At 73.6% G+C, this 55,412-nt stretch carries 52 protein-coding genes and 1 riboswitch (2 of these 53 only partly in view); of the genes, 28 read left to right on the top strand and 24 right to left on the bottom strand.

Annotation, left to right across the window (positions count from 1 at the left end):
- The 3 genes from ACGFX4_RS07560 to ACGFX4_RS07550 all read right to left on the bottom strand — a co-directional run.
- Window positions 1-62 carry the 5' portion of a response regulator gene (locus ACGFX4_RS07560; protein ID WP_393071043.1) on the bottom strand. The gene continues 637 nt to the left of window position 1, outside the view, so only the first 62 of its 699 coding nucleotides appear in the window; the start codon lies at window positions 60-62; its stop codon lies beyond the left edge, outside the window.
- A gap of 109 nt (window positions 63-171) precedes the next feature.
- A complete protein-coding gene (locus tag ACGFX4_RS07555) occupies window positions 172-765 on the bottom strand; it encodes a DUF4240 domain-containing protein (protein WP_393071042.1) in 594 nt (197 codons plus the stop codon).
- Between the two features lie 48 nt (window positions 766-813).
- The gene (locus ACGFX4_RS07550; RefSeq protein WP_393071041.1) at window positions 814-1,455 is read right to left on the bottom strand and encodes a restriction endonuclease; all 642 of its coding nucleotides are present in this window, start codon (window positions 1,453-1,455) and stop codon (window positions 814-816) included.
- A gap of 235 nt (window positions 1,456-1,690) precedes the next feature.
- On the opposite strand from ACGFX4_RS07550, the gene ACGFX4_RS07545 reads away from it, so the two are divergent.
- On the top strand, window positions 1,691-3,235 hold the full coding sequence (locus tag ACGFX4_RS07545) for a TerD family protein (protein ID WP_393071040.1): 1,545 nt from the start codon (window positions 1,691-1,693) through the stop codon (window positions 3,233-3,235).
- 100 nt (window positions 3,236-3,335) lie between these two features.
- Window positions 3,336-6,503: an NACHT domain-containing protein gene (locus tag ACGFX4_RS07540; RefSeq protein ID WP_393071039.1), complete on the top strand. Its 3,168-nt coding sequence runs from the start codon at window positions 3,336-3,338 to the stop codon at window positions 6,501-6,503.
- Between the two features lie 41 nt (window positions 6,504-6,544).
- Here the strand turns inward: ACGFX4_RS07540 and ACGFX4_RS07535 are convergent, their stop codons facing one another.
- Both ACGFX4_RS07535 and ACGFX4_RS07530 read right to left on the bottom strand, forming a co-directional pair.
- Window positions 6,545-7,195: a glyoxalase gene (locus ACGFX4_RS07535; protein WP_393071038.1), complete on the bottom strand. Its 651-nt coding sequence runs from the start codon at window positions 7,193-7,195 to the stop codon at window positions 6,545-6,547.
- 96 nt (window positions 7,196-7,291) lie between these two features.
- The gene (locus tag ACGFX4_RS07530; RefSeq protein ID WP_393071037.1) at window positions 7,292-8,056 is read right to left on the bottom strand and encodes a hypothetical protein; all 765 of its coding nucleotides are present in this window, start codon (window positions 8,054-8,056) and stop codon (window positions 7,292-7,294) included.
- Window positions 8,057-8,363: 307 nt separating this feature from the next.
- Here ACGFX4_RS07530 and ACGFX4_RS07525 point away from each other — a divergent pair, with 307 nt between their 5' ends.
- Window positions 8,364-8,795, top strand: coding sequence for a hypothetical protein (locus ACGFX4_RS07525; protein ID WP_393071036.1), 432 nt, complete (start codon window positions 8,364-8,366; stop codon window positions 8,793-8,795).
- A gap of 48 nt (window positions 8,796-8,843) precedes the next feature.
- On the opposite strand, the gene ACGFX4_RS07520 is transcribed toward ACGFX4_RS07525, so the two are convergent.
- Entirely contained in the window at window positions 8,844-9,047 is a 204-nt protein-coding gene (locus ACGFX4_RS07520) for a cold-shock protein (RefSeq protein WP_393071035.1), read from the bottom strand.
- Between the two features lie 332 nt (window positions 9,048-9,379).
- On the opposite strand from ACGFX4_RS07520, the gene ACGFX4_RS07515 reads away from it, so the two are divergent.
- Window positions 9,380-9,622 carry a hypothetical protein gene (locus ACGFX4_RS07515; protein WP_393071034.1) on the top strand — a complete coding sequence of 81 codons (243 nt, stop codon included), beginning with the start codon at window positions 9,380-9,382 and terminating at the stop codon, window positions 9,620-9,622.
- Between the two features lie 191 nt (window positions 9,623-9,813).
- On the opposite strand, the gene ACGFX4_RS07510 is transcribed toward ACGFX4_RS07515, so the two are convergent.
- Window positions 9,814-10,245: a hypothetical protein gene (locus ACGFX4_RS07510; RefSeq protein ID WP_393071033.1), complete on the bottom strand. Its 432-nt coding sequence runs from the start codon at window positions 10,243-10,245 to the stop codon at window positions 9,814-9,816.
- A gap of 174 nt (window positions 10,246-10,419) precedes the next feature.
- On the opposite strand from ACGFX4_RS07510, the gene ACGFX4_RS07505 reads away from it, so the two are divergent.
- Window positions 10,420-11,205 carry a YqjF family protein gene (locus ACGFX4_RS07505; protein ID WP_393071032.1) on the top strand — a complete coding sequence of 262 codons (786 nt, stop codon included), beginning with the start codon at window positions 10,420-10,422 and terminating at the stop codon, window positions 11,203-11,205.
- Between the two features lie 53 nt (window positions 11,206-11,258).
- On the opposite strand, the gene ACGFX4_RS07500 is transcribed toward ACGFX4_RS07505, so the two are convergent.
- The 5 genes from ACGFX4_RS07500 to ACGFX4_RS07480 form a co-directional block, all read right to left on the bottom strand.
- Entirely contained in the window at window positions 11,259-12,083 is an 825-nt protein-coding gene (locus ACGFX4_RS07500) for a DUF1684 domain-containing protein (protein ID WP_393071031.1), read from the bottom strand.
- Between the two features lie 65 nt (window positions 12,084-12,148).
- Window positions 12,149-13,291: an LLM class flavin-dependent oxidoreductase gene (locus ACGFX4_RS07495; protein WP_393071030.1), complete on the bottom strand. Its 1,143-nt coding sequence runs from the start codon at window positions 13,289-13,291 to the stop codon at window positions 12,149-12,151.
- A 31-nt stretch (window positions 13,292-13,322) separates the two neighbouring features.
- Window positions 13,323-14,681 (bottom strand): NtaA/DmoA family FMN-dependent monooxygenase, encoded by a 1,359-nt coding sequence (locus ACGFX4_RS07490; RefSeq protein WP_393071029.1) that lies wholly within the window; start codon window positions 14,679-14,681, stop codon window positions 13,323-13,325.
- 21 nt (window positions 14,682-14,702) lie between these two features.
- Window positions 14,703-15,944 (bottom strand): LLM class flavin-dependent oxidoreductase, encoded by a 1,242-nt coding sequence (locus ACGFX4_RS07485; protein WP_393071028.1) that lies wholly within the window; start codon window positions 15,942-15,944, stop codon window positions 14,703-14,705.
- A 169-nt stretch (window positions 15,945-16,113) separates the two neighbouring features.
- Entirely contained in the window at window positions 16,114-16,269 is a 156-nt protein-coding gene (locus ACGFX4_RS07480; protein WP_393071027.1) for a hypothetical protein, read from the bottom strand.
- 38 nt (window positions 16,270-16,307) lie between these two features.
- Window positions 16,308-16,422: riboswitch (SAM riboswitch) on the bottom strand.
- Window positions 16,423-16,912: 490 nt separating this feature from the next.
- On the opposite strand from ACGFX4_RS07480, the gene ACGFX4_RS07475 reads away from it, so the two are divergent.
- The 14 genes from ACGFX4_RS07475 to ACGFX4_RS07410 all read left to right on the top strand — a co-directional run bounded on the left by ACGFX4_RS07475 (window position 16,913) and on the right by ACGFX4_RS07410 (window position 30,775).
- Window positions 16,913-17,908, top strand: coding sequence for an amino acid ABC transporter permease (locus tag ACGFX4_RS07475; RefSeq protein ID WP_393071026.1), 996 nt, complete (start codon window positions 16,913-16,915; stop codon window positions 17,906-17,908).
- A complete protein-coding gene (locus ACGFX4_RS07470; RefSeq protein ID WP_393071025.1) occupies window positions 17,905-18,711 on the top strand; it encodes an amino acid ABC transporter ATP-binding protein in 807 nt (268 codons plus the stop codon). Before ACGFX4_RS07475 ends, ACGFX4_RS07470 begins: the two co-directional genes overlap by 4 nt.
- Window positions 18,712-18,782: 71 nt before the next feature.
- Window positions 18,783-19,805, top strand: coding sequence for a transporter substrate-binding domain-containing protein (locus ACGFX4_RS07465; RefSeq protein ID WP_393071024.1), 1,023 nt, complete (start codon window positions 18,783-18,785; stop codon window positions 19,803-19,805).
- Window positions 19,806-19,883: 78 nt separating this feature from the next.
- The gene (locus ACGFX4_RS07460) at window positions 19,884-20,597 is read left to right on the top strand and encodes a GNAT family N-acetyltransferase (protein ID WP_393071077.1); all 714 of its coding nucleotides are present in this window, start codon (window positions 19,884-19,886) and stop codon (window positions 20,595-20,597) included.
- Between the two features lie 180 nt (window positions 20,598-20,777).
- Window positions 20,778-21,962: an ROK family protein gene (locus tag ACGFX4_RS07455; RefSeq protein ID WP_393071023.1), complete on the top strand. Its 1,185-nt coding sequence runs from the start codon at window positions 20,778-20,780 to the stop codon at window positions 21,960-21,962.
- A gap of 436 nt (window positions 21,963-22,398) precedes the next feature.
- Window positions 22,399-23,349 carry a TauD/TfdA dioxygenase family protein gene (locus tag ACGFX4_RS07450; protein ID WP_393071022.1) on the top strand — a complete coding sequence of 317 codons (951 nt, stop codon included), beginning with the start codon at window positions 22,399-22,401 and terminating at the stop codon, window positions 23,347-23,349.
- 116 nt (window positions 23,350-23,465) lie between these two features.
- Window positions 23,466-24,494 carry an ABC transporter substrate-binding protein gene (locus ACGFX4_RS07445; RefSeq protein ID WP_393071076.1) on the top strand — a complete coding sequence of 343 codons (1,029 nt, stop codon included), beginning with the start codon at window positions 23,466-23,468 and terminating at the stop codon, window positions 24,492-24,494.
- Window positions 24,495-24,496: 2 nt separating this feature from the next.
- Complete coding sequence (locus ACGFX4_RS07440; protein WP_393071021.1) at window positions 24,497-25,459, top strand: ABC transporter permease; 963 nt, start codon at window positions 24,497-24,499, stop codon at window positions 25,457-25,459.
- Window positions 25,435-26,232, top strand: a complete 798-nt coding sequence (locus ACGFX4_RS07435) for an ABC transporter ATP-binding protein (protein WP_393071020.1) — start codon at window positions 25,435-25,437, stop codon at window positions 26,230-26,232. Before ACGFX4_RS07440 ends, ACGFX4_RS07435 begins: the two co-directional genes overlap by 25 nt.
- Window positions 26,232-27,305: an LLM class flavin-dependent oxidoreductase gene (locus ACGFX4_RS07430; protein WP_393071019.1), complete on the top strand. Its 1,074-nt coding sequence runs from the start codon at window positions 26,232-26,234 to the stop codon at window positions 27,303-27,305. The genes ACGFX4_RS07435 and ACGFX4_RS07430 overlap by 1 nt, the downstream gene beginning before the upstream one ends.
- Window positions 27,302-27,808 (top strand): flavin reductase family protein, encoded by a 507-nt coding sequence (locus ACGFX4_RS07425; protein ID WP_393071018.1) that lies wholly within the window; start codon window positions 27,302-27,304, stop codon window positions 27,806-27,808. Before ACGFX4_RS07430 ends, ACGFX4_RS07425 begins: the two co-directional genes overlap by 4 nt.
- A gap of 18 nt (window positions 27,809-27,826) precedes the next feature.
- Window positions 27,827-29,161: an LLM class flavin-dependent oxidoreductase gene (locus ACGFX4_RS07420; protein ID WP_393071017.1), complete on the top strand. Its 1,335-nt coding sequence runs from the start codon at window positions 27,827-27,829 to the stop codon at window positions 29,159-29,161.
- 58 nt (window positions 29,162-29,219) lie between these two features.
- Window positions 29,220-30,257 carry an aldo/keto reductase gene (locus tag ACGFX4_RS07415; RefSeq protein WP_393071016.1) on the top strand — a complete coding sequence of 346 codons (1,038 nt, stop codon included), beginning with the start codon at window positions 29,220-29,222 and terminating at the stop codon, window positions 30,255-30,257.
- 44 nt (window positions 30,258-30,301) lie between these two features.
- Window positions 30,302-30,775 carry a hypothetical protein gene (locus ACGFX4_RS07410; RefSeq protein ID WP_393071015.1) on the top strand — a complete coding sequence of 158 codons (474 nt, stop codon included), beginning with the start codon at window positions 30,302-30,304 and terminating at the stop codon, window positions 30,773-30,775.
- Window positions 30,776-30,887: 112 nt separating this feature from the next.
- On the opposite strand, the gene ACGFX4_RS07405 is transcribed toward ACGFX4_RS07410, so the two are convergent.
- The 3 genes from ACGFX4_RS07405 to ACGFX4_RS07395 all read right to left on the bottom strand — a co-directional run bounded on the left by ACGFX4_RS07405 (window position 30,888) and on the right by ACGFX4_RS07395 (window position 34,975).
- On the bottom strand, window positions 30,888-33,728 hold the full coding sequence (locus ACGFX4_RS07405; RefSeq protein WP_393071014.1) for a BTAD domain-containing putative transcriptional regulator: 2,841 nt from the start codon (window positions 33,726-33,728) through the stop codon (window positions 30,888-30,890).
- A gap of 507 nt (window positions 33,729-34,235) precedes the next feature.
- Window positions 34,236-34,442 (bottom strand): hypothetical protein, encoded by a 207-nt coding sequence (locus ACGFX4_RS07400; protein ID WP_393071013.1) that lies wholly within the window; start codon window positions 34,440-34,442, stop codon window positions 34,236-34,238.
- Entirely contained in the window at window positions 34,439-34,975 is a 537-nt protein-coding gene (locus ACGFX4_RS07395) for a hypothetical protein (RefSeq protein ID WP_393071012.1), read from the bottom strand. The genes ACGFX4_RS07400 and ACGFX4_RS07395 overlap by 4 nt, the downstream gene beginning before the upstream one ends.
- Window positions 34,976-35,245: 270 nt before the next feature.
- Between ACGFX4_RS07395 and ACGFX4_RS07390 the strand changes: the two genes are divergently transcribed.
- A complete protein-coding gene (locus tag ACGFX4_RS07390; protein WP_393071011.1) occupies window positions 35,246-36,847 on the top strand; it encodes an FUSC family protein in 1,602 nt (533 codons plus the stop codon).
- A gap of 64 nt (window positions 36,848-36,911) precedes the next feature.
- Here ACGFX4_RS07390 and ACGFX4_RS07385 read toward each other — a convergent pair whose 3' ends face one another.
- Window positions 36,912-37,259 (bottom strand): hypothetical protein, encoded by a 348-nt coding sequence (locus ACGFX4_RS07385; protein WP_393071010.1) that lies wholly within the window; start codon window positions 37,257-37,259, stop codon window positions 36,912-36,914.
- 288 nt (window positions 37,260-37,547) lie between these two features.
- Between ACGFX4_RS07385 and ACGFX4_RS07380 the strand changes: the two genes are divergently transcribed.
- A complete protein-coding gene (locus ACGFX4_RS07380) occupies window positions 37,548-38,288 on the top strand; it encodes an HU family DNA-binding protein (protein ID WP_393071009.1) in 741 nt (246 codons plus the stop codon).
- 54 nt (window positions 38,289-38,342) lie between these two features.
- Here the strand turns inward: ACGFX4_RS07380 and ACGFX4_RS07375 are convergent, their stop codons facing one another.
- Window positions 38,343-38,639, bottom strand: coding sequence for a hypothetical protein (locus ACGFX4_RS07375; protein WP_393071008.1), 297 nt, complete (start codon window positions 38,637-38,639; stop codon window positions 38,343-38,345).
- A gap of 110 nt (window positions 38,640-38,749) precedes the next feature.
- Window positions 38,750-39,430, bottom strand: coding sequence for an NUDIX domain-containing protein (locus ACGFX4_RS07370; protein WP_393071007.1), 681 nt, complete (start codon window positions 39,428-39,430; stop codon window positions 38,750-38,752).
- Between the two features lie 65 nt (window positions 39,431-39,495).
- Here ACGFX4_RS07370 and ACGFX4_RS07365 point away from each other — a divergent pair, with 65 nt between their 5' ends.
- Window positions 39,496-39,990, top strand: coding sequence for a hypothetical protein (locus ACGFX4_RS07365; RefSeq protein WP_393071006.1), 495 nt, complete (start codon window positions 39,496-39,498; stop codon window positions 39,988-39,990).
- A gap of 18 nt (window positions 39,991-40,008) precedes the next feature.
- On the opposite strand, the gene ACGFX4_RS07360 is transcribed toward ACGFX4_RS07365, so the two are convergent.
- Window positions 40,009-40,737 carry an SDR family oxidoreductase gene (locus ACGFX4_RS07360; protein ID WP_393071005.1) on the bottom strand — a complete coding sequence of 243 codons (729 nt, stop codon included), beginning with the start codon at window positions 40,735-40,737 and terminating at the stop codon, window positions 40,009-40,011.
- 67 nt (window positions 40,738-40,804) lie between these two features.
- Between ACGFX4_RS07360 and ACGFX4_RS07355 the strand changes: the two genes are divergently transcribed.
- A complete protein-coding gene (locus ACGFX4_RS07355) occupies window positions 40,805-41,293 on the top strand; it encodes a YfbM family protein (protein WP_393071004.1) in 489 nt (162 codons plus the stop codon).
- Between the two features lie 4 nt (window positions 41,294-41,297).
- On the opposite strand, the gene ACGFX4_RS07350 is transcribed toward ACGFX4_RS07355, so the two are convergent.
- Window positions 41,298-41,588, bottom strand: a complete 291-nt coding sequence (locus ACGFX4_RS07350; RefSeq protein WP_393071003.1) for a hypothetical protein — start codon at window positions 41,586-41,588, stop codon at window positions 41,298-41,300.
- A 463-nt stretch (window positions 41,589-42,051) separates the two neighbouring features.
- On the opposite strand from ACGFX4_RS07350, the gene ACGFX4_RS07345 reads away from it, so the two are divergent.
- Window positions 42,052-42,642 carry a TetR/AcrR family transcriptional regulator gene (locus ACGFX4_RS07345; RefSeq protein ID WP_393071002.1) on the top strand — a complete coding sequence of 197 codons (591 nt, stop codon included), beginning with the start codon at window positions 42,052-42,054 and terminating at the stop codon, window positions 42,640-42,642.
- 64 nt (window positions 42,643-42,706) lie between these two features.
- Here the strand turns inward: ACGFX4_RS07345 and ACGFX4_RS07340 are convergent, their stop codons facing one another.
- Window positions 42,707-45,940, bottom strand: coding sequence for a discoidin domain-containing protein (locus ACGFX4_RS07340; RefSeq protein WP_393071001.1), 3,234 nt, complete (start codon window positions 45,938-45,940; stop codon window positions 42,707-42,709).
- Between the two features lie 97 nt (window positions 45,941-46,037).
- The gene (locus ACGFX4_RS07335; protein WP_393071000.1) at window positions 46,038-48,104 is read right to left on the bottom strand and encodes a discoidin domain-containing protein; all 2,067 of its coding nucleotides are present in this window, start codon (window positions 48,102-48,104) and stop codon (window positions 46,038-46,040) included.
- A gap of 345 nt (window positions 48,105-48,449) precedes the next feature.
- Between ACGFX4_RS07335 and ACGFX4_RS07330 the strand changes: the two genes are divergently transcribed.
- The 4 genes from ACGFX4_RS07330 to ACGFX4_RS07315 all read left to right on the top strand — a co-directional run bounded on the left by ACGFX4_RS07330 (window position 48,450) and on the right by ACGFX4_RS07315 (window position 54,588).
- Window positions 48,450-50,246, top strand: a complete 1,797-nt coding sequence (locus tag ACGFX4_RS07330) for a discoidin domain-containing protein (protein WP_393070999.1) — start codon at window positions 48,450-48,452, stop codon at window positions 50,244-50,246.
- A 167-nt stretch (window positions 50,247-50,413) separates the two neighbouring features.
- Window positions 50,414-51,340, top strand: a complete 927-nt coding sequence (locus tag ACGFX4_RS07325; RefSeq protein WP_393070998.1) for an Lrp/AsnC family transcriptional regulator — start codon at window positions 50,414-50,416, stop codon at window positions 51,338-51,340.
- Between the two features lie 156 nt (window positions 51,341-51,496).
- Window positions 51,497-52,945 carry an APC family permease gene (locus tag ACGFX4_RS07320; RefSeq protein WP_393070997.1) on the top strand — a complete coding sequence of 483 codons (1,449 nt, stop codon included), beginning with the start codon at window positions 51,497-51,499 and terminating at the stop codon, window positions 52,943-52,945.
- Window positions 52,942-54,588 (top strand): amidohydrolase, encoded by a 1,647-nt coding sequence (locus ACGFX4_RS07315; protein WP_393070996.1) that lies wholly within the window; start codon window positions 52,942-52,944, stop codon window positions 54,586-54,588. The genes ACGFX4_RS07320 and ACGFX4_RS07315 overlap by 4 nt, the downstream gene beginning before the upstream one ends.
- Before the next feature lie 58 nt (window positions 54,589-54,646).
- Here ACGFX4_RS07315 and ACGFX4_RS07310 read toward each other — a convergent pair whose 3' ends face one another.
- Complete coding sequence (locus ACGFX4_RS07310) at window positions 54,647-55,318, bottom strand: response regulator (RefSeq protein WP_393070995.1); 672 nt, start codon at window positions 55,316-55,318, stop codon at window positions 54,647-54,649.
- Window positions 55,315-55,412, bottom strand: partial view of a sensor histidine kinase gene (locus ACGFX4_RS07305; protein ID WP_393071075.1) — the 3' end only. The gene runs 1,027 nt beyond the window's last position; 98 of the gene's 1,125 nt are visible here — the last part of the coding sequence; its start codon lies beyond the right edge, outside the window — the gene reads right to left on this strand; its stop codon occupies window positions 55,315-55,317. The genes ACGFX4_RS07310 and ACGFX4_RS07305 overlap by 4 nt, the downstream gene beginning before the upstream one ends.

Here is a 55,412-nt window from a genome sequence, read left to right as displayed (position 1 = left end):
AGCGCCAACCGCAGTGCCTCCCGCAGCCCGTGGTCGTCCTCGACGACCAGCACGCGTGCCATGTCCGCCCCCTCTCCTCGTTCGATCAGCATGCCTGCAGCGTTCCGCCGTTGTGTGTGCGCCCCATGTGGAGCGCGTCTCCGCCGTGCCACAGCGGTGTGTGCGCGGGCGTCAGCCGTGGGTGTGGTCGATCGGGAACAGCGCGCTCAGCTTCGGGAGGCGGCGGGCGGCGGCGGCTTCGTCGCGGACGTCCCACCGGGTGCCGGCGGGGTCCGCGCCCGGGTGGGCGCTGGGGCGTTCCTCCTCCTGGACGAGGGTGTAGAAGGTGGCTGCCTCGTCGTGTGTCCCGGTCAGTGCCTCGTGGACCTCGGCCGCGACGTAGTCGAGCGGTTCCCACTCGGGCCAGTCGTCGTCCCAGGCGCGCCGGGGGCGGCCGGCCAGTCGGCGCACTTCCGGGGCTTCGGCCAGGGTGTCGGGCTCGGCGAGGGCCCGTTCGAAGGCGGCCCGGCCGAGGCCGACCAGCCAGAGCCGGAAGTAGAAGAACCCGTCGTCCGAGCACCAGCCGCCGAAGATCCTCTCCGCGGCGGCCCACAGTTCCCAGCTGTAGGCGTCGTCGGTCGCCTCTTCGAGACGCGCCTGGAAGCCCACGGCGTCGGTCTCCGGGCGCCGCGACAGCTCGGCGTGCAGGTGGGCGAGCCGTTCGCCCGGCCCGTTGGCCTGCTGTCGGCAGTTCTCGATGACGTTCCAGAAGGCATCCGTGTCCATGCGCATGATCCTGCCGGTGACCTCCGACAACGCACTGCCGGTCTACCGTCAGTTCCAGGGCGGTGCGCCGGTGCCCTCCGCCCAGAGGGCGAGGGCCTTCCGGTCGACGGTGCGGATGCCGACCTGGGCGCAGAACGCGGAGGCGGCCTTGGTGAACGTGTTGGTGGTCACGACTGCGGCCAGGTCGCAGCCGTGGACGTCGCGGTAGGTCCCGTTGACCTGCTGCACGTCCTGGGAGCCGACGAAGGTGCGGGGTCCGTAGCGCTTGGCCTGGATGAGGATCCGCTGCCCGGCCGGGGTGGTGGCGAGGACGTCGGCCGCGAGGTCGCCGGCGCCGCCGACGACGGTGACGTTCGTGCAGCCGTCGCGTCGGCAGAGCACCGCCAGGGCGTGTTCGAAGTCTTTCGGCGACATCGACAGGAACGGCCCGATGTGCCGCAGTTGTGCGACCCGGGACTCGTACGCGCGGCGGCCGGCCAGCACCCGGCGGCGGACCATGGCGGCGGTGACGGCCAGGGCGACGGTCAGCAGCGCCAGCAGGACGAGCAGGTGGTGGACGAGCCAGACCAGGGCGGACGCCACCAGGACGATCAGCCCGAGCGCGAGGCCGAGGGCCAGGACGGAGTTGTCGCGGGCCTGCCTGGCGCGGCGTGCGGAACTCCGGCGTCGTCGTGCGGGTCTGCGCGCCACGGTGCCCCCTCGAACCACGGTCGTTCCCCGGTGTTCGCCGATCGTAGGAGCGCCCACCGGGCGGCTGCCGGTGATCCCGGTCAACTCGCCCGCGGGCGTCCCCGAGTTGACCGGATCCTGATGGTCGGCGGCCGAACCACCGACCGTCAGCAGGTCGAACTCCTCCCTTTCCGCCGGGCTGTCGACCGCGCGGATTTCGATGTCCTCGGATCACGGACAGTGCCAGGATGACGGTATGACGATCATCCTCAAGGGGGCCAACACCCTGCTGCCCGCAGGCCCGTTCCGTGTCACCGTGGCCCGCGAGGCCCGGCCGGGGACCGCCGCGGTAGCCGCCGCGGTGGCCGCCGTGGCAGTGCTGGTGGACGCGGCGGGCCGGGTGCGGGGCGAGGCCGACGTGGTCCACGGCGGGCGGCGGGCGCATCCGTCGGGCGCGGTCCGGCACCTGGGTGGAGGGGTGGAGGGCGAGCTCCTCGTCGAGTGGGTGGAGGTGGACGAGGAGGCGGTGGAGGCCGACGTCCAGCGGGTGCTGATCGCCGTGGTGGCCGCCGGCGGGACGTCCGCTGCGGTCGCCGGGCTGTCGGTGGAGGTGGCCGGTGGCGAGGGCGCGGCCGTGGCGCGGTACGAGGTCGTGGACGGCGGCGGGGAGGGCGCGCTGGTGCTCGGGGAGTGCTACCGGCGCAACGGGGCGTGGCGTTTCCGGGCCGTGGGCCAGGGCTACGCCGCCGGACCGGCCGCGCTCGCCGCGGACTTCGGCTTCCCCGTCGAGGCACTTCCGGTGCCCGGTCCCGCGGTCGGGGCCGACCCGGCGGAACCGCTTCCCGGGCCGGCGTCCGACGCGACCGCCGACCGGGTGTCGTCCCTGGTGAAGGTGCCGGGCCCCGCGGTCGGGGCGGAGCCTGCGACGGCTCCCCCACGCGCGGACGAGCTGTTCCGGAAGACCTCCGGCGAGGCAGGCCCGGTCCACGCCGCCACCGTCCAGGAGGGGAGGGGCAAGCAGGAGCTGACCGTCGTGAACCCCGCACCGGGTCGGCCGGCCATCGTGGAGTACGAGCGGCTCGACGGGCCGAGCCGGCACAGCTGGTTCTACGTCTGGCGGCTGGACGAGCAGGGCGGCGTGACCGAGCTGACCGCCTTCGCCACCACCAGGGACGCGCGGGGGCAGCTGCTGGCGTTCGCCAAGGGCGAGCCGGAGGTCCGGCTGCGGGTGGAGGGCTCCGGCGACTGGCGGCTGCGGGTCCGTCCGATCGACACGGCGGAGGTCCTGGACGGGTACGCCGAGGGGAAGGGCCAGGCCGTGCTGCGCTACGCGGGCCCGCCCGCCCTGCTCCGGGCCACCTGTGACGGGCCGGAGGGCACCACGGGCTACGTCCACACCGTCCAGTCCGACGGCACCGGCCAGCGCGTCGGGCGGTTCGGCACCGGGATGCCGACGACCGGCCCGCTCGCCGTGGGCCCGGAGGGCTGGTGCCACGTGGTGGTCAAGCTGGACCCCGTGGCCTCGTGGCGCCTGGAGGTCCTCCCCCTGGACCGGGTCCGCGAGCTGCGGGAGGAGCTGTCCGGTCACGGCTGGGAGCTGCTGGAGATGACCGGCACCGGCACGAAGGTGCGCGTCCGGCTCGACCGCAGGGCCGAATCGGACTCCGTCGTGCTGGCGACGCTGGACGCGTACCTGCGCCCCGAGCGGCAGCTCTGCGCGAAGCCCGGGGTCTACCCGGTGCCGCCGGGGCTCGTCGCGGTCCGCACCGCCGAGAAGTGGACCCTGAAGGTCCGCCGCTGAAACGCGGCCACCTCCCCGGCCCCGGACGCGCCGGGGAACAGGTCGGGACATTGCGCAGGTCTGTTGTCGGCGCGGCGATGCGGCGGGCATTCTGTGCGGCATGGGACGTCGGGGGTGGACGGTTTCGGCGGCGCTGGCCGCCGTGGCGCTCGGGCTGGTAGGCAGCCTTGCGACCAACACCGTTCAGGTGGAGGCGAGTTGGTGGCCACCGCTGGTGTGGACGGTGACCGGGCTCGCTGCGCTCGGGGCGCTCTGGTTCCCGCTCCGGGCGGAGCGCCTCCCGGCGCCGCCCGGGACGCTGGACGAGGCGGTCGAGGCACTGCGCGCCACGGTGCACGTCCAGTGGCAGCAGGAGGCGGTGGTCCTCGCCCTGGACGCTCCCATGCCGGTGCGGTGGGACCTGGTCACCGACGTCTCCGTGGCTGCGGGGACGGGCGGGGACGGCGCGTCCGGCGATGCCCGTGGGGCCGTGTCGTTCGGGCCGGTGGTGTGGTCCGGAAGCGGCGACCGGCCGGCCGAACTGACCGACCGTTTCCTGCGCCTGCCGCGGCAGCGGCTGGTGGTCACGGGCGGGCCGGGCGCAGGCAAGAGCACCCTCGCCATCCAGGTGGTGCGCCGACTGTCGGCAGCCGGGCAGAGCGGTCCGGTACCCGTACTGCTTCCCCTTTCCGACTGGGACGTCGACCAGTTCCCGACCCTGGAGGAGTGGCTGGTCGTCCGCCTGGGTGAGACGTACGAAGCCCTGCGGGAGACCTCGCCCTTCCCGGCCCGCACGCTCTTCCGTGCGGGCCGCCTGCTGCCGGTCCTGGACGGGCTCGACGAGGCGCCCGCGACCGCCCGCCCGTTGTTGCTCAACCGGATCAACGAGGCGTTGACCGAGGACAGTTGGCTGATCGTGACCACCCGGCCGGACGAGTACGCGGACGCCGTCCGCGCGGCCCGGTCGATCCGCGGCGCGGGCATGCTGGTGCCGCGGCCGTTCACCCCGCAGCAGGCCGCCGACCACCTGTCCGAGAGCGTCGACGGCCGCGCCGTCCATCCCGGCCGGGAGCGCTTCCTCGAGGAGCTGCGGCGGGGTTCGACGCCGTCGGCGGAGGTCGCCGCCACCCCGCTCGGCCTGTGGCTGCTGCGCACCGTCTGCGCCGAGTCCGCCGACCCGTCCGAGCTGCTGGACCGCGAGCGCTTCCCCACGGCACGGGAGTTGAGGGCGCACCTGTTCGACCGGCTGATCCCCGCGCTCCTCGACGCCCGTCCGCCGGCCGCGAAGGGCGAGGCCGACCTGTTCCGGCCCCGCCGGGCCCACGACGCCGCCGACGTCGAGCGGTGGCTGGGCAACCTGGCCGCCCTGCTCGACGGCAGCCCGGTCCTGGAGCGGCGGGTCGGCGCGAGGAGCTACGGGGTGCGGGAGTTCGCCTGGTGGGCACTGGCGCGGACCGCCCGCCCCGACGGCCGCCTGCCCGGCGTCGCCGTCAAACTCGCAGTCGCCCTGGTGGGCCTGGCCTGGACCCTGCTGACCTGCCGGGTGCTCCTCGGCCCGAGCACCGTGTTCGCGATGATCCTCTGGTTCCTCGGGTGCTCGTACGTCTACGAGACCGCGGACGACCTCTCCTGGGGCGGCCAGCTTCCAGGCCGCGCGGACCTGCGGCTGACCGGCCGGCTCGGGAGACTGATCGGCCGGCTGGCCGCGGCGTGCGGTGGTGCGCTGCTCTTGGCGCTCGTCTGCGGCCTGATCTACGGACTGCTCGGGCAGGTTTTCGAGGGCGACGGCATCGCGGCCGGCCTCCGCTACGGCCTCGGGCTCGGAACACTCGCCCTGCTGATCCGCCTGCACGCCGCGGTCACCACGTGGGCCGAGCCGGTCGGCGGCGCCTGGGACGCGATCACGCCGCTCACCGACTGGCGCGCCGACCGCCGGCTCAACCTCTTCCGCATCCTGACCGCCGCCGCCCTGGCCGGCGGCACCGGCGCGCTCCTCACCGCCCTCACCGGCCACCCGTTGCGCGAGACGCTTCCGGTCGCCGCCCTCGGGGCGGTCGCCGGCGCGGCGTACGGAGCGCTCGTCGGACGTCAGCACGCCTGGCTCGCCTACCTGACCGCCGTCTTCCGGCTCTCCTTCGACGGCGTGCTGCCGCGGCGGCTGATGGTGTTCCTCGACGATGCGCACCGGCTCGGGCTGCTGCGCAGCGTCGGACCGTGGTACCAGTTCCGGCACGCCGAGTTCCACGACCACCTCGGCGTGCGGCACTCCCCCGGAGCGCCGACGCCCCCGCTCCCCCTCGCCGCCCCGGCCGTCGCCACCGCACCGCCGCCGCCACGCCGCGACCCGGCGCGGCTCCGACCGGTCCGGCTGGCCACCCTCGCGACACCGAAGCTCGTGGCGCAGGTCGCGTTCACACCGGACGGCCGGGGCGTGGCGCTGTTCCGGCCCGGCCGGACCCTGCTGGTGGACCTGTCCGGTCGGCCGGTGCGCAGCTTCCGGCACGGCTGGCCGCTGTGGGCCCAGGCCTACTCCAACGGCGGCATCGCCTTCAGCCCCGACGGCGGGCGGTTCGCCGCCACCGGCGCGATCCCGCGGCTCACGTCTGCCGACCGCCTCGCGGGCCGCTGGCAGATCCTCCCCGCGGCCGGCGGCACCGCGCTGCTCAGCGGGTTCCACGAGAGCGAGGTCCGGGCGGTCGCGTTCAGTCCCGACGGTGCGCTGCTCGCGACCGGCGGCACCCGTACCGTCCGCCTGTGGCGGGCGGCCGACGGCGCCGAGCTGCTGACCATCGGCGTCGCCTGGGTCAACGGCCTGTCGTTCAGCCCCGACGGCACCCGGCTGGCGGTCGTCAGCAACGGTGTCTGGCCGCCGGACGACACCTGCCACGCCGAGGTCTGGGACCTGGCCGGCGGCCAGGCCGTCCTCGAACTCCAGGCCGTGCCCACCGGCTCCACCTTGGGGGTGGAGGGGGTGGCGTTCAGCCCGGACGGCACGCTCCTCGCCACCGCCTGCCGGCAGGCCACCCAACTCTGGGACGCGGGCACCGGCGACGAGGTGCTGCAGATCCCCGACCCGTCGACCAGGGTGGTGTTCAGCCCCGACGGCTCCCTGCTGGCCACCGTCAGCGGCAAGCATGCGCGGCTGTGGGACGCGCGCACCGGTGCCCGGCTCCTGGAGATCCCGCACGGCAACTGGGTCCAGGCAGTCGCCTTCAGCCCGGACGGGGCCCTCCTCGCCACCGCCTCCGACGACCGCACCGCCCAGATCTGGCGCCTGTGGCCCGAGTAGGACGGGAGTAGGACGGGATCCGGCCCCGGACGGGCGGGGACTCAGGCCTGTGCCGCGGCGGTCTCCCAGGCGAATCCGTCGGGGTCGGTGAAGGCGTCGGCGGTGCCGCCGAGCGTGATCCGGTGCGAGCCGGTGCCGTCGGCGGGGACGCCGAGGTCCTTGGCGAGGGCGCGGCGCTTGTAGAGGGCGAGCTTGACCGGGCCGGCGTCGCCGGTGGCGAACTCGGTGTACTTGCCGCCGAAGCTCTTGGCCACGGCGAGGCCGCGCCCGACGTAGAACTGCCGGGTGGCCTTGACGTCCTCGACGCCGAGCAGCAGGACCACCTCGTCGATCTCGCGGGTGGCGGGGCCGGTGTCCTTCTTCGCCGAGGTCGCGATCTTCCAGATCGTCCCGTCCGGGGCCTGGACGACGCCGCCGTAGCCCCAGAGCGACTTCGCGGCGGGCTTCAGGACGGTGGCGCCGCCGGCGACCGCGGCGGCGACGAAGCCGTCGACCGTGGCCGGCCCGGACACCGTGAGGGCCAGGGTGAAGCCGCGGAATCCGGTGGAGGGCGCCTCGGACGCCCGCAGGCGGACGTACGCGTCCACGCCGAACTCGCGGTAGAAGCGGCGGGCGGCCTCCAGGTCGGCCACGTCGAGGGTGACGGAGGCGAGGGACGCGTCGGATGCGGTGGGAGCAGCAGTGGTAGCCATGACCACCACGCTAGGAGCCGGACCGCCGGCGGGGCTTCTCCGAACCTGATCGGTTCCGACCCGACCTCGGACGGACGGCGCCGGCCCGCGGCGGCGTCAGGCGGTCACCGTGATCGCGTACGCCGTGACCGCGATCAGCCCGGCCAGGATCACCCCGGCCAGTACCCGGCCGAGCAGCGTCCGCCCCGGCTGCCGGTCGATCCAGAAGGTGCGCGCCACGGGCGGTCGCCGGGGCCGGGCCGGCGGCTCCGCGGAGGCCGGTCCGTCGGCGAGGCGGCGCAGCCGGGCGGCGTAGGCCGCGGTCAGCTGCGGGTCGTGCTGGGCCGGCGCGCTGCGCAGCTCCGCGATCAGCGTGCCGAGCTCCCCCGGCGGGCCGGGTGGCGCCGGGCGGCGGAGCAGCTCGTCCAGTGTGGCGCCGAGGGCGGCGAGGTCGAGGCTGTGCGGCGGGGGGACGGTGCCGAGGCCGAGGATCTTCAGGGCGCCGGCCCGGGTGAGCTGCAGCTGGGCGGGTTCGATCCGGCCGTGGGTAGTTCCGGCCCGGTGGGCGACGGCGAGGGCGTCCGCGACCTGGGCGCCGTAGTCGGCGACCTGGGCGGTGTCGTACCCGCCGTCGAGCAGGTGGTCGTCCAGGGTGTACCCGTCGAGCAGTTCCATGGCGAGGAACGGCGTTCCGTCGTGCTCACCCACGGCGAGGACGGTGGTGATGCCGGGGTGCCGCAGCCGGACGGCCGGGGCGGGCGGCCCGGAGAGCGTCTTCACCGCCACCCGCGTGCCCGACCGGGTGTCCTCGGCGGCCCACACCTCCCCCGCGAGGTGTGCCTGGATCCGGTACCGGCCGCCGATCGTGCTGCCAATCTCCATGCCGCCCCCAGTCCCCGTGACCGCCGCCGCCCCGGGCGTTCGCGCCGGGCCGTGGTGATCAGTGTGCCGCAGACGGACGGCACCCGGGCTCGTGCGGCTCGTACGGACGGGGCGGTCACGCAGAGCTCGACCTTCGCCACGTCCGGACCCTCCAGGACCGGCGACGACACCGCCGACCGCTACTTTCCGTCACCGCAGAGGACAGATATCGGTCTGGACGTTCGACATTGGTCCAGTCCATCATGGATGGCGTGTCGATGGACGACGCTCGAAGAAGTGGCATCGTCCGGCTCGACGAGGAGCGACGATGACCACCACCCCGGACGGCGGCGAAGCCTCCACAGGGACAGCTCTCTACCTGCGCTGTTATCCCTACGACAGCTGGCAGATGGATGCCCACCGCAGGGCGCTGGAGGACCACGCCCAGCTGCTCGGTGCCGGCCCCACGCAGACCTACCTCGACAACGGCGCCCCGTCCGCCGGCCTGCGGCCGCAACTGCGGCTCCTGCTGGCCCGCGCGTCGATGGGACAGATCTCCACCGTGCTCATCCCCGGGCGCTGGGTGTTCTCCCTCGACTCCCGCACGGCCGACGCGGTCGCCGATTTCCTGGAATCCACCGGGGCGCGCGTCGTCGAGCTGCCCCACCAGGGCGGCCGCGCCGGTGACCACGGGCGGGTACGCCCGCAGCGTCGCACCGGCCACGGCGGCCACTTCCCGCTCGCCGAGATCACCGGCTGACGGGCTCCTGCGGGCGGTCGGGTGGCGGGCCGGCGGCTGCCGGGGCGGCTACAGCGGCCTGACCTCGACCGCCTGCGGCCCGCGCTGGCCCTGCTGGATCTCGAACTCGACCCGCTGGTTCTCCTCCAGGTTCCGGTACCCGGAGCCGACGACCGCGGAGAAGTGGACGAACACGTCGGCGCCGCCCTCGTCCGGCGCGATGAAGCCGAAGCCCTTCTCGCCGTTGAACCACTTCACTGTTCCTTGCGCCATCAGGGTCGGTCCTCGATCCCGTGTCGCGGCACGCGATGCGTGCCGGCCGCAGGCCACCGGCCCCGGCTGCTGATCTCTTCCCCGCGATCCTGCCCGAACCCCGCGGCCGCCCGAAACCGCCGCGCCACGGCTTCACCCCTTCGGGGCGACACGCTCACCCGTACGAAATCGCATCGACGCCGAGGGCAGTGCCGCCCGTGCGCCACGGGTCGCGGGATGATGAACTGCTCTCATGATCGTCGACCGGACCCAGCCCGTGGAACCGCCGCTGCCCGGGGTATGAGGCGTGCGCGGCGCGGATGGGAGCGCGGAGCCGCGGGTACGCTGGTGGCATGACCCTCCGTCAAATCGAACCCGTGCTGCTGGACGGCGACCTGGCCGACTGGGTGGAGACGACCGCGGCCAAGGCCGGGCTGACGGTCCCCGAGTACCTGGCTGGCCTCGTCGAGGCCGACCGCGACAGCGAAGCCGTCGACCGTGCGAGCAGGCTCGCCGCCCCGGTCTACCAGCGGTGGGTGGACGCCGGACGGCCCGTCGACGACGGCCTCGGCCTCGGCGAGGTCTTCGGCGCCTGACCAGCCCTTGGCGGCGCGCGGGCGGGTTCGGACCCGCCAGAGGTGGCGGACGGGCATCAGCAGGGCCACCACCGCCGGCACCGCGAGTTCGGTCCGCAGCAGCCGCCGGTCGGCGCGGTCGCCCTCCCGGGTGAGCCGGGCGGCTCGCCGCGCCGCCCGCTGAGCCGTTCGGGTGGGGCCGGCCCGACCCGTCAGCCCGGGTTGGTGCAGGTGGTGACCTTCTCCGCCGGGGCGAACACCGGGGACGTGGTGACGCAGACGATGCCCAGGTCGCCGGTCGCCACCTTCGGCGTGGCGAGGACGGCCGCGCCCCCGCCCGTCCGGATCGACGTCACCGAGGCCACCGTCAGCCACGGGCTGCCCCACGCCCGCTGGGTGCGCAGCTCGACCTTCGCGAGGACCGGCCGCGCGTCGGTCGGGGTCAGCCGGGCGAGACCGGTGATGCCGTCGTCGTCCCGCTCGTGCCAGACGCACGGGCGTCCGACCGCCGATCCGGTGGAACAGACGGCCGTACTCGTGCTCGTGGCCGCCCCCGCCTCGGCGCCGGTGGCGGCGAACGAGGGGGCGGGTACGGCGAGAGTCGCGGTGACGGCGAGGGCAGCAGCTGCGATACGGGCGCTCATGGCGGTTTTCTCCCTGGAAGTCGAAGGCTTGTGGCCTGACGGGAGTGAGTATTGCACGGCGTGCACATGTCATAACTGTGTGCATCGTCACACCATGAGTGACCGTCCGGGCACTATGAGCGATCAGGGCGCACGTGTAGGTTCGCGCCCGTGAAGGTGTGCGACGCTGCCGTCATGCCGCCCGTACCCGCACCCGTCGAGCCGATCACGCCCGACCCGGTGCGCGCCGTCAGCCGTACGCTGCTCACCCAGTCGTGGCTCGACCTGTCGTTCCTCCACTGGGCCTTCGACCCCGCCGTCGTCGCACCGCTGCTGCCCGCCGGGACCGTGCCGGACACCCACGACGGCCTCGCCTACGTCGGCCTGGTGCCCTTCCGGATGCACCGGATCGGCTGGTTCGGTGCGCCCGGCCTGCCCTACCTGGGCACCTTCCCGGAGACCAACGTGCGCCTCTACTCGGTGGACGGGCACGGCCGCCGCGGAGTGGTCTTCCGATCCCTGGAAGCGTCCCGTCTGCTGCCCGTGCTCGTCGCCCGCAGCGCCTTCCGACTGCCCTACACCTGGGCCGGGATGACGATCCGGCGTGAGGGCGACACCATCACGTACACCTCGCGCCGCCGCTGGCCCGCCCCACGCGGCGCCCGATCGGCCGTCACCGTGCGCATCGGCGAGCGCATCGAGCGGCCCAGCGACCTCGAGAACTTCCTCACCGCGCGCTGGGGCCTGCACAACACCTGGCTCGGCCGCCCCGTCCACCTGCCGAACAGCCACCCCCGCTGGCCCTTGCACCGGGCCGAACTCCTCCACTGCGAGGAGGACCTCCTGGCTGCCGCGGGCCTGCCGCGGCCGACCGGCGTCCCGGTCAGCGTCCTGTACTCGCCCGGGGTGGCGGTCCGGTTCGGACCTCCCTCCCCGCCCGGGGTGCCGGCGGCGGGCCGCGACGGGGCCGAGCACCCCTGAGGCGCGGCCGAGAAGCGGGATGCCCCGGTGGGGTGGTCACCGGGGCGGGTGGGTCAGGGGTTCGTGGTGCGCTCGTGGGGGGTCTTCTCGCCGGCCTCGATGGGGATCGGGAGGCGGTTCTCGGCGGGTGGGAGGGGGCAGGTGGCGAGGTCGGTGTAGGCGCAGGGGAGGTTGGTGGCGCGGTTGAAGTCGACCAGGACCCGGCCTTCGGAGTCGGGGGCGGGGATGGAGAGGGCGCGGTTGGCGGCGTAGGTGGTGACGCCCGAGGTGGCGTCCGTGAAGAGGGCCTGGAGGGTGCCGGGGCCGCTGCCGTTGAAGACGGTGAGCCGGTGGGTGCGGCCGTCCAGGTCGAACTCGACCTCGCCCGGGGCGTCGTAGACGTGCTGCAGTCCTTCGACCGCCGCGCCGACGGTGGTGGCGCGCGGCGCGTCGAAGGGCAGGTAGCGGCCGGTCAGCGACCAGCGCGGGTCGGGCGGGTACGCCGGGGTGTGGGTGAAGCGGACGCGGAGTTCGTTGTCGGGGTGGCGCGGGCGCAGGATGTCGTGGCCGCCGCGCTTGGCGATCTCGACGAGGGAGCCGTCGCCGACCGCGGCGTAGAGGCTGGCCCGTTCGTCGAGGATGCCGAACCGGTGGTGCCCGTGCACCGCGGTGCCGTCCACGACCAGTTCCTCGCCCTCGTCGAGGTGGACGGCGATGCCCTGCTCGGTGCTGGACCAGGCGCCGGGCGCGTCGGGGTAGCGGGTGGGCTCGCCCGTCAGCCAGTGCAGGCCGGTGACGGCGAGGAAGCCGTGCGGGTCGGCGAGGGCCCGCTCGTGGGCGGCGTGCCACTGCTCCCACTGCCGGGTGAACTCGTCGCGGGCGGTGTCCTGGACGGTCACGAGTACTCCTCGGGGGTCGGTACGGGTCGGCCGGGCGGCGGGTCGGGCGGGCGGGTCGGGCGGGGTCATCGGCAGTGCCATTCCTCGGCGAGCAGCTCGTAGGAGCGGACCCGGTCGCGGTGCCGGTGGGTGATGGTGGTGATGATCAGTTCGTCCGCGCCGGTGGCATCGCGGAGGGTCTCCAGCTGGTCGGCGACCTGCTGGGGCGTGCCGACGAACTGGGTCTCGGTGCGGTCCGCCACCAGCGCCCGGTCGGCCTCGGTCCAGGGGTGGGCGCGGGCTTCGTCGGGGGTGGGGAACGGGATCGCGCCGTCGCCGCTGCGGATGCTGCGCACCCACAGCCCGTAGCCGGTGGCGAGTTCGCGGGCGGTGGCCTCGTCCTCGGCGACCACGACGTCGGCGGAGACGCTGACGTGGGGGCGTTCCAGTTCGGCGGAGGGTTTGAAGGCCGCCCGGTAGGCCTCGGCGGCTTCCAGCACGGTGGCGGGGCTGACGTGGTAGTTCGCGGCGAAGCGCAGGCCGTGGGCGCCGGCGACCTCGGCGCTGATGCCGGCGCTGCTGCCGAGGATCCAGACCTGGAGGTCGGCGCCTTCGCCGGGGACGACGTGCGCCTGCACGCCGTCCGCGGTGGTGTAGGTGCCGGCCAGCAGGTGGAGGATGTCGGCGATCTGCTCGTCGTACGGCTGCGACTTCGCCTCCGGCAGCAGCAGCAGTTGCTGGTGCAGGGCGAAGCGCGGGTGCCGCAGCAGGTGTTCGTAGCTGAACCGGGCCGGTATGTGCAGACCGCCCGGGGCGGGGTCGGTCGTGCTCGGCTCCTCGGTGGCCGGCGGCTCCTCGGTGGCCGGCGGGGCGTCGGCCCGGGTGGAGCGGCCGCCGGAGCGGCCGAGGCCCAGGTCGAAGCGGCCGGGGTGGAGCGCGTCGAGCAGGCCGAACTCCTCGACGGTGGCGAGGGCGGTGCGGTGGCCGAGCTGGACGGCGCCGGCGCCGAGCCGGATGGTCGAGGTGGCGGCCGCGGTCAGGGCGAGGACGACGGCGGGCGAGGTGCCGGCGACGCCGGGGTTGAGGTGGTGCTCGGCGAACCAGTAGCGCGCGTAGCCGAGTTCCTCGGCGCGCCGGGCGAGGTCGATGCTGTTGCGCAGGGCCTCGGCGGCGGTCGATCCGGAGGAGACGGGTACCAGGTCGAGGACGGTCAGCGGGGTGTTGCTCATGTCGAGTCCTTCATCGGTGCGTCCGGGTGACCTAGCGGGGAGTCGGGCGGGGCGTGGCGAGGCCGAGGTGGTCGCGCAGGGTGGTGCCCTCGTACTCGGTGCGGAAGACGCCGCGTTCCTGGAGCAGCGGGACGACGGTGTCGGCGAACTCGTCCAGTCCGCCCGGGGTCAGGTGCGGGACGAGGATGAAGCCGTCGGCGGCGTCGGTCTGGACGGACTCGTTGAGCTGTTCGGCGACCTGGGCCGGGGTGCCGATGAAGGACTGGCGTCCGGTCACCTCGATGATCAGTTCGCGGATCGAGAGCTTCTTGGCCTCGGCGAGGGCGCGCCATTCGGCGGCGACGGCGAGCGGGTCCTGGTGGTGGCGGACGGAGGCGCGGCCGCGGGCGACGGTGTGTTCGCCGAGGAGGGGGTCCACCTCGGGCAGCGGGCCGTCGGGGTCGTACGCGCTGAGGTCGCGGTTCCACAGCTGTTCGAGGAGCCGGATCGCGGTCTGCCCGCTGACCTGCTGGCGGCGGATCAGGTGGGCCTTCTCGTGTGCGTCGGCCTCGGTGTCGCCGAGGACGAAGGTGACGCCGGGCAGGATCTTCAGCTCGTCGCGGGTGCGGCCGTGGCGGGCCAGGCGGTCCTTGACGTCGGTGTAGAAGGCCCGGCCGGCCTCCGGGGTGCCGTGCCGGCTGAAGATGGCGTCGGCGGCGGAGGCGGCGAACTCGCGTCCCGCGTCGGAGTCGCCGGCCTGGAAGATCACCGGGCGGCCCTGCGGGCTGCGCGGGACGTTGAAGTGCCCGGAGATGGCGAACTGGCCGTCGTGGTGGTCGAACCGGCCGGGGCCGGGCTCGCGCAGGAAGGCCCCTGACTGCCGGTCGGCGAGGATCTCGTCGCCGCGCCAGGAGTCGAAGAGCCCCCGCGCGGCGGTGAGGAACTGCCGGGCGCGCTCGTAGCGGTCCTCCTGCGCGAGGAAGCCGCCGCGGCGGAAGTTCTCGCCGGTGAACTCGTCCCAGGAGGTGACCACGTTCCAGGCCGCGCGGCCGTCGGAGAGGTGGTCGAGCGAGGCGAACTGCCGGGCCACCTCGTAGGGCTCGTTGAAGGTGGAGTTGACGGTCCCGGCGAGTCCTAGCCGGTCGGTGACGGCGGCGAGCGCGGCGAGGACGGTGAAGGTGTCGGGTCGCCCGACCACGTCCAGGTCGTAGATCTCGCCGTTCTGCTCGCGCAGCCGCAGGCCCTCGGCGAGGAAGAGGAAGTCGAACTTGGCGCGCTCGGCGGTCCGGGCGAGGTGGACGAAGGAGTTGAAGTCGATCTGGCTGCCGGCCTGCGGGTCGCTCCAGACCGTGGTGTTGTTCACGCCGGGGAAGTGGGCGGCGAGGTGGATCTGCTTGACGGGCTTGCTCATCGCTCGGGCGGTCCTTCCGGCTCAGGCGCTGACAGTGCGGGTGACGTGGCCGGCGTAGCGGTTGGCGGGGCGTGGCAGGCCGAGGTGTCCGCGCAGGGTGGTCGTCTCGTAGGCGGTGCGGAAGGCGCCGCGGCGCTGGAGTTCGGGCACCAGCCGGCGGGTGATCTGCTCCAGGTCGTGGGGCAGGGCGGCGGGGCGCAGCCGGAAGCCGGTGAGTCCGGCGTGCTGCCACTCCTGGAGCAGGTCGGCGAGTTCGGCGGCCGTGCCGGTGAAGATGCGGGCGTCGCTGGTGAGGGCGGCGCCGGCCTGCCGGTCGAGGCGGTCGCGGCGCTCGGCGGCGGCGTCGGGGGTCTCGTCGAGGAAGACCACCAGGTCGCCGAAGACGTGGACGGTCTCGTCCGCGCGGCCGGCGTCGGCCTGGGCCCGGCGGATCTCGGCGACGACGGTGCGGGCGTCGGCGGCGTCGTACGGGGTGACGAAGCCGAGGTCGGCCGAGCGGCCGACCAGGCGGTAGGGCTCGCCGCGGTGCGCGAGGGCGGTGACGAGGGGTTGGCCCTGCGGCGGGCGCGGGGTGATGGACGGTCCGCGCACGCTGAAATGGCGGCCCTCGAAGTCGATGTAGTGGAGCTTCTCGCGGTCGACGAACCGGCCGGTGGCGGTGTCGCGGATCTCCGCGTCGTCCTCCCAGCTGTCCCACAGCCGGCGGACGACCTCGACGTAGTCCTCCGCCTCGCCGAAGAGGTCCCGGAGGATCTCCAGTCCGGCGGGTGTGTCGAGGTCCTCGAAGCTCAGCTCGGGCGCCGACCGGCGGCCGATGTGCGCGGCCTCGTCGACCCGGCCCGACACCTTCACCCGCAGACCGGCCCGGCCGGAGCTGACGAAGTCGAGGGTGGCGACGGCCTTGGAGAGGTGGAACGGCTCGGTGTGGGTGACGATCGCCGTCGGGACCAGCCCGATGCGCCGGGTCAGCGGCGCGATCCGGGCGGCGACGAGGACGGCGTCGAGGCGGCCGCGCACCTGGTCGGTCCGCTCGTCCGGGGCGAAGGGGTGGGTGGACTGGAGGCTGAGCGAGTCCTCCAGGGTGACCAGGTCCAGCAGGCCGCGCTCGGCCTCGGCGACGAGATCGGCCCAGTAGCGGGCGGTGAACAGCTCGCGTGGTCGGGCGTCGGGCTCGCGCCAGGCGGCGGGATGCCAGCTGGCGCCGTCCAGGGCGACGGCGAGGTGCAGCGGGGCGAGGTGCAGCGGGACGGGGTTTTCGGGCATGGGAGACCGCTTCCTGGTGGGAGGAGGTGTGGTCGCTGACGGTGCGGACGCGTGGGCGTGCAGCGCGCGGAGTCCGACGCGGGGTGCGCGGCGGCATGCCGCGCGGCGCGGAGGTGACGGTGTGACGGAGGTGACGGTGTGACGGGAGCGCGGGCTGCGGCGGCGCGGGTCAGGCGCCGGCGCGCGCCTCGGCGGCGTGCGGGGACGCCGGACACAGCGCGGTGGTCACCCGCTGCAGGTCGATGTGGAGCCGGGCGCACGTCGTGGTGACGCGGCAGCTGGCCTTCACGGTGGCGGCCGCAGGACGCCGCTGGATCCGCCGCACTGCCCCCACCTCCGTTCCGCCCGGTACCCACCGGATCGAGCTCGCGCTTGCGGGGTGCCGTCGTCGGGCCCGCCGGGTCATCACCTGGAGCACCCCGCCGCGGAGGAGGGTTGCCGTGCAGCGAGCCAGGGCTTGACGCTGCAACTCGTGACCTTGCTGCACCGTAACCCGGCGGCGCCGTCCCGCACAATCCCGTTCAAGGGCCAACGACCACGCGCGACTTGGGGCGAAACACGGCCGTCACGTTCGCCGTCCCACGCTGTGGCGGGTCGTTGACATCCGACAGGAAACCCTTCTAGTTTTGCCGACCATCGGCAGGCGCGACGCCCTTCGGGGCGCGACTGAGCAGAGGTGACGGCGATGCACGCAGCTCCCGGGACGGCCATCGGCCGCCACCGCGGTCGGGCTGCGGCGTTCCTGGACCGCGCCGTCGACCTGCTGCGCGTCAGCAGCGCCCTCTGTCGGGGCTGACCTCCTCCTCGGCCCGCGGCCGACAGGTGTGCGGCGCGTCCTGCGACGACGTGCACCCCCGACTCCCGCCCGTGGCGCGGCGTGCTCCGGCATGCCCCCGGGCGACTTCCTCCCGCCGGTGCGGCGGCCCGTCGGCACGGGCCCCGCCGCCGGCCTTCGCTGGAGCTCAGCCATGACCGACTCTCTTGCCCCTGCCGTGCCCTCGGACACGGCCGTCCCTCCCCCGAAGCCGGCCACATCGTCCGTCGCCGTCCCGGACCACGCGGAGCGGGTGGTCCCGCTACGCCGTCCGGGCCGCTGGATCACCAGCGCGGTGGCGCTGGTGATCGTCGCCCAGATCGTCCACGGGCTGGCGACCAACCCCTTCTACCAGTGGGACCGTTTCCAGTACTGGTTCGCCCGGCCGGTCATCGCCAACGGGCTCGCCATCACCCTGGAGGTCACTGCGTACAGTGCCGTCCTCGGTCTCGTCGGTGGCGTTCTGCTCGCGCTGGCCAGGCTGTCGCGCAACCCCGTGCTGCGGGCCGTCAGCTGGGTCTACGTCTGGTTGTTCCGCTCGGTGCCGCTGATCGTCGTGCTGCTGTTCCTCTACAACTTCAGTGCGCTGTACCGCACGCTCAGCCTCGGTGTGCCGTTCGGGCCGGCGTTCTTCCACTTCGACGAGTCGAAGCTGGCCACCGACATGGTGATCGCCGTCGTGGGGCTGAGCCTCAACGAGGCCGCCTACGCCGCCGAGGTGGTGCGGGCCGGTGTCCTGTCCGTCGACCAGGGCCAGCACGAGGCCGCCGCCGCGCTCGGCCTGCCCCGGCGGTACCAGTTCGCGCGGATCGTCTTCCCGCAGGCGCTGCGCGCCATCGTCCCCTCGTACGTCAATCAGCTGATCGGCCTGGTCAAGGGCACCTCGCTGGTCTTCTACGTCTCGCTGCTGGACCTGTTCGGCTCGGTGCAGAGCATGGGTGCCACCTACCCGGGCGACATCGTGCCGCTGCTGCTGGTCGCCACCGCCTGGTACGTGATCCTCACCAGCGTCGTCTCGGTGGTCCAGTTCTACGTCGAGCGCCACTACTCGCGCGGCGCGCTGCGCACGCTGCCGCCGACTCCCTTGCAGCGGCTGCGTGCCGGCCTGCCCGCCCTGATCGCCCGCGTCCGCAGGGAGACCGCGTCATGACCGTCCTGAACACCGAGCTGCCACCCGCCGCGGAGAGGACGGCGCCCGTCGGGGTCGAGGTCCACGGGGTCCACAAGTGGTACGGCACGCACCACGTCCTCGACGGCATCGACCTGACGGTGGCTCCGGGCGAGGTGACGGTCGTCCTCGGCCCGTCCGGCTCGGGCAAGTCGACCCTGCTGCGCGTCATCAACCACCTGGAGCAGCCGCAGCGCGGCCACGTCAGTCTGGGCGGCGAGCCGATCGGCATCCGCCGGTACCGGGGGCGGCTGAAGGAGCTGAGTGAGCGTCAGATCCTGGCGCAGCGCAGCCGGATCGGCTTCGTCTTCCAGAACTTCAACCTCTTCCCGCACCTGACCGTCCTGGACAACGTGGCCGCCGCCCCCGTCGCGACCGGCCTGCTGCGCAAGCCGGAGGCGCAGCGGCTGGCGCTGGACCTGCTGGAGCGGGTGGGTCTGGCCGAGAAGGCCGGGGCCTATCCGCGGCAGCTGTCCGGCGGGCAGCAGCAGCGGGTGGCGATCGCCCGCGCACTCGCGCTGCGCCCGGGCGTGATCCTCTTCGACGAGCCGACGTCCGCGCTCGACCCGGAGCTGGTCGGCGAGGTGCTGGCCGTCATCAAGGACCTGGCCGCCGGGGGCACCACGCTGGTGATCGTGACGCACGAGATCGGCTTCGCCCGCGAGGTCGCGGACCGCGTCGTCTTCATGGACGGCGGTCGGATCCTCGAACAGGGCACTCCGGGCGAGGTGTTGGACCGTCCGACGCATCCGCGTACCCGGGAGTTCCTGAGCCGGGTGCTGTGAGCCCCACCGCTTCCACCGTTTCCACCGACCCGTCGCAACCATCGCAACCATCGCACGAGCAAGGACAGACCATGCCCGACTTCCGCAGCAGCAGACTTCTCCGCATCCTGGCCGCGAGCACCACCGCGGCCGCGCTGACCGCGGGCCTCGCCGCCTGCGGGAGCGACACCTCGTCCTCCTCCGCCGCGGACAGCGCGTCGAAGGGCACCGTCACCGTCGCGGCCCTGTCCAACGGCGCCGGGACGCAGACCGAGATCAAGGTCTCCGAGGTCGCCGCCATCCGCGCCGAGCTGCCCGCCTCGGTCACCAAGAGCGGGCAGCTGGTCATCGGGGTCGGGGCGCTGCCCGCCGGCTCGGCGCCGCTGGCGTTCGTCGGCAGCGACCAGCAGACCCTCACGGGGGCCGAGCCCGACCTGGGCCGCCTGGTCGCCGCCGTTCTCGGCCTCAAGCCGGTCGTGCAGAACTCCACCTGGGAGAACCTCTTCGTCGGCATCGACAGCGGCAAGACCGACGTCGGCTTCTCCAACATCACCGACACCGAGGAGCGCAAAAAGAAGTACGAGTTCGCCTCCTACCGAGAGGACAACCTGGCGTTCGAGGTGGCCAGGAGCAGCACCTGGAACTTCAACAACGACTGGACCACGCTGGCCGACAAGACAGTCGCGGTCGGCGCGGGCACCAACCAGGAGAAGATCCTGCTGGAGTGGCAGGGCAAGCTGAAGGCCGCGGGCAAGGATCTGACGATCAAGTACTTCCCCGACAACAACGCCACCCACCTGGCGCTGCTCGGCGGCAAGATCGACGCGTACTTCGGCCCGAACCCCGCCATCGCGTACCAGATCACCCAGGACGCCAAGACCCCCAACCCGACCCGCAGCGCGGGCACCTACTCCGGGGCGGGCGCCTCGCTGCAGGGGCTCATCGCGGCGACCGCGAAGAAGGACAGCGGCCTGGCGAAGCCGGTCGCCGACGCCATCAACCACCTCATCCAGAACGGCCAGTACGGCCAGTGGCTGGCCGCCTGGAACCTGTCCGACGAGGCGGTCACCACCTCGCAGGTCAACCCGCCGGGCCTGCCGCTCACCAACTCCTGACCGGTCGGCACGACGCCGGTCCACCGGGCGGACCTCGGAGCCTCTCCGGGGTCCGCCCTCCCTTCTTTCTGCGAGGAGATCCCCACCGTGGTGTCCATCAGCCCCCACCCGCCGCATCCGCTGGACAATCCGGCGTGGGCGGCGCTCACCGGTCCGCACGCCCGGTTCGCCGAGCGGGTCGGCCGGGCCGCCCGCTACCCCGTCGACGTGTCGCCGTTCACCGCGTTCACCGACCCGACCGATCCGCGGGCCTGGGACGACCTCGCGGCCCTCGTCGGCCCGGGCAGCCTGACGCCCGTCGCGGGGGCGGCCCTCGCGCCGCCCGAGGGGTGGGAGGTGGTGGAGTGCGGGCAGGGCGTGCAGCTCGTCGACACCGCGCTGCGGGCCGAACCGGCCCCGGACGCGGTCCGCCTGGGCCCCGACGACGTGCCCGAGATGCTGGACCTGGTCGCCCGCACCCGCCCGGGCCCGTTCCTGCCGCGCACCGTCGAGCTGGGCACCTACCTCGGCATCCGGCAGGAGGGCCGGCTGGTCGCGATGGCGGGCGAGCGGCTGCACCCGCCCGGCTGGACCGAGATCAGCGCGGTCTGCACCGACCCGGACCACCGCGGGCGGGGCCTGGCGACCCGTCTGGTGCGCGCGGTCGCGTCCGGGATCAGGGAGCGCGGGGAGACGCCGTTCCTGCACACGGCCGCCGAGAACTCCGGGGCCATCCGGCTCTACGAGTCGATCGGCTTCACCCTGCGACGGCGCACGACGTTCCTGCTGGTGCGTGCTCCCGGCGCGGTGTGACCGGCCGGGGCGGACTGCTCGCGAAAGCGCCATGCCCCTGTAACGGTGGTCCATTGACCTGTTCCCCCCGGCTTGGAAGCATTCGGCGCATGACGTCGTCGAACTGTCCCCGCAGCAGGTAGCCCTCGGAATCCGGGCTACCCCGCCGCCACGTGGCCGACTCCGGACAGAGGATCACCCATGCTGCCAGCGCTTGTTGCCAGGCCCGGCCCCCAACCCGTCGCCGACCGACCGGACCATGCCGCCGCCGTGTTGCGGGCCGTGCTGGACCGGGGGCCGGTGGCCCGTACCGCGCTCGTCGGCGAGACGGGGCTGAGCGCGGCCGCGGTGTCGCGGCACACGGCCGACCTGCTCAGCATGGGGCTGGTCTGGCAGCCGCCGGAGTCCGCGCAGCCGCCCCGCCCGGGCCGCCCCCGCATTCCGCTGGACATCGACACCTCGCACCACGTCGCCGCGGGCGTGCACGTCGCGGTGCCGCGGCTCACCTTCTCGCTGACGGATCTGCGCGGGCGGGTCGTCGCCTCGGAGCACCTGCCGCGGGCGGACCGCCCGGGCGAGGTGCTCGGGGAGGTCGCCGCCCGGCTCCCCGGCTTCCTGCGCCGGAACGCGTTCGGGCGCTCCGTGCTCGGCCTGGGCGTGGTCACCGGCGGCTGGGTGGACCCGGAGGCCGGGGTGGTGGTGGAGAACGCCGCGCTCGGCTGGCGTGACGTGCCGGTGCGGGAGACGCTGCGGCGGGCGGTCCGGCTCCCGGTGCACGTGGAGGGACACGCCCGGGCGCTCGCCCATGCGGAGATGCTGTTCGGACGGGTCGGCGGGGGCGTGCTGGTCCACCTGTTCGTGGGCAACGCCGTGGACGCGGCGATCGCCACCGGCGGGGTCCTGCTGCGGGGCCGGCGGCACGGCGCCGGGGGCATCGCCCACCTGCCCGTTCCCGGCTCCAAGCACCCGTGCCCGTGCGGCCGCACCGGCTGCCTCCAGGTGACCGTGGGCGACCGCGGCCTGGCGGAGGCGGCCGCCCGGGAGGGCATCGTGCCGCGTGCGGACGTGCATCTGCTCGTCCGGGCCGCGAGCGAGGGCGATGAGCGTGCCGTGGAGCTGTGCCGCTCCCGGCTGCGGTTGGTGGCCCGGGCGGTGCGGCCGATGCTCGACGTGATCAGCCCGGACGCGGTGGTGCTGACCGAGGCCGCCACCCTGCAACTCCCGCAGCTGCTGCCTGAACTGAGTCGCGAGCTCGGCGGGGCCGACGGTCTGGTGCGGGCCGGGTCCTTCGGTGCGGACACCCTCGCGGTGGCCGCTGCCGTGCCCGTGCTCGCGGCCGTCTACCAGGACCCGCTCGGCCTGCACACGGTCGGGAGCGCCCGATGAGCGGCCGCCGGGAGGAGTTTCTTCCACGCCGCCGGAAACCATTGTCCGCCGGGCCGTCCGGGCAGCAGACTGCTGCCATGGACGCGCACCAGAAGGCCACGATCCGGGAAGCCGCACAGCGGCTCCCCGTGAACGCCTTCCGCGCGCACCACTTCGCCGGTCTGCGCTGTCGGATCGGCTGACGTCCTGTCGCGCTGACGTCCTGTCGCGCGAACGCCGCGCGGCGCCGACCGGCGCGCGGCCCTTCCCGCCCCCTCGCCCGGTGAAGCCGCCACGAGGGCGGTTCCCTCCTCCCCGGGCACCTGCCCGGCGGAGTGACATCCCCGTACCCCGACGCTGCCGGGTACCGGCTCCGCCGTGCCTCCACGCCGCCGGGTTCCAGGGGCCGGTGCGCCTCGACGTCACCGGGCACTCCCCCCGAAAGGACTTCACTGCCATGACCGCACCCACCGTCCGTCCCGTCGCCGGCCACATCGGCGCCGACATCGACGGCGTCGACCTCGCCCGGCCGCTGTCCGCCGAGGCCGTCGAGACGATCAAGCAGGCCCTCCACCGCCACAAGGTCGTCTTCTTCCGCGGCCAGACCCTCGACCACGCCGCCCAGATCGCCTTCGCCCGCCAGTTCGGCGAGCTCACCTACGCCCACCCGCACGACGACGCCCCGCCGGCGGACCACCCGGAGATCTTCACCGTCGATCCGCGCCGTTTCGAGGAGCGGTACGGCAAGAGCTTCCGCGAGGAGTACCGCAAGCGCCAGTACAGCTACGTCGACGGCTGGCACACCGACGTCACCGCCGCCGTGAACCCGCCCGCCGGCTCGATCCTGCGGGCCGAGACCGTCCCCGAGGTCGGCGGCGACACCCAGTGGACCAACCTCGTCGCCGCCTACGAGGGCCTGTCGGCGCCGGTCCGGGCCTTCGTGGACACCCTGCGCGCCGAGCACCGCTACGGTGGCGCCCAGCCGGTGGACGGCGACAGCGAGTACGCCCGCCGGATCAACGACAACCTGCTGGTGGCGGTCCACCCCGTGGTGCGGGTGCACCCGGAGACCGGGGAGCGCGCGCTGTTCGTCAACCCCGTCTTCACCAGCCACATCGTCGACGTCACCGCGGTCGAGAGCCGGCGCATCCTCGACCTGCTCTACGCCGAGATCACCCGGCCCGAGTACACGGTGCGCCTGCGGTGGGAGGCCGGGCACGTCGCGTTCTGGGACAACCGCGCCACCGCCCACCTGGCCCCCCGCGACCTGGAGCACCTGGACGTCGAGCGGCGCCTGCACCGGGTCACCCTGATCGGCGAGGTCCCCGTCGGCCCGGACGGGCAGGAGTCCAAGCTCCTCGCCGGCCGCCCCTTCACCGCCGACCACCGCGTCGCCGTCGCCTCCTGACGCACCGCCACCACCGGGTCCGGCCGGACCGGCCGGACCCGGCACGACCTGCACCGATCGAAAGGAACCGCACCTCCGTGTCCCCGTACCAGGGCGTCCCCACCCCGAACCGAAGAATGTTCCTCCGCACCGTGCTCGGCACCGGTGCCGCGCTCGGCCTCAGCGCCTGCGCGAGCGCCGCCGCCAGCGGCCCCGCGCTGTCGACCGGCGCGGCGCTGCCGACCGAGGTGTCCTCCGGCACCAGCCTGCGGATCGCCTCCGCCCTCGGTGCGCAGCAGCTCCAGCTCCAGCTCTCCGGGCTGATCGAGAAGATCCCCTTCACCGTCTCGTCCTGGCCGAACATCGGGGCCGGACCGGACGTCATCAACGCCTTCCGCGCCAACTCCCTGGATGTGGCCAACAACGCCGGCATCCCGCCGATCCAGGCGCACTTCCAGGGCTACGACGCGCGCATCGTCGGCATCAACCTGACCCGCAAGCCGTCCTACCTGTTCGCGACCAGGCCGCACAGCGACATCCAGTCGGTGGCGCAGTTCGCGGGCAAGAAGCTGGCGTTCTCCCAGGGCCAGGCGCAGGGCGTGGTGCTGCTGCGGGCGCTGCACCAGGCGGGCCTGAAGGACAAGGACGTGCAGCTGGTCCCGCTGACCAGCAACCAGTTCCTGACGGCCCTGGCGGCCGGCCAGGTGGACGTGGCCCCGCTGGGCATCTCCCAGGCCCCGGCCTACCTCAACCAGTACGGCGCCGACGGCGCGCACACCGTCGCCACCGACGTCGTGGACCTGCTCAACCTGCTGTGGGCCCCGGCCGGCGTGCTCGCCGACCCCGCCCGGGCCGCGGCGATCGCCGCCTTCGTCCCGATCTGGGCCAAGGGGCTGGTCTGGGTGTACGAGAACCCCGCGGTCTGGGAGCAGGAGTACTACGTGAAGAGCCAGAAGATCAGCGCCGAGCAGGCCCATCAGGTCACCCATCTGAGCAACAAGCCTCTGCTGCCGCCGAGTTGGGACGAGGCGATCGCCTGGGAACAGCAGACGGTCGACCTGCTGGCCGAGGGCGGCTTCGTGAAGTCGTTCCGCGCCGAGACCCTCTTCGACCGCCGTTTCGAGCACCTCGCGGCGGCCGCCGTTCCCGCCGAGTACCGGAGCTGACCGTGGCCGAACACCAGTCGACCGCCGTGGTGACCGCCCCCGAGCGGCCCGTCACCCCGGCCGCACCGTCACCCGCCGTACAGGAACCCGCCGAGCACCCACCCGCCGAGCAGGAACCCGCCGCGCGGCCGGCGACCGCCGCCGGGCCGGTCGCCGCCCCGGGTGCGACCACCAACGCCCGCCCCCGCACACGCCGGCTCGCCCCCGGTCCGCGCCGTCCCTACGCCCGGCTGGTCGGCCCGCTGGTCCTGCTGGCGATCTGGGCCGGAGCCAGTGCGGCGGGGCTGCTGGACCCGCGGATCCTGCCCGCCCCCTGGTCGGTCCTGGACACCGGGGCCCACCTGTGGGCCGAGGGGACGCTCCGCACCGACCTGGGCACCTCCCTGTGGCGCGCCGCGCAGGGCTTCGCGATCGGCCTCACGGCCGGCGTGCTGCTCGCGTTGACCGCCGGGCTGAGCCGGATCGGCGAGGCGCTGATCGACGGCACGGTGCAGGTCAACCGCGCCGTGCCGACGCTGGGCCTGATCCCGCTGTTCATCCTGTGGCTGGGGATCGGGGAGGCGTTCAAGGTCGTCATCATCGCGATCGTCGTCTACATCCCGGTCTACCTGAACCTGCACGCCGCCCTGGCCGGCATCGACGCCCGCTACGTCGAACTCGCCGAGGTGCTGCGGCTGGGCCGCTGGCGGTTCGTCCGCCAGGTGGTGATCCCCGGCGCGTTGCCAGGCTTCTTCGTCGGGCTGCGCCTGGCCGTCACGGGCTCGTGGCTGTCGCTGGTCGTCCTGGAGCAGATCAACGCCACCAACGGCCTCGGCTACATGATGTTCCAGGCGCAGAACTACGGCCAGACCCAGGTCATCGTCCTCGGACTGCTCATCTACGGGGTCTTCGGATTCACCTCCGACTCCGCCGTCCGTCTCCTGGAAAGGAGGGTCCTGGCATGGCGCAGCTCTCTGGGCAGCTGACCCGGCCCGCCGTCCGACTCGCCGGCCTGACCCGCTCGTTCGGACCGCGCACCGTGCTCGACGACATCGACCTGGAGATCCCGGCGGGGCAGTTCGTCGCGCTGCTCGGCCACTCCGGCTCGGGCAAGAGCACCCTGCTGCGGGCCATGGCCGGACTGGACCGCGGCACCGCCGGCAGCGGTGAGCTCACCATCCCCGAACGGGTGTCGGTGGCCTTCCAGGACTCCCGGCTGCTGCCGTGGCGCCGGGTGCTGGACAACGTGCTGCTGGGCATCGGGCGGCGGGACGGCGACGGGCGCGACGCGTCCGAACGCGGTCGGGCGGCGCTCGCCGAGGTCGGTCTGGCGGGCCGCGAGCGGGCCTGGCCCGGTCAGCTCTCCGGTGGTGAGCAGCAGCGGGCCGCGCTGGCCCGCTCCCTGGTCCGCGAGCCCGAACTCCTGCTCGCCGACGAGCCGTTCGGGGCATTGGACGCGCTCACCCGGATCCGCATGCATGCCCTGCTGCGCGAGCTGTGGCAGCGTCACCACCCGTCGGTGCTGCTGGTCACCCACGACGTGGACGAGGCGGCGGCGCTCGCCGACAGGGTGCTGGTCCTCGACCGGGGCCGGATCTCCGTCGACCTGACGATCGACCTGCCGCATCCCCGCTCCTACCGCGACCCGCTACTGGGCGAGTACCGCGAGCGGCTGCTGGCCGCGCTCGGTGTCCGGCCCGACGGCGAGCCGGTCGCCGCCGGTGCGGCCGGGTCGGCGGGGCCAGGCGGGGAGGGCTGATGGGCGAGCACCTCTGGTACATCCCGAACACGGTCGAGCCGGGCCACCGCGGCGACGACACCCTGGACGGCTGGGGCAGCCTCGACCACTCCACCGACCTCGCCCTCGCGGTCGAGCGGCACGGCTGGGCCGGGGCGCTGCTCGGCACCGGCTGGGGCCGGCCGGACACCTTCACCGTCGCGGCCTCGCTCGCCGCCCGCACCACCACGTTCAAGCCGCTGATCGCGGTGCGGCCCGGCTACTGGCACCCCGCCAACTTCGCCTCGGCCGCGGCCACCCTGGACCGGCTGAGCCGCGGCCGGGTGCTGGTCAACGTGGTCAGCGGCCTGGACGACCCCGCCGCCTACGGCGACGGCGAGTTCGACCGGACCCGCCGCTACGGGCGGACGCTGGAGTTCCTCCGGCTGGTCCGCCGGCTGTGGAGCGAGGAGACGGTGACGTTCCACGGCGAGCACTACCGGGTGGACGACTCCTCGCTGCGGCCCCGGCCGTGGGGTGCCGAGGACGGCCGCCACCCGCGGCTGTACTTCGGCGGCGCGAGCGAGGCCGCCGAGACGGTCGCCGCCCGGGAGGCCGACGTCCAGCTGTTCTGGGGCGAGCCGCTGGACGGCGTCGCCGAACGCGTCGACCGGCTGCGCGCACTCAGTGCGCGCGTCGAGCGCCGGCACCGGCCGCTGGAGTTCGGGCTGCGGGTGACCACCGTCGTCCGGGACACCACCGAGGAGGCGTGGCGGGCCGCGGAGGACAAGGTCGCCCGGATGGCCGCGCAGGGCGCCCACGACCCGGAGGCGTTCCAGCGCCGGGCCGCCGTGGGCCAGCGCCGCCTGCTCGACCTCCAGCAGCGCGGCGAGGTGCTGGACAGCTGCCTGTACACCACGCCCGGCCGCTACGGCGGCGGGGGCGCCGGGACGACCTGGCTGGTCGGCTCCGCGCAGGAGGTCGCCGACGCGCTGCGCAAGTACCGGGAGCTCGGGGTGACGCACTTCGTGCTCTCCGACACGCCCTACAAGGAGGAGATCGCCCGGGTCGGCGACCATCTGCTTCCCCTGCTGCGGCCGGAGGTGCCCGCATGACCCTCGTCGCGCCCGACACCGGATCCCTGCGCGCCGTGTACGGTGCCTTCCCCAGCGGCGTCACCGCGGTCGCCGCGCTGGTCGACGGACGGCCGCTCGGCCTGGCGGCCAGCTCGTTCACCTCGGTGTCGCTGACGCCCGCCCTGGTCTCGGTGTGCATGGCGCACACCTCCGGGACGTGGTCCGAGCTGCGCCGCGCCGAGCGCCTGGGCATCAGCGTGCTCGGCGCCGGGCACGGATCGCTGTGCCGGCAGCTCGCCGGCCCCTCCGGCGCGCGGTTCGACGGCGTCGACTGGCGGGCGACGGCGGACGGCGCCGTGCTGCTGGACGGCGCGAGCGCCTGGTTCGAGTGCGCCGTCGACCGCGAGATCCGCGCCGGCGACCACGACATCGTCCTGCTCCGCGTGCTCGACCTGCACGCCGAGCCCGCCGTGGACCCGCTGGTCTTCCACGCGAGCACCTTCCGCTCGCTCGCCCCCGGCGCCCCGCGCCCCACCCCCTGAACCCTCCGAAGGACCACCATGGGCAAGCAGCTCCACTTCAACCTGTTCATCCACGACACCGGCCACCACGAGGCGTCCTGGCGGCTCCCGGAGTCCGACCCCGCCGCCGACCTGGACCTGGCCTTCCACCAGCGGCTCACCCAGATCGCCGAGGACGCCAAGTTCGACTCGGTGTTCCTCGCCGACAGCCCGGCCCTGTGGGGCGACCCCAGCCGCCGTCCGTCCGGCAAGCTGGAGCCGACCGTCCTGCTGGCCGCCCTCGCCGCCGGCACCACCCGCATCGGGCTCATCGCCACCGCCTCCACCAGCTACAACGAGCCCTACAACCTGGCCCGCCGGTTCGCCTCGCTCGACCACCTCTCCAACGGCCGCGCCGGCTGGAACATCGTCACCACCGCCGGTGACGCCGCCGCCCGCAACTTCGGCCTGGCGGGCCAGCCGCTGCACCGCACCCGCTACGAGCGGGCCGCGGAGTTCCTGGAGGTGTCCACCAAGCTGTGGGACAGCTGGGCCGACGAGGCGCTGGTCGCCGACAAGGACGCCGGCGTCCACGCCGACCCCGACCGGGTGCGCCCGGCCGACCACCGCGGCCGCTTCTTCCAGGTCGAGGGCGCGCTGAACGTCCGCCGCTCGCCGCAGGGGCATCCGCTGCTCGTCCAGGCCGGCTCCTCGGAGGACGGCAAGGAGTTCGCTGCCCGCTGGGCCGAGGCGGTGTTCACCGCGCAGCCGACCCTCGCGGAGGGCCAGGCGTTCTACGCCGACGTCAAGCGCCGCGCGGCCGCCGTCGGCCGCGACCCCGACCACGTCAAGATCCTGCCCGGCATCGTCCCCGTGATCGGCGCCACCGAGGCCGAGGCCCGCGAACTGGAGGCCGAACTCGACCGGCTGATCAAGCCCGAGTACGCGCGCGAGCAGCTGGCGACCGTCCTCAAGGTGGACCCCGAACGACTGCGCTTCGACGAGCAACTGCCCGACGACCTGCCCACCGAGGACGAGGTCGAGGGCGCCAAGAGCCGCTACACACTGATCGTGGAACTCGCCCGCCGCGAGCACCTGACGGTACGCGAGCTCATCGGCCGGCTCGGCGGCGGCCGCGGCCACCGCACCTTCGCCGGCACGCCCGTCCAGGTGGCGGACACCATCCAGCACTGGTTCGAGAACGGCGCCGCCGACGGCTTCAACGTGATGCCCGCCGTCCTGCCGTCCGGCCTGGAGGTCTTCGTGGCCGAGGTCCTGCCCATCCTGCGCGAACGCGGCCTCTTCCGCACCGAGTACACGGGCACGACACTGCGCGACCACTACGGCCTGCCCCGCCCCGCCGACCGCTTCGCACTCGCCGCGAACGTCGCGTGAACGCCACCTCCTCCCCCGCCGTGGGCGGTGCGCCCGCCCGTCCCCCGAAAGGTCCCGCATGACCATCCCCTACCGGCCGTTCGGCCGCACCGGCGTCCAGGTGAGCGCTCTCGCGCTCGGCGCGATGAACTTCGGCGGCCTGGGCAACCCCAGCCACGAGGACGGCGTCCGCATCGTCCACCGCGCCCTCGACGCCGGCATCAACATCGTCGACACCGCCGACGTGTACTCGCAGGGCGAGTCCGAGGTGATCGTCGGCAAGGCGCTGGCCGGCCGGCGCGACGACGTCTTCCTCGCCACCAAGTTCCACGGCCGGATGGGCGAGGACATCAACCGGTCCGGCAACTCGCGCCGCTGGATCCACCGCGCCGTCGAGGCCAGCCTGGAACGCCTCGGCACCGACCACATCGACCTGTACCAGGTGCACCGCCCCGACGAGGACACCGACTTCGACGAGACCCTCGGCGCCCTGACCGACCTCGTCCGCCAGGGCAAGATCCGGTACATCGGCACCTCCACCTTCCCGGCGTCCCGGATCGTCGAGGGCCAGTGGACCGCGGAGCGGCGCGGCCGCGAACGGGTGGTCGCCGAACAGCCCCCGTACTCGATCCTCGCCCGCGGCGTGGAGGTCGAAGTCCTCCCGGTGGCGCAGCGGTACGGGCTCGCGGTCATCCCGTGGAGCCCGCTCGCCGGCGGCTGGCTGACCGGACGCTACCGCGCGGGCGGGGCCCAGCCGCACTCCAGCCGCGCCGACCGCCAACCCGGGCGCTTCGACCTGGGCAGCGCCGAGAACGCCGACAAGCTCGCCGCCGTCGAAGCCCTCGCCGTCCTCGCCGACGGAGCCGGCCTCACCCTCGTCGAGCTCGCCCTCGGCTTCGTCCTCGCCCACCCGGCCGTCACCGCGCCGATCATCGGCCCGCGCACCCTCGCCCAACTGGAGGACCAACTCGGCGCCGCCACCACCCCCCTGCCCCCGGACGTCCTCGACGCCATCGACAAGATCGTCCCCCCGGGCACAACCCTCTCCTCCCGCGACACCGGCTACCTCCCACCCGCCCTCCACACCCCCGCCCTCCGCCGCCGCCCCGCCCCCTGACCGCCCGCGCCGCCGGTGTCGCACCGGGGCGCTAGCGTGACGCCGTGTCCAGCGTCTATGAATTGTCGATCGCCCTGAACCTGTCCGAGGACCTGTCCGAGCACGAGGAGGCCGAGCTCCGGTGGCACCTGGGGCTCGGCCCCGGGCCGGAGGTCCTCCGCATCGTGCCCCGGTTCCCGGTCGTGGTGGAGGACGACCACGACGGACTCGTCGTCGAGGACCACCCCGCGCCGCTCCTGGGCCGCCACGACGCGGCAGTCCACGTCGGTGGGGCGCTCGTCGCGGCACTCGTCCGACCGCAGGAGCCGTGGAACGGCCCGTGGGCGCTGACCGTCCGCCAGGAGATCCACCCCGACGACTTCGACCTCCTCGGCGAACTGCTCGCCTGGCTGGCCACCAAGGCCGACGACCGCCACCACTCGTCCACCGGCACGGTCCGCCTGGGCTGGACCCGGTTCTACGAGTCGGACCGCTTCGAGCGCTTGGAGCTCAAGGACGGCGAGGTCGCGTGGCCGTAGCGCCTGCTGCTGGATCTGCCGCTGGGCCTTCGGGCTTCAGCCGACCGTGAAGCCTCCGTGGCGCGCCGTCTCGCACGGCCGTCCGCCCGCTCCGGGTCGTGGCCCAGGTCCGTTACCGGTCGGGGTGGTGGCGGTGGGTGGCGAGTTTGGTGCGGAGGCGGTCGGCGTCGGGGTGGTCGAGTTCGGTGTGGATGACGAGGGCGGCGCGCCAGTGGTCGGTGGCTGCCTGGTGGTCGCCGGTGGCGTGGTGGATGTCGCCGAGTTCGGCGAGGGCGAGGGCTTCCTGGGGGCGGGCGCCGAGTTCGCGGTGGAGGGCGAGGGCCTCGCGGTAGTGGGTGAGGGCGGGCTGGGCGTCGCCGGTCTGCCAGTGGGCGTGGCCGAGGCTGGCGAGGGTGCAGGCTTCGCTGTAGCGGTCGCCGCTCTCGCGCAGGAGGGCGAGGGCCTCGCGGCAGTCGGCGATGGCCTGCCGGTGGTTGCCGAGCAGGGACTGGTACCAGCCGACGGCGTTGAGCAGGCGTGCCTGGCCGGGCCGGTGGCCGGCGGTGCGGTGGAGGTCGAGGGCGTGCTGGGCGTGGTGGAGGGCTTCGGCGTGTTCGGCGCGCTGTTCGTGCCAGAGCGCCAGGCTGTGCAGGACGGTCGCCTGGCCGCTCGGGTTGTGGAGTTCCCGTTCCAGGGCGAGGGCCCGGTGGAGGTGGGTGTGGGCGGCGTCGAGGTCGCCGAGTCCGCGGCAGGCCTGGCCGAGGTGGCGGTGGGCGAGGGCTTCGGCGCGCGGGTCGCCGAGTCGGCGGGTTGCTTCGAGGGCGCCGAGCTGGCCGGCCCGCAGGTCGTGTCGCAGGCCGCGCCGGGACAGGTAGGTGAGGATCGCCCAGGGCAGTTGCCAGGCGTGGGTGTCGAAGCCGGCGGCGGCAGCGGCCGGACCGAGGGCGAGCAGGACGCGGCGTTCGGCGTCGCACCAGGCCATGGCCCGGTCGACGGTGTCGATCGGGTCGGGTGCCGCGCCGGGGCGGGGTGCGGTGAGGGCGATGGGGTCGCGGGCGGGGCTGAGCAGGCGTTCGGCCGCGTACGCGGTGTGCAGGTAGTGGTCGAGCATCCGCTCGGTGGCGGCGCGGCGCCGGTCCTCGTCGTCGTGTTCGCGGGCGAGGTCGCCGGCGTAGGCGCGCAGCAGGTCGTGGAAGTGGTGGCGGCGGGGCGCGTGTTCGGCGAGCAGGTGGGCGGTGGCGAGTTCTTCGAGGGCGGTGCGGGCCCGGCCGGTGGGGAGGTCGGCGATGCGGGCGGCGGCGGTCTCGGAGACGTCGGGGCCGGGGTGGACGCTGAGCAGCCGGAACAGGCGCGCGGCGGGTTCGCCGAGTTGCTCGTACGACCAGGAGAAGACCGTCCGGACGTCGCTGCTGGTGTCGCCAGCGTTCAGTGCGGGCAGCCGGTGCCGGTCGTCGCCGAGCCGGTCGACCATGTCGGCGATGCGCAGCGCGGGGTTCATGGCGAGGCGGGCGGCGGCGACGCCGAGGGCGAGGGGCAGCCGGGCGCAGGTGTCGATCAGTTCGGCGACCGCGTCCGGTTCCGCGGCGACGGTCTCGGGGCCGAGCCGGCGGGTGAGCAGTTCGGTCGCCTCGGGGACGGTGAGCACGTCCAGGGTGAGGGGTTGGGCGCCTTCGACGGCGACCAGGCTGGTGAGGGCGGAGCGGCTGGTGACCAGGACCAGGCAGCCGGTGCTGCCGGGCAGCAGGGGGCGTACCTGTTCGGCGTCGCGGGCGTTGTCCAGGACGACGAGCAGTCGGCGGCCGGCGACCAGGCTGCGGTAGAGCGCGGTCTGGGCCTCCAGGGTGGCGGGGATGCGTCCGGGCGCGGTGCCGAGGGCGTCGAGGAAGCCGCGGACGGCCTGTTCGGCGGGCATCGGCTGCCCGGTGGGGTCGAAGCCGCGGAGGTTCACGTACAGCTGGCCGTCGGGGAAGCGGTCGGCGACCTGGTGGGCCCAGTGCAGGGCGAGGGTGGTCTTGCCGATGCCGGCGGTGCCGGAGATGGTGGTGATCCCGGCCGCGCCGGGATCACCGGCTTCGGCGATGCATCCGGCGAGCTTCTTGAGTTCGAGGGCGCGGCCGGCGAAGAAGCGGGTGACCATCGGCAGTTGGCGCGGCACCGGCGCGTCCGGCCGGACCGGCGCGGGCGGTGGGGCCGGGGGCGCTGCGGGCAGCCGGTCGGCGGCGGGGGTCTCGACGGTGGAGTCCAGGATCCGCTGGTGCAGTTGCTGGAGGGCGGGCGAGGGTTCGATGCCCAGTTCGGTGGCGAGTTCGCGGCGCAGGTCGCGGTAGACCTCCAGCGCGTCGGCCTGGCGCCCGGAGCCGTACAGCGCCCGCATCAGCTGCCCGTGCAGCACCTCGACCCAGGGGTGCTCGCGGACGACCGGCCCGAGTTCGGCGATCGCCGTGCTGTACTCGCCGAGCCGCAGCCGGGCCTCGGCCAGCCCTTCCACGGCCTGCAGCCGGGCCTCGCGCAGCCGGCCGACGCCTGCGGTCTCCGCGCCGGAGCCGGGCAGGTCGCCGAGCGGTTCGCCGCGCCAGAGCGCGAGCGCGTCGGAGAGGCTCCCGGCGGCGTCGGCCCAGCGGCCGTCCGCCCGCGCCTGCCGTCCGAGCCGGCAGTGCTCGGTGAACTCGTCGAGGTCGAGCCGGCCCGGTGGTACGGCGATGAGGTAGCCGTCGTGGACCCGCTGGATGAGCTCGGGGTCGGCCCCGGCCGCGCCGAGGGTGCGGCGCAGCCGCATCACGTGGTTGTGCAGTGACGCGGTGGCGGTGGCGGGCGGGCTGCCGCCCCACAGCGCGGCGACCAGGTGGTGCGCTGGCACCGGGCGGTTGGCGTTCAGCAGCAGGGTGGCCAGCAGGCCCCGTGCCATGGGCGCGCGGAGCGGGACCGGCACTCCGTCGCGGGAGACCGCGACCGTTCCGAGTATCGCGAACCTCATCCCGCTCCCCCGCCGTAGTTCCCCTGGTCAGCGGCATCGTATCGGCACGATGGCGCGCACATGACCGGGTGGTGGACAACGGCCGGAGACGGTTTACGCAGGGTGACGGCGGTCCGGGCCGCGGACCGTCGCGAACGGGAGCCCTGCGGCCGACGTGTCCGGCCGGTCGACCGGTCGGCCGGGGGTGTTGACGGCGCCGCCGCGTCCTACGCGTCGCCGCTGCGGCCGGCGACGCCACCGGGATCGTCACCGTCGAGGGTCCAGATGGTGTCGGCCCGACCACCCCGGCCCCGAGTACCACGCCGATCCCGGCCGTCGCTCCGCACGCCGTACCCCCACCGCAGTTGATGACCACCACATGCCAAAAGGCCCTGTCGGTGTCCAGAATCCCCGAGCGATGATCACGGGACTATCCGCTTCGCGAACGGGTCACCGCAGGTTTGTGGATAGCCGGCGACGGCCGACGGGTGGTAGGCCCCGGCGAGCACCCGTCACGTCCCCCGCGGGTCACCCGGCGGGTGGCCGCTGCTTCCGGCGGCGCAGCACCAGATCGGCGATGCCACCGGCCGCCATCACCAGGGCGAACGTGACCTTCAGCCAGGCCCAGGGCCCGGACGAGAAGAGGCCGTCGAAGAAGTACCAGACGGGCGCCGCAACCAGGAAGACCCTGGACGCGACGGAGGAGGCCCGGGACTCGGGTTGGCGCTCGGTCATGCCGATCCGTTCAGGTGTGCGGCCACCACCGTCCGGGCCCGGGGGCCGCGGAAGCCGCCGCGCAGCGGGGCAAGGGCGGTGACCGTCGCGCGGACCCAGGCGGGGTCGCCCAGGCGTTCGGGGCGGGCGGAGGCGACGGTCTGGGCCAGCAGCTCCGAGACGAGGTCGATGGAGTAGCGGCTGTAGCGGCGGGCGTGGTGGGAGAAGTCGGCGCCCCAGTACTCGTACGGGTGCCGGAGGGTGGCGCCCACACCGGCCGGTCCGCCACCGACCTGGCTGGTCCCGTTGAGGCTGTGGACGATGTTGGCGAAGACCGCGAGGGTACGGGAGTTGCCGAGGCGGGTCGGCTCGGCGGACAGGTGCAGCTCCATGAAGCGGCGCCAGGGAACGACCTCCGTCCGGCTGCCGTCCTCCCAGGCCGCGAGGCCTTCCGGCTCCAGCGTCAGGTACTGCGCGCGGCGGGCGGTCGGGTCGCCGATCGTCCAGCGGTCGCCGCTCCACTCGAGCGGCCCGAGCACGGGAGCCCCGGTCATCCGTACCCGCTCCCCGTCCCGTTCCGCCTGCTGCCGGAGGACACGTTCTCACGGAGATCGCCTGCTCAGAGGCGTGACGGGATATCGATCCGGCAACGAACCAACCGCGAAGCCGGCCCACTGGCGGGGCTCGCCGCGCGACCGCGTACGGGTGAAGACCAGACGCCGGCCGAGGCGTTGACGGAGGCGCCGGCGGGGTCGGGGTGACTCCGGGCCGTCACGGCGCCCGGCCTGCACGGCCGGCGCCCCGCCGGATGCGATCGTGGGCGCATGAGGTGGTGGGAGGCACGCGCCGCGACGATCCGCCGGGCGCTGCGGGTGACGGGCCGCAGGCCGCGCCTGGTGGACGTCGGACGCGGCCTGCTCGGCGTGGTGGCGGCGACGACGGTGACGCTGGCGCTGGGCACCCCGGGCGCGGCCGCCTCGGCGGCGGGAGGTGCGGCCGTGGCCGGGGCGATGGGCCTGCGGGGCGGGCCGCGGGGAAGGCTCCCGTCGATCGTGGCCGTCTCCGTGGTGATGGGTGCCGCGACCTTCGCCGGGGCCCTCGCCGCGCCGCACACCGTGCTGTTCGTGGGCCTGGCGGTGGTGTGGAGCTTCGCCATCGGGATGCTGTGGGCGGTGGGTTCCGCCGCCGGGGTCGTCGCGGCGGCCGGGTCGGTGCTGCTGGTCGCGGCGGCCTCGGTGCCGTTGAGCGTGGAGCACATGCTCGGCCGGGCGGCCCTGGTCACCGCGGGCGGGCTGGTCCAGGCCGTCCTCGTCGTCGTGTGGCCGGGCAGGCGGTGGCGGGTCCAGCGCGAGGCGTTGGCCGGTGCGTACCGGGCCGTTGCCGACGGTGCGCGCGCCCTGGCGGCGGATCCCCGGGCCGTCCTCGACCCCGCCCCACCGGCCACCTCCAGGGCGGCGTTCACCCTGACCGAGCGGCAGGCCGGGCGCCGCCCGCCGGCCTTCCGGGACTACTACGGCCTGCCGGAACGCATCCGGCCCGCACTGACCGCCGTCGCCCGGGCCACCGAGTCCGGTACGGCGGCCGAGAGAGACGCCGCACAGGCCTGGCTGCGTACCGCGGGCGAGGTGCTCGACGGCGTCGCCGCCGGCCGCCCCGCGACGGATCCGCGGGCCGCGGAGCAGCTCAGGGAGTTGATCGCCGAGACCGGGCGCACCACCTGCCCCCTCCCGGCCGCGCGCCCGCTGGCCGAGCAGTTGACGCGCGCCGTCGACCTCGCGGGCACCGGCGCCCTGCCCGTCGGCGAGAGCGCCGAGCGCCTGCGGAGGCCGGGCCCGGCGGCCTCCCTGAGGTCCGCCGCCGGGGCCGTCGGAGCGCAACTCTCACCCGCCTCCCCCGTCTTCCGCCACGCGCTGCGGCTCGCCGGGACCACCGGGGCCGCCGTCGTCCTCGCCCGCGCCACCGGTCTGCAGCACGGCTACTGGATCGCCCTGACGACCCTGATGGTCATGCGGCCGGAGACCGCTCGCACCGTCGAACGCTGCCTCGCCCGGGTGGCCGGCAACGCCGTCGGCATCACCCTCCCCGCCGTCGTCACCGTCGCCCTGCACCCGGGCGCAGCAGCGGACGCCGTCCTGGCGCTGGCCTTCCTCGGCTGCGCCTACCTGCTCTCCGAGACGGGGTACGTGGCCCTGACCGCAAGCCTCGCGACGGCGATCGTCTTCCTCACCGCCGCCACCGGAGCGGACGAGCCCGACGCCGTGGCCACCCGACTCCTCGCCACCGCCATCGGCGGCGCCCTCGCCGTCACCGCCCACCTCCTGCTCCCCGCCCCGGCCCCGGCGGGGGCGCCGCACCGGCGCAGAAGTCACGCGAACGGGGAGGCGCGCCGCACCAGCCGCAACGGGGACGGCCCGACCGCCATGTGAGCCGCGCGTGCGCGCCGTTCAGCCCTCCGGGTCCACCCGCTGATCTCGCTGCTCCGGTCCTCCGTCACAGGTCCACGTGCTGTTCGATCGCCGCTGGATCGCCCGCCGGCCCGTGCCGCAGCACCACCCGGGCCGGGCGGAAGGGGAGCCCGCGCAGGACGGGAGCCATGACGGCGAAAAGGGCGGCGGCATCGGGGCCGTACGCGTAGAGCACCGCCTCGCCGCCACCGAACTCGTGTCCGTCGAACTCGCCGACACCTGCCTGTTCGATCAGTTCGGCCAGCAGCGTCCCCGTTTCCCGGACAGTCGCCCGCTGGCTCGGGTCGCCGAAGCCGGCCGGGGCCAGCCGGAAGCGTGCGACGACCGCGTTCTCGCCGCAGGTCTCCACATCCACAGGGTCCATGTCGTCCATCCGTGAAAGGTCTCATCCGGGGCCGACATCGCCTCGCCGGGACCATTGCGCGCCGAGCGCCCCCCGCGTCAACCCCGGTGGACGACCGGGCAGATGACCAGGGTTTCCGCCGCGCATTCCGGCCGGTGAGGGGCGGAACTCGACCTGGTGGGCGGGTTCTGGGGCGGGTCGGGGCACCAACTCGCTGTCCGGCGAGACCGCGTGCGCAGGCGGAATTGCGAACTCCGAATTACCGTGAAAGCGAAAACAGCTCAAATCGTCATCAAAACCCACCAAGGAGTCGTCACCATGAACAAGGGCCAGCTCGTCGAAGCAGTCGCAGGTCAACTCGGCAGCCGGGCAGCCGCGGAGGACGCCGTCGACGCGGTCCTCGACGTGATGGTGCGTGCCGTGGTCGCCGGCGAGCGCGTGTCGGTCACCGGCTTCGGCACCCTGGAGTCCGTCCAGCGGTCCGCCCGCTACGCCCGCAACCCGCAGACCGGCGAGCGCGTTCGGGTGAAGAAGACCACCACTCCCCGCTTCCGCCCCGGCCAGGGGTTCAAGGACCTGGTCTCCGGCGCGAAGAAGCTCCCGAAGCAGGGGCCGTCCATCATGAAGGCCCCCAAGGGCTCGCTGACCCCCGGCGGTACGACCGCCACGACCACCAAGCGCGCCGCGGCCAAGCGCACGGCGGCGGCGACCGCCACCCCGGCGAAGAAGGCCGTCGCCAAGAAGGCGGCACCGGCCAAGGCGGCCGCGGCCAAGAAGACGACGGCGGCCAGGACCACCGTCAAGAAGACCACCGCCAAGCGCACCACCGCGGCGGTCGCACCGGCGACGGCCAAGAAGGCGGCGCCGGCCAAGAAGACCACCACCGCCAAGGCCGCCGTGAAGAAGACGGCCACCACCAGGAAGACGAGCGCCACCAAGCCTGCCACCGCTGCGAAGAAGACGACCGCGCCGGCGCGGAAGACCGCGTCCACCGCCAAGAAGACGACCACCGCCAAGAAGACGACCACCGCCAAGCGGGCCACCCGCGCGGCCCGCTGACCACCGCACCGCCGGCCGGGCGCGGCCCCTCCGCGCGGGGGGGGTGGCGTCCGGTCAGCCGGTCCCGGTCGCGGTTACCGCGGGTTCGCCGGCGGTCGCGGGTTCGTGGAGCGCGTCGAGGAGGGCGAGCTGCTGTCCGGTCAGGCTGCCGTCGGATCGCAGTCCGTCCTGTTTGCGCAGCCGGGCGCCGGGGCGGAAGGCGGGGTCGTCGCCGAGGCCGGTGCGGTCGACCGGACCCGCGAGGGTGCCGCCGGCGACGATCAGCGTCCTGCCGGAGCCGGAGCCGGAGCCGGTGGCGGCGACGAGCGTGGCGCGGCCGCCGTCCTTGACCTCCCGTGCGGCGGCCGCCACGGCGCCTTCTGGAACTGGTGCAGCGGTACGGGCCGCAGCGTGGCACCACCCGGCGGTACGGCCGGCACGGGGGGCTCGACGGCGGTCGTGCGGGAGCAGCGGGCAGCGGGTCAGCGCAGCCGGCCGGACGTGTGCAGCATGTCGAACACCATCCGGTCCACCGGCGACACCCGCGCGCGGTCGGCGTGGCCGAACCAGTCCAACTCCGCGATCTCGTTCGCGGGAACCAGCGGACCGGTGTGCTCGGCGGTGTAGCAGATCATCCGGAACTCTGTGCGGCCGTCGGACTCCCGCCGCGTCTCGAAGGTGCCGACGTGCACCATCGTGGCCGTGTCGATCCGGGCCCGCAGCTCCTCGTCGATCTCACGCGCCAGCGTCTCGGCGTCGGACTCGCCCGCCTCCCGCTTCCCGCCGGGGAAGTAGAAGACGTCCAGACCGTGGCAGCGTGTCACGAGGACCCGACCGCCACGCACCAGGACCCACGCCACCTTCTCGGGCACGACCTCGCGCTTCTCCATGCCCGGCCCCTTACCCGTCCCCACGGGCACCGGAACGACCCCTGCCCACAGGTCAGACACCTGTGGCACCGTCCCCTCGCCACCGGGCGGCGAGGCACTACCGGACGGACTGGGGCGGTCCTGCCGTGCGAGGAGGAACGCCGCGACGTCCGGCAGCCCGGCCGGCAGGTCGTCCAGCCGCTCCAGCTCCCCGTACCGGGTGATCCTCCGCCACAGGTCCTCGGGATCGAAGCGGTCGGTGCGGTGGAGGATCTGCCAGGCTGGGCCCTGCACGCGCCCGAGGGCGCTTCCGTACCCGCGCGGGCGGGCCCCGGCGCCGAGGACGAGGAATCACGGTGATGGACGAACGGCTGGACGGCGACTGGCTTCGCGGCTGGTGCGAGCGGACGGCTGCGGCCGTGGCCGGGCTGACGGAGTCGTTCGAGGTACGGCACGGCTTCCCGCCCGGCGACAACGTGATCGCGCCCGCCACGGACGAGAGTCACCGGGCGACCGGGGCGCTCGTCGCGCTGACCCCGATCCCCGCGGACCTGGCCACGGTGTACCGGGTGATCGACGAGGTGTCGCTGCCCGACGTGGCGAACGGCTGCTTCGTCCACCCGGCCTCGCTGGTCGCGGAGCACGTCCGCGCCTACGGGCCCGTTGCGATCCCCGATGAGGGGCCCGCCACGGTCTTCGCCAGCGACGGCGGCGGCCGTCTTTTCGCCGTGACCGGCTCCGGACGCGTGTGGATGTCGACCGCGGCTTCCTGGTCCGACCGGTTCGACCTTGCCGCCGCCGGCCTGCGGGAGTTCTTCGAGGGGATCTCCCGGCAGGTCACCGACCAGCTCTGAGCCAGGTGCGAGTGGGGGTCAGAGCTGCTCGAAGTGGAAGGAGCGGATGAAGCAGTCGCGTGGTTGGCCGATCGCGAAGAGGACGCAGTCGAGCACGGACTGGGCGGTCAGCGGGTCCTTCGCGGTCCGGGTGGCCTGGTCCCAGGTGGGGTGGAGCGGGTCGCCGTCGGTGAAGTCGGGCGGGTAGAGCGAGATGACGCGGATGCCTTCGGGGCGGAGCCGGTGGGAGAGGATGTCGGCGAAGCCGGCCTGGGCGGCTTTGGCCGCGTAGAAGGCGGGGTGCGCCTGGGACCGGTGGTCGCGGGTCTCCGCGGCCGAGGAGACCAGGTTGACCACGTCGGCGCCCTCGGACGTGCGCAGCAGCGGCAGGAAGTGCTTGACCGTCAGCAGGGTGCCGGTGGCGCCGGACGCGAGGGTGTCGGTGATCGCTTCGTCGTCGGCGTCCCAGAGGTCGGGGCCCGCGAGGTACCGGGCGCCGTTGTTGACGAGCACGTCGACCCGGTCGGTGCGGGCGGCGACGCCCTCGGCGAAGGCCCGTACGGTGGCGGGGTCGGCCAGGTCGCAGGCGAACGCGTCCGCCCGCGCGCCGCTGTCGGCCGCGATCTCCTCTGCGGTCTTCCGGGCGGCGGCCACCGTGCGGGCGGAGAGGAACAGGCGCGCGCCCAGCTGTCCCGCGCGCAGCGCGAACGCCCTGCCGAATCCGCGCCCGGCCCCGGTCACCACCACGGTCTTTCCGGCGAGGTCCATGCGCACAGCTCCTTCGACGTTCTCGTGTCGATCATGTGTTGATCATTGAGAGCGTACGGTGTGCGGTATGACCCTGGGAGTGCATTTCGCCATCGATGCGGAGACCGCCGGCCGCCTGCTCGCGGCCGCGAACGACGGGGAGGTCGCCGCGCTGGTCGAGGAGATCGAGGGGGAGGCGATCGGTGTCGGACACTGCGACACCGACAAGGCGTGGGACGCGATCCACCGCAGCCTGACCGACGGCTACCTCGGCTTCGAGAACGGCAGCTACCCGCTGAACGCCGCGGTCCTGGGCGGCGTCCCGCTCCACGAGGGGGACGACTGGATCGTCTGCCTGCTCGCTCCGGATCAGGTTCGCGATGTCGCCGATGCCGTGGCCGAGGTCGGACGCGAGGCGCTGAGGGCGGGCTACGACCGCATCGACGTCGAGGACTACGGTCCGGAGTTCGGCGACGAGGACTTCGCCTACACCTGGGCGAACTTCGCCGACCTGGTGGTCTTCTTCCGGGAGGCGGCGGACGCGGGCAGCCATGTGGTCTTCACGGTCGCCCAGTAGCGGCTCACTTGGCCGCCGCGTGGACGGCCTCCATCACGACCGCTCCGGTGCCGGCCATCACGTGGTAGACGGCCCCGCCGGCCAGGACGAGGGCACCGAAGAGGATCCAGCCTCCCGGTCCGCTGACCGCCCGGACCACCGAGGCACCCGTCACCGGGTCGCGGTCGTCTCCGCCTGGGGAGCGTACGAGTTCCCTGGCGATGTGCCCGGCTCCGACCACGGCGCGGGCCGCCCCGACCAGTGCCATGCCTGCGACACCGATGCCGAACCACCCTGCTCGACCGATCTCGTCCATGGTTCTCACCATCTCTCGGCCGGCGATGCGCGGCGGGAGTGCGCCTCGCGTGCGCCTCGATGGTCCCCCCGCCGCCGGTCGGCTCACCAGAGCCGACCGGTCCCACCCGCCTGGGCCTACCGGCCCCACTGCGGATCCGATCGGGTGTCAGCCCTGCCAGGAGCCGCCGATCTCGCGGCGGGCCCGGTGCGGGCGGTGTAAGCCCGGCCCGTGTGTGCGGCCGTGTCCGGTGCCGCGGTCGGCGAGGTTGGTGACTGCGGAACGAGGCGTACGGCTCCTGCGTTCGACCATGGAATCCCCCAGAGTGACGGGCACTTGACGCCTCGAAGACCGCGCTGCGAGGCGTCCGGTGCTCACTTCCAACGAATACGAGTCGCGACGTCTCGTCTCGTATCGGCCATGTTTCACGGAGGGCACCGGCCATGTCAAGACGATACGTGGCGTCTCGTGAGACAATCTGGACATGCCCCCCGCACCGAACCCGGATCTGCGCAACCAGCGGTCCCACCGCGCCATCCTCGACGCAGCGCTGGAGCTGACCACCCGCGACGGCTACACCAAGGTCACCGTGGAGGCCATCGCCCAGGCCGCCGGGGTGGGCAAACAGACGATCTACCGCTGGTGGCCCAGCAAGGCCGCCGTCGTCCTCGAAGCGCTCAACGACCGGACGGGGCCGGCCGGTCGGGTACCGGACACCGGCGACGTCGCCGCCGACATCACCGTCGCGGCCCAGGCCGTCACGCGCATGCTCAGCATGGATCTCGGCACGGTGTGGCGCGGCCTGGTGGCGGACGCGCAGGGCGACCCCCGCCTCGCCGAGGACCTGCGCGAGAGCTTCTTCGAACCCCGGATCGCCCGCTGGCAGGAACGCCTCGACACGGCCGTCCAGGCCGGCCAGCTCCGCACCGACGTCCCCACCCGGACCATCGTCGAGCTGCTCTTCGGCCCCATCTACTACCGCCTGCTCCTGGGCACCGACCAACTCGACCCGGAGAACACCGCCGGCCGCGTCGACTACCTCCTCAACGGCGTCGGACCCCGCGCACCCCACTGAAGCCGGGAACCCCCTTCGCCGGCGCCGGCGAAGGGGGTTCCCGGGTGGAGAAGAGCCGCGCGGCTCAGGTGGTCGTCCAGACGAAGGTCGCCGAACCGACCGCCCCGGTGGTGCCCGTGGCCGTCACGGTCACCGTGTACGTGCCCTTCTCGGTCGCGGCGCCGGTGAAGCGGCCCCCGCCGTCGATCGAGATGCCCGGCGGCAGCCCGGTCGCCCGGTAGCTCGCGCCGGCCGCCGCGCCCGCCGCGTCGAAGGTCCACTGGACCGCGGCGTGCACCGGGCTGCTCATCCCGTGCGGGTTCGGCACGGCGAGCGGCGCAGCAGCGGCCGCGAGACCGTTCACTGCGGTCGGCACGGTGAGGTCGCCGCCGACCGGCAGGTTCCGCGAGGAGTCGCCGACCAGGATCCGGTACGTGCCGGCCGCCGTCGTCCAGGTGTTGGCCGCGGTGTTCCAGTACGCCAGGTCGTGGGTGCCGAGCGTGAAGGTGAGCGTCTTCGACCGGCCGGGGTCGAGCGTGACCCGCTGGAATCCGCGGAGCTGGTGCACCGGCTCGCCGGTGGAGGCCGGTGCCCCCACGTAGAGCTGCGCAACGTCGGTCCCGGCCCGGGTGCCGGTATTGGTCACCGTCACCTGGACCGTGGCGGTGTTCCCGGTGAGGGCCGACACCTGCAGGCCGCTGTACCCGAAGGTGGTGTACGACAGTCCGAAGCCGAACGGGAACAGCGGCTCGATGTTCTTGCTGTCGTACCAGCGGTAGCCCACGTTCAGCCCCTCGCTGTACTGCACCTGCCCGTTGGTGCCGGGCCACTGTTCGGGGGTGCGCGCGGGGACGTCGGCCAGTGACTTGGGGAAGGTCACCGGCAGCTTGCCCGAGGGGTTGACGTCGCCGAAGAGCAGCGCCGCGACCGCCGTACCGATCATCTGCCCCGGGTAGAAGGCCTCGAAGACGCCCGCCACCTGGCCGAGCCACGGCATGTTCACCGCCGAGTTGGTGTTGAGGACCACGATCGTGCGCGGGTTGGCGGCCGCCACCTGGGCGATCATGTCGTTCTGGCTCACCGTGCCGCCGCCGTTGTTGGGCAGGTCGAGCGTGGCGCTGTCGTGCTGCTCGTTGCCGTAGTTGTCGCTGGCGAACACCACCGCCACGTCGGAGCTCCGCGCCAGGGCGACCGCCGAGGCGAGGTTGGTGGCGTCGTTGTAGGTCACGGTCGTGCCGGTGCCGGCGACCCGGTTCTGGATCCCGGTGATCGGCCAGACCGTGCCGGGGCTGGTGACGGTGGCGCTGCCGCCGCCGATGGTCTGGACGCCCGCGCCGCCGTCCCACCCGATCACCGCGATCGAGTGCGTGGTGGCGGTGGAGAGCGGCAGGACGCCGTTGTTCTTCAGCAGGACGGTGCCCTCCTGGGCGCCCTGCAGGGCGATCTGGGCGTGCGCCGCCGTGGTGACGGTGGCGTCGCGCGAGCCGCTCGGCGCCTTGTCGAACAGGCCGAAGGCGAAGAACTGGGTGAGCAGCCGGCTGACCATGGTGTCCAGCGTCGCCTGGCTCACCCGGCCGTCGGCCACCGCCTGGGCGAGGAAGTCGGCGTAGAAGTAGCCGTTGGGCATCTCGACCGTCAGGCCGGCGTTGGCGGACTCCACGGTGGAGTGCGCGCCGCCCCAGTCGCTGGTGACGAAGCCGCCGAAGTTCGCCTGCTGGTAGAGCCCGACGTTCATCAGGTCCGGGTTCTGGCAGGCCGGCAGGTTGTTGACGATGCTGTACGCGCACATCGCGGCGGCCGGGGCGGCCTGCTGGACGGCGGTCTGGAAGGCCGGCAGGTAGAGCTCCTGCAGCGTCCGCTTGTCCACCGTGACCGAGCCCGCGGGGTGTTCGATGTTGTAGACGGCCACGTGCTTCATCTCGGCCATCACGCCCTGGCTCTGGATGCCGCGGATGTCGGCCGCGGCCATCTGGCCGTTGAGGTACGGGTCCTCGCCGAAGGTCTCGAAGGCCCGGCCCCAGCGCGGGTCGCGGACGATGTTCAGCGTCGGGCCGAGCGCGACCTGCACGCCCTTGCCGGCGAACTCCGCGCCGATCGCGGCGCCGTAGCTCTGCTGCAGCGCGGTGTCCCAGGTCGCCGCCGAGGTGTTGGCGGACGGCATCTGCGTCACCCCGCCGAACCCGTCGCCGACGCCGTGCGGGCCGTCGTGCAGGCCGATGTCGGGGATGCACAGCGACGGGATGCCGGTGATGTTGCCGATGTACGGGGTGGCGTTGTTGTTGCCGTGCAGGATCGACACCTTCTGCGCGGTGGTCATCTGCGCCAGCACCTGCTGCACGCGCGTGGCGACCGGCTGGGTGGACCCGACCCACGGACAGCTGCCGTCACCGCCGCCGGGCGGCGGCGAGCTGCTGCCGCTGCCGGGGGTGAGCAGGGTGAACTCCCAGAGCGAGTAGCCCCACTGGGTGGCGCGCTGGGTGCCGTACATCCGCACGTAGCGGCCGGTGGCGTCGAAGGAGAGGTTCTCCACCCCGCCGGCGCCGGCGGTGGTGGCGTACGCGGTGGTCCAGGCGGAGCCGTCTGCCGAGACCTCGATCCGGTACGCCTTGGCGTACGCGGCCTCCCAGCTGAGCTGGGCCCCGCAGAGCCGCTGCGGGGTGCCGAGGTCGACCTGCAGCCACTGCGGGTCGGCGGCCGCGCTCGACCAGCGGGTACCGGCGTTGCCGTCGACGGCGGAGGAGGCGGGGGTGCCGACGTTCTCCGTGGAGGAGGCGGTGGCCGGCCTGCCGAGCGCCGCGGTGGTGCCCGTGCAGGTGGGGGGCGGTGTGGTGGCGCCGCCGTAGACCTGGAACTCCCAGAGCGAGTAGCCCCACTGGGTGGCGCGCTGGGTGCCGTACATCCGCACGTAGCGGCCGGTGCCCGTGACGTCCACGGTCTGGGTGCCGCCGGTGCCGTTGGTGGTGGACCAGAGGGTGGTCCAGGTGGACGCGTTGTCGGAGACCTGGATCTGGAAGGCCTTGGCGTAGGCCGTCTCCCAGGTGAGCACGACCCGGGTGATCGGCTGCGAGGTGCCGAGGTCCACCTGCAGCCACTGCGGGTCGGCGGCGGCACTCGACCAGCGGGTGCCGGGGTCGCCGTCGACCGCGGCGTTCGCGGTGAAGGCGTCCTGCACCGAGGACGCCGTCGCCGTCCTGCCCTGGGAGATGAGGGTGGCGGCCGCGGCGCGCGGCGAGACGGCCACCAGGGAGAGGAAGGCCGTGGCGACCAGCGCCATGACCAGGGCGATGACCCCGCTGGGCCTTCGTGGGCTTTGCCTCATGGGTACTCCTCCGTCGTGAGGCGGTACACGGGCATGGGAGAGCCGAACCGAACGAAGAGGGCCCGGGGCCGGACGGACCGGCCCCGGGCCCCGGGGGTCACTGCGAGACGCGGACGTAGTCGACGATCATCTTCTGCGGCAGGACGGTGGTGGCGTCGGGGTTGCCGGGCCAGTCACCGCCGACCGCGTTGTTCAAGATGATGTAGAAGGGGTGGTCGTACACCCACGGGCCGCGGGTCTGCTCCAGCGTCGCGCGGTCGACGGTGAAGAAGCTGTGGCCGTCCACCGCGAACGTCATGTGGGTGGAGTCCCAGTCCACGGCGTAGGTGTGGAAGTCGTTGGCGAAGTCCGAGCCGGCCAGGGTGTACGGGGAGCCGTAGCCGCCTCCGCCGAAGTAGGCCGGGGCGTGCAGGGTGGAGTACACCGAGTCCGCGACCTTGCCGACGTGCTCCATGATGTCGATCTCACCGCAGTTCGGCCACGGGGTGCCGGACTTGAAGTTCGAGCCGAGCATCCAGAACGCGGGCCACAGGCCCTGGGTGCCGCTGACCTTGATCCGGGCCTCGGCGTGGCCGTAGGTGAAGTCCAGGTGCCCGTGGGTGTTGATCCGGCCGGAGGTGTACTGGCCGTTGGCCTCCCGGCGGGCCTCGATGACCAGGTTGCCGTTGCCGTCCAGGTTGGTGTTGTCGCCGTTGGTGTACAGCTCCAGCTCGCCGTTCTGGCCGTTGCCGGGGTCCTGGGTCCACTTGGACGCGTCCGGCTTGCCGCCCGCGGGGCCGTTGAACTCGTCGCTCCACACCAGGCGCGGGGGGTTGTTCGGGGCCGGCGGCAGGGCGGGCGGCGGGGTGGGGTTGCCGCCGGTGCCGTACACGTCGAAGGTCCACAGCGAGTAGCCGTAGCCGTTGCTGCGCGCGGTGCCGTACATCCGCACGTACCGCCCGGTGCCGTCGACGTCGAGGGTCTCCTTGAAGCCCTTGCCGGTGGTGGTGGAGTAGATGCTGGTCCAGTTGGCGCCGTCCGGGGAGACCTGGATCTGGTACGCGGTCGCGTACGCCGGGTCCCACTGCAGCACCACCTGGGTGACGTGCGCGGTCGCGCCGAGGTCCACCGCGATCCAGCCCGGGTCGACCCAGCCGTTGACGTCGCTGGTCGCCCAGCGGGTGGCCGGGTCCTCGTCGAAGGCCTTGGCGGGCGTGCAGCCCCCGCAGTTGCCGCTGTCCTGGTAGGTCGAGGCGGTGCCGGGCTTGCCGTACGACAGCAGGGTCCTGCCGCCGCCCGGGTTCCCGCCCCCGCCGCCGGTGAAGACCTGGAACTCCCAGAGCGAGTAGCCGTACTGGGTGGCGCGCTGGGTGCCGTACACCCGGATGTACCGGCCGGTGCCGGAGAGGGTGATCAGCTCGGTCGCGCCGCGGCCGTCCGCCGTCGAGTAGACGGTGTTCCAGGTCGCGCCGTCCGCCGAGACCTGGATCTGGTAGGCCTTGGCGTACGCGGTCTCCCAGGACAGCTGGACGCCGCAGATGTTCTGCGAGGAGCCGAGGTCCACCTGCAGCCACTGCGGGTCGGCGGCGACCGAGGACCAGCGGGTGCCGGCGTTGCCGTCGACGGCCGAGCCGGCCGGGGTGCCCGCGTTCTCGCTGGTCGACGCGGTGGCGGACTTGTTCAGCGCGGCGTTGCTGGTCGAGCAGGTGCCGGTGCCGGTGCCCGCCGTGCCGTACACCTGGAACTCCCAGAGGGAGACGCCCCACTGGGTGGCCCGCTGGGTGGTGTAGAGCCGGACGTAGCGGCCGGAGCCGTTGACGGCGAGCGTCTGGACGCCGCCGGTGCCGGTGGTGGTCGTGTAGGCGTCGGTCCAGCTGGTGCCGTCGCCGGAGGTCTGGATCCGGAACGCCTTGGCGTAGGCCGTCTCCCAGGTGATGACGACGGAGCTGAGGGTGGCCGTGGCACCGAGGTCGACCTGGAGCCACTGCGGGTCGGCGGCCGCGCTGGACCAGCGGGTGCCGGTGTTGCCGTCCACCGCGGCCGAGGCCGGCGTGCCGGCGTTCTCGGTGGAGGAGGCGGTGACGGACTTGCCCTGCGACAGCAGGGTGCCCTCGGCCCGGGCGGGGGCCTGGCCGACGGCGAGGGCGAACGTCGCGATCAGGACGGCGACGAACGCGAAGATCAAGGAACGGGGTGGTGCGGCGAGGGTGCTACGCGGGGGCCTGGCAGTCACAGCGTCTCCTGGGTGGGGGCCTCTGGGGGATGTGGGGGCGTGAGAGCGCTCTCTCCACGCAGCGATGATTACGACGCGGTTGCGCTCACGTCAATGAAGTGAACGAGTTCCGGAACTCCGGAACTGACGGGGCCGCGATTTATGTTCAAAACCCGAAGGCATGTCTGGCCCCAACTGCCGCATTCGAACAACCTCTTGACGCCTCGGCTCGGCCTTGCAAGCATCACGCCGGAGAGCGCTCTCTCCCGAAGCTTGCTGAGGCTCCGTCACGAGTCCCCACCCGCTTGAGGAGAACACATGCCAGGCAGCACTCCCCCACGGACGCGCCCGCGGCCCGGGCCGCACGACAGCGGCCGGCCGTACCTGATCCTCGGTCTGCTGATCGCCCTGCTCGCGGGGCTGGCGTCCGTCGTCATCGCGCAGCACCCCGCCGGCGCGGCCGGCGCCCTGCTCTCCCAGAGCCGGCCCGTCACCGCCTCGTCCACCGAGAACGCCGGCACGCCGGCCTCGGCCGCGGTGGACGGCAACACCGGCACCCGCTGGTCCAGCGCGGCCGCCGACCCGCAGTGGCTCCAGGTCGACCTGGGCTCGACCCAGACGATCTCCCAGGTGACGCTCACCTGGGAGACGGCGTACGCCAAGGCGTTCCGGATCCAGACCTCCGGCGACGGCACCACCTGGACCGACGTCTACACGACCACCACCGGCACCGGCGGCGTGCAGACGCTCGCCGTCAACGGCTCCGGCCGCTACGTGCGCATGTACGGCACCCAGCGCGCCACCCAGTGGGGTTACTCCCTCTGGGAGTTCCAGGTGTACGGCGGGCCCGTCGACCCGCCCGCCTGCGGCACGGCCGACGCCGCGCTGAACCGCCCGGCCACCGCGTCGACCAGCGAGAACGCGTCCACCTCGGCCTCCGCCGCGGTCGACGGCAACACCGGCACCCGCTGGTCCAGCGCGTTCGGCGACCCGCAGTGGCTCCAGGTCGACCTCGGTGCCCCGCTGCCGGTCTGCGGCATCGGCCTCACCTGGGAGGCGGCCTACGCCACGGCGTACCGCATCCAGGTGTCCAACGACGGCACGGCGTGGACCGACATCTACTCCACCACCACCTCCACCGGCGGCGTGCAGAACCTCGCGGTCAGCGGCTCCGGCCGCTACGTGCGGGTCTACGGCACCCAGCGCGCCACCCCGTACGGCTACTCGCTCTACGAGTTCGCCGTCCGGCTGCCCAACGGCACCACCACGCCCCCCACCACGCCGCCGCCGGACGACCCCTTCTGGGGCACCGCCGCCGACATCCCGGCCGCGAAGAACGTCATGGAACTGAAGATCCTCAACCGGACCAACGGCGCCTACCCGGACAGCCAGGTCTACTGGAGCTTCAACGGTCAGACCCACTCCATCGCCGAGCAGCCGTACTTCGACATGCCGGCGAACTCCTCGGGCCGGATGTACTTCTACGTCGGCTCGCCGACCGGCCAGTACTACGACTTCATCGAGTTCACCATCGGCGCCGCCTCCTTCGACGGCAACACCACCCGGGTGGACGCCTGGGGACTTCCGCTCGCCATCCGGGTGCACTCCCACGACGGCACCGACATCAAGCTCGGCGACAGCCAGGACCTGTTCACGATGAGCCGCGCCCAGGTGTTCCAGTCCTTCCAGGACGCGGTGCCGGCGAAGTTCAAGGTGCTGGCGCAGACCCAGGCCCCGTACCGGATCATCGCGCCCGGCAGCGACCCGAGCTTCCGCACCGGCGGCGCCAACGCCGACTACTTCACGGCGTACGCCGCCTCGGTCGGCGTCAACGAGTCCACGTCCAACATCTTCGGCTGCGCGGGCACCATGGCGGGCAACCCGACGATGTGCGCGGCGCTCAACCGCCACACCGCCGACCTGCCCACCGCCCAGCAGCAGGACCCGACCAAGTTCTACGCCGGCGGCGAGCCCGCCAACTGGTACGCCAAGTACTGGCACGACCACGGCATCGACCGCCTGGCGTACGGCTTCCCGTACGACGACGTGGCCGGCCAGGCCGCGTACACCTCGATGCGCAACCCGCAGTGGATGGAGGTCGCCGTCGGCTTCTAGCGCCTGACGCGCCGCGGGACCGGGGCGGGCCGCCGACGCGGGCCGTCCCGGTCCCGCGGCGCGGGCGGGCAGAACGCGCGGGGGACGCCCGGGTCCGGCGGCTAGGCTCGGCGGGTCAGGTGCGGGGCGGCCGCGGGTCCGGCCGGGTGGACGGTCGGAGGAAGGCTGTGGCGGCGGTGCTGGACGGGCTGGACGCGGCGCTGGTCCGCGAGTTGCAGCGGGACGGGCGGGTGAGCTACCAGCGTCTGGCCGACCTGCTCGGTGTCTCGCGCGAGGCGGCGCGGGCGCGGGTGCACCGCCTGACCGCGTCCGGTGCGGTGCGAGTCGTGGGGATCGTCCGCCCGTCGGTGGTAGGGATCACGGCGGTCGCCCATGTGTCGTTGGCGGTGGAGGGTCCGGCGCGCCCGGTCGCCGAGGCGGCGGCGGCCCGGCCGGCCACGTCCTTCGTGTCCTGCACGGCCGGCGGCGGCGCGGTGGTGGCGGAGGTCCGGGTCGCCGACGACGGCGCGCTGGAGCGTGAGTTCACCGCACTGCGCGGCCTGGCCGGTGTGCACGGCATCGAGGTGTTCCGCTGTACCGAGTTGCTGCGCGACGCCTACTCGCCGCTGCCGGGCGCACCGGCTGCGCCGCGTCCGCCGACGGGCCCGCCGGCGGTCGACGAGGTGGACCGGGTGCTGCTGGGGCTGTTGCAGGTGGACGGGCGGGCGTCGTTCGCGGCGCTGGCCGAGCACGTGGGGCTGTCGCAGCCGGCGACCCGCGCGCGGGTGCTGCGGCTGCTGGAGTCGGGGGCGGTGCACGTCACCGGGCTGGTCGCCTCGCAGGCGCTCGGGGTGCGGGAGGCGGTCGGCGTCGGGCTGGGGGTGCGCGGCGGTGCCCGGGAGGCCGCCGCGCCGGCCGTCTCGCTGCCCGGGGTGAACTACGTGGCGGCGGGCCACGGCCGCTTCGACGTGGTCTGCGGGGTGGACGCCGCCGACCGGGCGGCCCTGCTCGGCACCCTGGACGCGCTGCGCGCCCTGCCGGGCGTGGTCCGCGCGGAGTCCTGGTACCACCTCGACATCGTGAAGGAGACGTACAGCTACGATCTCCCGGCCTGACCGGCGGATCGAATGCGTATCACGCACACAAATTAAGAATCGCAGAGTAAGGCGAAAATTCCCGGCGGAAATGCACCCGAGAGCCATTGACGCGGTGTTTTCGCCTGGCCTTGAATGACCGGCGTCCCCCTCCCCCTCATCCTGCCGGGACGGCTGATGTCCAGATCCCCCCAGAGCGGCGTCGCCGCACTCCCCCGCTCGCTCGGCGTCTTCGGTGGCGTCCTGCTGACCCTCTCCTGCGTGACCCCGGCCTCCTCGCTGTTCATCGTGGTGCCGCCGTTGCTGCAGACCCAGGGCAGCGGCGCGGTCGCCACCCTCCTGATCGCCGCGCTGCTCTCGCTCGGCGTCGGGTTCTGCTACGCCGAGCTGGGCACCCTCGTCCCGAGCGCCGGCGGCGAGTACTCGATCGTCGGGCAGCTGCTCGGCCGGCTCGCCGGCTGGCTGGTCTTCGTGATCTCCGTGGTGTCGCTGCTGGTGATCCCCCCGATCATCGCGCTCGGCACGGCCGGCTACCTGTCGTCGGTGGTGTCCCTCGATCCGGCGGTGACGGGCGCCGCCGTGATGGCCCTCGCCGTCGCCGTCGGCGTCCTGGACATCAAGTCCAACGCGCTGATCACCGGCCTCTTCCTCGGCCTGGAGGTACTGGCCGCGGCCGTGGTCAGCGTGCTCGGGCTCACCCACGTCCACCAGCCGCTGGGCAGCCTCGTGCACGCGGTCGTCCCGGACGGCCGGGGCGGCACCGGCCCGTTCACCGCGGGCCTGCTGATCTCCGGCCTGGCCGTCGCGCTGTTCACGTACAACGGCTTCGGCACCGCGGTGTACCTCTCCGAGGACCTGCGCGATCCGCGCCGAACCGTCGCCCGGACGGTGCTGTGGTCGCTGCTGGCCGGCGTCGTGCTGATCACCGTGCCGGTGGCCGCGATCTGCCTGGGCGTCGACTCACCCGACCGGCTCGCCGAGGGCGACCTCGTGGCGATCGTCGACTCCTGGGCCGGCGGCACCGTCGCCACCTTCGTCAGCCTCTGCATCGCCCTCGCCATCCTCAACGCGGTGATCGTCATGGTGCTGCAGAACGGCCGGGTGCTGTACTCCTCGGCCCGTGACCGCACCTGGCCCGACCCGGTCAACCGGGTCCTCGGCTCGCTGCACCCCCGGTGGGGCTCGCCGTGGGCCGCGACCCTGGCGATCGGCCTGCCCGGCGTCGTCCTCGCGTTCGCCGTGCCGATCGACGCGCTGCTGGGGTTCACCGGAGTCGTCGTCGCGGTCATCTACCTGCTGCTGGGCTGTGCCGCGCTGACCGCCCGACGCGCCCGCCACCGCGCCGTGCCCGCCTGGCGGATGCCGCTGTGGCCGACCGTCCCGGTCGTCACCATCGCCGTCCTCGGCTACTCGCTCACCCAGCAGACCACCCGCGACCTGCTGATCACCGCCGGCGTGCTGCTCGCCGGCACCTGCTACTGGTTCGCCTACCTGCGTCCGCGCAGCGCCACCCACTGGGTGCTCAGCCTGCCCGCCGACGTGGCCGGCGCCCCCGACCCCACCGTCCCCCACGTCCCCGACGGCGCCGCGGGCGCCGCCGCCCCGACGAACGGAGCCCGGCCGTGACCCGCCCCGCCGACCTGATCCTCCACAACGCCCATGTGCACACCGTGGACGACGCCCGTCCGCGCGCCGAGGCGGTCGCCGTGCGCGACGGCCGGATCGTCTGGGTGGGCGACGGCGACGGGTGGCGCGCTCTCGCCGGCCCGGACACCGAGACGGTGGATGCCCGCGGGCGGCTGGTGCTGCCCGGTTTCGTCGACAGCCACAACCACGTCCGGCTGGGCTCCGACGCCGACTGCGTCCAGCTCGCCGGGGCCCGCACCCTCGACGAGATCGGCGGACGGATCGCCGACCGGCTGCGCAGCCACCCGGAGGCCGAGTGGATCGAGGCCGAGGCCTTCGACTACTCGGCGATCCCCGGCGGCCGGATGCCCACCGCCGCCGACCTGGACCGCTTCACCGGTGACCGGCCCGCGTTCGTGCTGAGCTACGACGTGCACACCGCCTGGCTGAACACGGCCGCGCTGCGCCGGCTGGGCATCGGCCGGGACACGGTGCAGACCGCCTACGGCACCGTGCAGAAGGACCCGGCGACCGGTGAACCGACCGGCTTCCTCACCGACTTCGCGGTGCGCGGGCTGTCCCGGGACGGCCACCGGGCGCTGCGCGCCGCCGGTGTGCCGTGGGCCGCACCGGACCGGCAGTACCGGCGGCTGGCGGGCAGCCTGGACATGGCCGCCCGGTACGGGATCACCACGGTGGTGGAACCGCAGAACTCCCTCGACGATCTGGCGCTGTTCGAACGGGCGCTCGCCGAGGGCCGGCTGCGGTCCCGGCTGGTCGCCGGGCTGTTCCACCCGCGCGGCACGACCGCGGAGGATCTCGCCGCGTTCGCCGAGGCCGCCCGGCGCCACGGCTCCGACCGGTTCCGGGTGGGGCCGCTGAAGCTGTACATCGACGACGTGGTGGAGCCGCACACCGCGGCGCTGCTGGAGCCGTACGCCGGCCACCACAGCCACAGCGGCGAGACCTTCTACCCGCCGGAGGAGTTCGCCGAGGTGCTGGCCGGGCTGGACGCGGCCGGCTTCCAGGCCTTCGTGCACGCCACCGGGGACCGCGGGATCCGCACCGTGCTGGACGCGGTGGCGCACGCCCGGGCGGTCAACGGCCCGAACGACGCCCGGCACCAGGTCGTCCACGTCGAGTGCCTGGACCCGGCGGACGTGCCGCGCTTCGCCGAACTCGGCGTCGTCGCCTGCATGCAGCCGCGGCACTGCTCGCCGGACATCGCCGGCCCCGGCCGGGACTGGGCCGAGGCGGTCGGCGAGCACCGCTGGAACAAGGCCTGGCCGATGCGGAGTCTGCACGAGTCCGGCGCGGTGCTCGCGCTCTCCAGCGACTGGAACGTCGCGGAGATGGACCCGCTGGTCGGCCTGTACACCGCGGTCACCCGCCGCGGCCTGGCGGGCGGCGACCCGTGGATGCCGGAGGAGACGCTGGATCTCGCGACCGCGCTGCGCGGCTACACCCTGGGCAGCGCGTACGCCGTCCATCTGGACCACGAGCTCGGCAGCGTCACGCCCGGCAAACTCGCCGACCTGGTCATGCTCTCGGACGACCTGTTCGAGCTGGAGCCGAAGGCCTTTCTGGACGCCCGGGTGGAGCTGGGCGTGCTCGGCGGCGAGGCCGTCCACCGGGCCGGCTGACGGACCGTCCGACGGGTCGGCCGACCGGACGGCCGACCCGATGGCCGGCCGGTCGGCATCAGGCCGGGCGGACGAGGCGGCTCTCGTAGGCGAAGACGACCGCGTGGATCCGGTCGCGAAGTTCGAGCTTGTGCAGGATCCGGCCCAGGTGAGACTTGACGGTCGCCTCGGCGAGGTGCAGGACGGCCGCGATCTCGGTGTTGGACAGGCCGCGGCCCACCTGGACGAGCACCTCGCGTTCGCGCGTGCTGAGCCGGCGCAGCCGCGCGTCGCGGGCGGCGGAGCCGGTGTCCCCGCCGTCGGGGATGTGCGGGCGGAGGCTGTCCAGCAGGAGCCGGGTGATCCGCGGGGAGACCACCGCGTCGCCCGCCGCGACGCTGCGGATCGCGCCGAGGAACTCCTCCGGCCTGGTGTTCTTCAGCAGGAAGCCGGAGGCCCCGGCGCGGAGTCCGGCGAAGGCGTACGCGTCCAGGTCGAAGGTGGTGAGGATCAGCACCCGGCTCTGCGGGGAGACCTCGATGACCTGTCGGGTCGCCTCGATCCCGTCCGTCCCGGGCATCCGGACGTCCATCAGGACGACGTCGGGGCGCAGCTCCCGGGCGAGGCGTACGGCCTGGTCGCCGTCGGCGGCCTCGCCGACGGGTGCCATGTCGGGTTGGGCCTCCAGGACGGTGCCGAAGGCCATGCGGAGGAGTGCTTCGTCGTCGGCGATCAGGATGCGGATGGTCATGCGGCGGTCGCTCCGCCGCTGCCGAGGTGGAGTCGGGTGTGGACGCCCCAGCCGCCGTCGGGGAGCGGTCCGGCCCGCAGCGTCCCGCCGTAGG

Origin of the sequence: Kitasatospora sp. NPDC048365, from assembly GCF_043200835.1 — a bacterium.
GTDB lineage: Bacteria > Actinomycetota > Actinomycetes > Streptomycetales > Streptomycetaceae > Kitasatospora > Kitasatospora terrestris.
Note: the sequence above shows the minus strand (reverse complement) of the source record. Positions and strands in the feature narration are given on the sequence as shown.

Coding starts and splice junctions, on each gene's coding strand:
- ACGFX4_RS07555 (WP_393071042.1), bottom strand. CDS start 765: ATGGACACGGATGCCTTCTGGAACGTCATCGAGAACTGCCGACAGCAG.
- ACGFX4_RS07465 (WP_393071024.1), top strand. CDS start 18,783: ATGCCCGACTTCCGCAGCAGCAGACTTCTCCGCATCCTGGCCGCGAGC.
- ACGFX4_RS07520 (WP_393071035.1), bottom strand. CDS start 9,047: ATGGCGCAAGGAACAGTGAAGTGGTTCAACGGCGAGAAGGGCTTCGGC.
- ACGFX4_RS07365 (WP_393071006.1), top strand. CDS start 39,496: ATGGACGAACGGCTGGACGGCGACTGGCTTCGCGGCTGGTGCGAGCGG.
- ACGFX4_RS07445 (WP_393071076.1), top strand. CDS start 23,466: ATGTTCCTCCGCACCGTGCTCGGCACCGGTGCCGCGCTCGGCCTCAGC.
- ACGFX4_RS07385 (WP_393071010.1), bottom strand. CDS start 37,259: ATGGACGACATGGACCCTGTGGATGTGGAGACCTGCGGCGAGAACGCG.
- ACGFX4_RS07535 (WP_393071038.1), bottom strand. CDS start 7,195: ATGGCTACCACTGCTGCTCCCACCGCATCCGACGCGTCCCTCGCCTCC.
- ACGFX4_RS07400 (WP_393071013.1), bottom strand. CDS start 34,442: ATGACCGAGCGCCAACCCGAGTCCCGGGCCTCCTCCGTCGCGTCCAGG.
- ACGFX4_RS07380 (WP_393071009.1), top strand. CDS start 37,548: ATGAACAAGGGCCAGCTCGTCGAAGCAGTCGCAGGTCAACTCGGCAGC.
- ACGFX4_RS07495 (WP_393071030.1), bottom strand. CDS start 13,291: ATGAGCAACACCCCGCTGACCGTCCTCGACCTGGTACCCGTCTCCTCC.
- ACGFX4_RS07455 (WP_393071023.1), top strand. CDS start 20,778: ATGCTGCCAGCGCTTGTTGCCAGGCCCGGCCCCCAACCCGTCGCCGAC.
- ACGFX4_RS07475 (WP_393071026.1), top strand. CDS start 16,913: ATGACCGACTCTCTTGCCCCTGCCGTGCCCTCGGACACGGCCGTCCCT.
- ACGFX4_RS07430 (WP_393071019.1), top strand. CDS start 26,232: ATGGGCGAGCACCTCTGGTACATCCCGAACACGGTCGAGCCGGGCCAC.
- ACGFX4_RS07435 (WP_393071020.1), top strand. CDS start 25,435: ATGGCGCAGCTCTCTGGGCAGCTGACCCGGCCCGCCGTCCGACTCGCC.
- ACGFX4_RS07405 (WP_393071014.1), bottom strand. CDS start 33,728: ATGAGGTTCGCGATACTCGGAACGGTCGCGGTCTCCCGCGACGGAGTG.
- ACGFX4_RS07485 (WP_393071028.1), bottom strand. CDS start 15,944: ATGCCCGAAAACCCCGTCCCGCTGCACCTCGCCCCGCTGCACCTCGCC.
- ACGFX4_RS07415 (WP_393071016.1), top strand. CDS start 29,220: ATGACCATCCCCTACCGGCCGTTCGGCCGCACCGGCGTCCAGGTGAGC.
- ACGFX4_RS07340 (WP_393071001.1), bottom strand. CDS start 45,940: ATGAGGCAAAGCCCACGAAGGCCCAGCGGGGTCATCGCCCTGGTCATG.
- ACGFX4_RS07395 (WP_393071012.1), bottom strand. CDS start 34,975: ATGACCGGGGCTCCCGTGCTCGGGCCGCTCGAGTGGAGCGGCGACCGC.
- ACGFX4_RS07425 (WP_393071018.1), top strand. CDS start 27,302: ATGACCCTCGTCGCGCCCGACACCGGATCCCTGCGCGCCGTGTACGGT.
- ACGFX4_RS07390 (WP_393071011.1), top strand. CDS start 35,246: ATGAGGTGGTGGGAGGCACGCGCCGCGACGATCCGCCGGGCGCTGCGG.
- ACGFX4_RS07350 (WP_393071003.1), bottom strand. CDS start 41,588: ATGGACGAGATCGGTCGAGCAGGGTGGTTCGGCATCGGTGTCGCAGGC.
- ACGFX4_RS07525 (WP_393071036.1), top strand. CDS start 8,364: ATGACCACCACCCCGGACGGCGGCGAAGCCTCCACAGGGACAGCTCTC.
- ACGFX4_RS07355 (WP_393071004.1), top strand. CDS start 40,805: ATGACCCTGGGAGTGCATTTCGCCATCGATGCGGAGACCGCCGGCCGC.
- ACGFX4_RS07345 (WP_393071002.1), top strand. CDS start 42,052: ATGCCCCCCGCACCGAACCCGGATCTGCGCAACCAGCGGTCCCACCGC.
- ACGFX4_RS07545 (WP_393071040.1), top strand. CDS start 1,691: ATGACGATCATCCTCAAGGGGGCCAACACCCTGCTGCCCGCAGGCCCG.
- ACGFX4_RS07515 (WP_393071034.1), top strand. CDS start 9,380: ATGACCCTCCGTCAAATCGAACCCGTGCTGCTGGACGGCGACCTGGCC.
- ACGFX4_RS07530 (WP_393071037.1), bottom strand. CDS start 8,056: ATGGAGATTGGCAGCACGATCGGCGGCCGGTACCGGATCCAGGCACAC.
- ACGFX4_RS07310 (WP_393070995.1), bottom strand. CDS start 55,318: ATGACCATCCGCATCCTGATCGCCGACGACGAAGCACTCCTCCGCATG.
- ACGFX4_RS07450 (WP_393071022.1), top strand. CDS start 22,399: ATGACCGCACCCACCGTCCGTCCCGTCGCCGGCCACATCGGCGCCGAC.
- ACGFX4_RS07510 (WP_393071033.1), bottom strand. CDS start 10,245: ATGAGCGCCCGTATCGCAGCTGCTGCCCTCGCCGTCACCGCGACTCTC.
- ACGFX4_RS07490 (WP_393071029.1), bottom strand. CDS start 14,681: ATGAGCAAGCCCGTCAAGCAGATCCACCTCGCCGCCCACTTCCCCGGC.
- ACGFX4_RS07420 (WP_393071017.1), top strand. CDS start 27,827: ATGGGCAAGCAGCTCCACTTCAACCTGTTCATCCACGACACCGGCCAC.
- ACGFX4_RS07540 (WP_393071039.1), top strand. CDS start 3,336: ATGGGACGTCGGGGGTGGACGGTTTCGGCGGCGCTGGCCGCCGTGGCG.
- ACGFX4_RS07360 (WP_393071005.1), bottom strand. CDS start 40,737: ATGGACCTCGCCGGAAAGACCGTGGTGGTGACCGGGGCCGGGCGCGGA.
- ACGFX4_RS07505 (WP_393071032.1), top strand. CDS start 10,420: ATGCCGCCCGTACCCGCACCCGTCGAGCCGATCACGCCCGACCCGGTG.
- ACGFX4_RS07320 (WP_393070997.1), top strand. CDS start 51,497: ATGTCCAGATCCCCCCAGAGCGGCGTCGCCGCACTCCCCCGCTCGCTC.
- ACGFX4_RS07470 (WP_393071025.1), top strand. CDS start 17,905: ATGACCGTCCTGAACACCGAGCTGCCACCCGCCGCGGAGAGGACGGCG.
- ACGFX4_RS07330 (WP_393070999.1), top strand. CDS start 48,450: ATGCCAGGCAGCACTCCCCCACGGACGCGCCCGCGGCCCGGGCCGCAC.